Below are 57,671 nucleotides of genomic sequence, written 5' to 3'. Positions count from 1 at the left end.
CGGGCAGATCGGCACCATCGACAGCCGCCAGGCCAAACCGGCCAGCGTCGACATCAAGGGCAAGGTCGACCGTTACGCCCCCGTCACCATCAAAGGCAGCGTGAACCCGTTTGACCCGATGGCGGCGCTGGATATCGCCACCAGCTTCAAACGTGTCGAGCTGACCACCCTGACGCCTTACTCGGGCAAGTTCGCCGGCTTCCGTATCCGCAAGGGCCGTCTCAACCTCGACTTGCACTACGTGATCACCAAAGGCCAACTGAAGGCCGAAAACAAGGTGGTGGTCGAGCAACTGCAGTTGGGTGAGAAAGTCGACAGCGCCGATGCCGTGGACCTGCCGATTCGCCTGGCCATCGCGTTGCTCAAGGACAGCGACGGCAAGATCTCGATCGAACTGCCGGTCACCGGCGATTTGAACAACCCGCAATTCAGCGTGATGCCGATCGTCTGGCAGACCCTGCGAAACCTGGTGGTACGCGCGGCGACGGCGCCGTTCAAATTCATCGGTGGGCTGATCACCGGGGGAGGCTCGGAGGACCTGGGCAATGTGTCCTTCGCCGCCGGCTCCAGCGAATTGAGCAAGGACGCCGAAGGTGCACTGAATATGCTGGCCAAGGCACTCAAGGAACGCCCTACCCTGCGCCTGGAAATCGAAGGTACTGCCGCGGCCAGCAGCGACGGTCCGTTCCTTGCCTCCCAGCGCCTGGAGCGTGAATACCAATATAACTACTACAAGATGCTCCAGCGCCGTGGCGACAAGGTCCCGGCCCAGGCATCGTTGTTGGTGGTTCCGGAAAGCGAGAAGGCCCCGCTGTTGGAAGGCATCTACCGCACGCGCCTGAAGCAGCAGCCGCCCGCCGAGTGGAAAGACCTCAGCCGCGACGACCGCACGGCCAAGTTGAAAGACGGTGTAATCAAGTTCTGGAGCAGCAGTGATGTGCTGCTGCGCCAGCTCGGCCAGGATCGCGCCAGTACCATCAAGGATTACCTGGTGGATAAAGGGCAGTTGGAAGATGACCGGGTGTACTTCATCGATGCCAACCTGGGCCAAGCCGAGAAGGATGGCCGGGTGGTGACGCCAATGCACCTGGATGCCGAGTAGCTGGCGGAGGCGGTGCGTCAGTCACTATGGGCTGACACACCGAATTCGCGGGCAAGCCTGCTGCCACATTTGATCGATGCCGCATTGGGATTTTGTTTCGGCCCAGAATAGAACAGGCCCCGACACGAATGCCGGGGCCTGTAATGACCACATCCTTGTGGCCGGTCGCATGAACTCGTGAGGTGCATTGAGTGGATATCTAGCTCACTCGTTGCCGCCTTCGCCTAGTTCAGACGAATGGGTAAGCGTTACTCTGCTTTCAGGCCATCGGCCGATACAGCTTTAACGCCTTTGATTTTCTTGGTGATGTTCACCGCGGTAGTTTTCTGCGCTTCAGTCACAGCGACCGAAGAGGACAGGGAAACTACGCCCTTATTGGTTTCGACTTTGATGTCGGTACCAGGAATGCCTTTCTCGGTTACCAGGTCAGCTTTCACTTTGGTGGTGATCCAAGTGTCCGAGGTGGACTCTTTGGCACCTGCAGCTGCGCTTTTGGTTTTGTCGACGTTGTCTGCCTTGGTAGCGCCGCCAGCCAGCAGGCCATCAGCAGAAACTGCAGTTACGCCTTTGATTTTCTTGGTGATCGCTACAGCGGTCGCTTTTTGCGAATCCGAAATGGCTACGGTCGACGAGAGGGAAACCACACCTTTGTTGGTTTCAACCTTGATGTCCGAACCAGGAATGCCTTTTTCGGTCAGCAGATCAGACTTAACTTTGGTGGTGATCCAAGTATCCGAAACGCTTTCTTTTGCCTTGGTGGCTTCACCCGCCGCCATGGTCATTGGAGCTTGGGAAGTCTGGGCAAAGGCCACGTTAGCACCCATGGCCAGGGTCAGAGCGGTAGCAGTAGCGAGAGCGAACTTCTTCATACGAGTAACTCCTGTTTTATTAAAAGTCTGCAGTGTGTGAACCTTGATGCTGCAGCGTTAACAGTGATATTGCAGACAGTGTGCCAAGTCTCGATATCAAAATAAATCCTTATAAAACAATACGTTAAGAAAACACGCTATTTTCGGAATCGTGCAACTTGCATGAACCTGACCGATGCTGCATGCAAGTTGCGGTTTTTTCGTTTTACTAAGCGCCTGATTTACCGGCATTTTCTCACGGACATAAAAAAAGGACCCCGAAGGGTCCTTTTTCCAGCTTAAAGCCTGCGGGTATTTAAACGCCCGAAGCCTTGGCTGCTGCTACGTCCTTGATGGACAGCTTGATACGGCCGCGGTTGTCCACGTCCAGTACCAGCACTTCCACTTCCTGGCCTTCTTTCAGGATGTCGGTCACTTTCTCGACGCGAGCATCGCTCAGCATGGAGATGTGAACCAGACCGTCCTTGCCAGGCAGGATGTTGACGAATGCGCCGAAGTCGACGATGCGCTCAACCTTGCCGACGTAGATCTTGCCGATCTCGGCTTCAGCGGTGATGCCCAGAACGCGCTGACGTGCTGCTTCAGCCGCTTCCTTGGTTTCGCCAAAGATCTTGATCGAGCCGTCGTCTTCGATGTCGATCGAAGCCTTGGTCTCTTCGCAGATCGCACGGATGGTCGCGCCGCCTTTACCGATGACATCACGGATTTTGTCAGTGTCGATTTTCATCGCGATCATGGTCGGAGCATTTTCCGACAGCTCGGTACGCGACTGACCAATGATCTGGTTCATCTGGCCGAGGATGTTCAGGCGCGCTTCCAGGGCTTGGCCCAGAGCGATTTCCATGATCTCTTCGGTGATGCCCTTGATCTTGATGTCCATCTGCAGCGCGGTCACACCTTTGGCGGTACCGGCTACTTTGAAGTCCATGTCGCCCAGGTGGTCTTCGTCACCCAGGATGTCGGTCAGGATGGCGAACTTCTCGCCTTCTTTAACCAGGCCCATGGCGATACCGGCAACCGGTGCCTTCATCGGCACACCAGCGTCCATCAGTGCCAGGGAAGCACCGCACACGGAAGCCATCGAGCTGGAACCGTTGGACTCGGTGATTTCCGAGACAACACGGATGGTGTACGGGAACACGTCAGCAGCCGGCAGCATGGCCTGGACCGAACGACGGGCCAGACGGCCGTGACCGATTTCGCGGCGACCAGCGCCACCCATGCGACCACACTCGCCCACCGAGAACGGAGGGAAGTTGTAGTGCAGCATGAACGGGTCTTTTTTCTCGCCTTCCAGGGTGTCCAGCAGCTGTGCGTCACGGGCAGTACCCAGAGTCGCGACTACCAGGGCCTGGGTTTCACCACGGGTGAACAGGGCCGAACCGTGAGTCTTCGGCAGAACGCCGACTTCGATGTTCAGCGGACGCACGGTGCGCGTGTCGCGACCGTCGATACGTGGCTTGCCGTTTACGATGTTTTCGCGAACGGTGCGGTATTCGATTTCACCGAATGCAGCTTTGACGTCGCTGGCGGAAGGCTGGCCTTCTTCACCGGACAGCTTGGCCACAACCTGATCCTTCAGCTCGCCCAGGCGAGCGTAACGGTCGGCCTTGACGGTGATGGTGTAGGCGTCGGAGATAGCAGCGCCGAACTCGGAGCGGATAGCGCCCAGCAGTTCGGTGGCTTCCGGGGCAGCAGCCCAGGTCCAGGTCGGCTTGGCAGCTTCGGCAGCCAGTTCGGTGACAGCCTTGATGACAGCCTGGAATTCGTCGTGGGCGAACAGCACGGCGCCCAGCATCTGGTCTTCGGTCAGCTCTTTGGCTTCCGATTCAACCATCAGAACGGCTTCCGAGGTACCGGCAACGACCATGTCCAGGCTCGATGCTTTCAGTTGCTCGTAAGTCGGGTTCAGCAGGTAACCGGTGCTCTCGTGGAAAGCAACGCGGGCTGCGCCGATCGGACCATCGAAAGGAATACCGGAGATGGCCAGGGCAGCCGAAGTACCGATCATCGCAGCGATGTCCGGATCGGTTTTCTTGCTGGTGGAAACGACGGTGCAGACAACCTGCACTTCGTTCATGAAGCCTTCTGGGAACAGCGGACGGATCGGACGGTCGATCAGTCGGGAAGTCAGGGTTTCTTTCTCGGAAGGACGGCCTTCGCGCTTGAAGAAACCGCCAGGGATCTTACCGGCAGCGTAAGTCTTTTCCTGGTAGTGAACGGACAGAGGGAAGAAGCCCTTGCTCGGGTCAGCGGTCTTCGCGCCGACTACGGTCACCAGTACGGTGACGTCATCGTCAACGGTGACCAGCACTGCGCCGGAGGCTTGACGGGCGATACGGCCTGTCTCGAGGGTAACGGTCGACTGACCGAACTGGAATTTTTTGATAACCGGGTTCACGGTGTCCTACCTTCTTTGTGGCTCTTGGGGAACTTGTCTTCTTGCGAAATTCTTGGGCAATGCCGGGAGTCGGCCCGACCGCTGTCCAGGGTAAAACGTGTGTCCAGATAAAACTTGAGGCTGGGAGCCTGCCATGGGCCAGCGGGAATCCCACTGACACACGGCAGACAACCAACCTCTAGCGCAATCGCTTATTAGCGACGCAGACCCAGGCGACCGATCAGAGCCTGATAACGACCCAGATCCTTGCCTTTCAGGTAGTCCAGCAGCTTACGGCGCTGGTTTACCATGCGGATCAGACCACGACGGGAGTGGTGATCTTTACCGTTGGCCTTGAAGTGACCTTGCAGCTTGTTGATGTTGTGGGTCAGCAGTGCAACTTGCACTTCTGGCGAACCAGTGTCACCAACAGCTTGCTGATAGTCAGCTACGATTTGTGCTTTTTCTTGAACGTCGAGAGCCATGAGGCAATCCTTTTTTCAGGAAACTACCCAAAGGGCAGTCTCAACAGGCCAGGGACAAATCCCTGTATCTAAAAATGAGTAGTGACCGTGCCTGTTAACAGCCACCCTCGTTCCAGTTTGCGTAAAATCTACTGCGCTTTTACCACAAACTGGTTCCGGTCATTCTGACCGAATCAGTCGACGCGGCGCGATGCGCCCGTCTTCGCTCACTTCACCGATACCGATAAAGCGACCGTTATGATCCTGTACTCGCACCATGCCGAACTTCGGGGCATCCGGGGCACGTACCGGCTGGCCGTTGAGCCAGTAGAACGCGCTGTGCTCCGAGAAGTGCAGCAATGGCCAATCCAGCAAACCGCTGTCCGATGGCATCAGGAAGCGATCCACCGCTTCATTGCCGCCTTCGGCGTGAACCGCCTCCAACTCTTCCAGCGTCACCGTCTGGGCCAGGCTGAAAGGTCCGGCCTGGGTACGTCGCAGCTCTGCAACGTACGCGCCGCAACCGAGCTTTTCACCGATATCTTCCACCAGGGTACGGATATAGGTGCCTTTGCTGCAGTCCACGGCCAGGCGCGCAGTGTCACCTTCACAGGCGAGCAATTCCAAGCGCGCAATAGTAACAGAACGCGGTTCGCGCTCCACTACTTCGCCCGCACGTGCCAGCTTGTAAAGAGGCTGCCCATCGCGCTTGAGAGCCGAGTACATCGGCGGTATCTGACTGATTTCTCCACGAAAAGCGGGTAAAGCAGCCTCGATATCAGCACGACCAACGGTCACGTCGCGAACCTGCAGAACATCACCTTCGGCGTCAGCCGTGGTGGTGGTCTTGCCCAGTTGCATCAGGGTTTCATAACCCTTGTCGGAATCGAGCAGGTATTGCGAGAACTTGGTGGCCTCGCCAAAGCACAACGGCAATACACCGGTGGCCAGGGGATCGAGGCTGCCGGTATGCCCGGCCTTCTCGGCATTGAGCAGCCAGCGAACCTTCTGCAACGCAGCATTGGAGGTAAAGCCAATGGGTTTGTCGAGCAGAATGATGCCGCTGACATTGCGACGAATACGTTTGACCTGAGCCACCGCTTACTCCTTGGCGTCTTCAGGTGTGGACGGGTGCTGGCTGTCTTCAGCCACGGCGCGCTCGATGAGTGCCGACAGGTGCGCACCACGCACGACGCTTTCGTCGTAGTGGAAGTGCAACTGGGGCACGCTGCGCAGCTTCATCTCACGGGCCAACTGCATGCGCAGGAAACCTGCAGCCGAGTTGAGCACCTTGATGCTTTGCGCGATTTCTTCGCTGCTGTCCTGGCCCATCACGGTGATGAAAATCTTCGCGTGACCAACGTCACGGCTCACTTCAACAGCGGTGATGGTGACCAGGCCAACGCGCGGATCTTTGACTTCGCGACGGATCAGTTGGGCCAGCTCACGCTGCATCTGATCGCCGATACGCTGGGTACGGCTGTATTCTTTTGCCATGTCTTGTTACCTGTTACTGCCACACGGTGAAACCCGTGGGGTCTGAAAGCGGCAAACGCCCGGCCTGACAAAAGCCAGACCGGGCGTTGCGTTTAGAGTCCGGACACTGCGTGGGGCATCTGCATGCCCACACGCCGTGTGGCTCCTGAAGTGCGCGAGTTAGAGGCTGCGAGCAACCTGAACCTTCTCGAAGACTTCGATCTTGTCGCCAACCTTGACGTCGTTGTAGCTCTTGACGCCGATACCGCATTCCATGCCGGCACGTACTTCCGAAGCGTCATCCTTGAAGCGGCGCAGGGATTCCAGCTCGCCTTCGAAGATAACGATGTCTTCACGCAGTACGCGGATTGGACGGTTACGGTACACGGTGCCTTCGACAACCATGCAGCCGGCGATCGCGCCGAATTTCGGCGAGCGGAACACGTCACGTACTTCGGCGATACCCAGGATGTTCTCCCGGACGTCACTGCCAAGCATGCCGGTAAGGGCCTTCTTGACGTCTTCGATGATGTCGTAGATGACGTTGTAGTAACGCATGTCCAGGCCTTCCTGCTCGACGATCTTGCGAGCGCCAGCATCGGCACGCACGTTGAAGCCGAACAGTACAGCGTTGGAAGCCAGTGCCAGGTTGGCGTCGGATTCGGTGATACCACCGACACCGCCACCGACAACGCGCACTTGCACTTCGTCGTTACCCAGGCCGTTCAAGGCGCCGTTCAACGCTTCGAGGGAACCACGGACGTCAGATTTGAGGACGATGTTAAGCGTCTTCTTCTCTTCCTGGCCCATATTCTCGAAGATGTTTTCCAGCTTGCCAGCGTGAGCACGGGCCAGTTTGACTTCGCGGAACTTGCCTTGACGGAACAGAGCCACTTCACGGGCTTTCTTCTCGTCGGCAACCACGCTCATCTCATCGCCAGCGTCCGGCGTACCGTCCAGGCCGAGGATCTCGACCGGGATAGCTGGACCTGCTTCCTTGATTGGCTTGCCGTTCTCGTCGAGCATGGCACGTACACGGCCGTAGTTCGAACCGACCAGCACCATGTCGCCTTGGCGCAGGGTACCGTCTTGAACCAGGACGGTCGCCACCGGGCCACGGCCCTTGTCGAGGCGGGACTCAACCACGACACCACGGCCAGGAGCCGATGGGGTAGCAGTCAGTTCCAGAACTTCGGCTTGCAGCAGAACGGCTTCGAGCAGTTCGTCAACGCCGGTACCCATCTTCGCAGAGACCGGTACGAATGGAGTGTCGCCACCCCACTCTTCGGAAGTCACGCCGTGAACCGACAGTTCGCTACGGATGCGATCGAGATCAGCGCCCGGCTTGTCGATCTTGTTCACGGCAACCACCAGCGGCACGCCAGCCGCTTTCGCGTGCTGAACAGCTTCGATGGTTTGTGGCATCACGCCGTCGTCCGCTGCAACCACCAGGATCACGATGTCGGTCGCCTTGGCACCACGAGCACGCATTGCGGTAAACGCGGCGTGACCCGGGGTGTCGAGGAACGTCACCATGCCACGGTCGGTTTCAACGTGGTAAGCGCCGATGTGCTGGGTAATGCCGCCGGCTTCGCCTGCAGCTACCTTGGCACGACGGATGTAGTCGAGCAGGGATGTCTTACCGTGGTCAACGTGGCCCATTACGGTCACGACCGGCGCACGGGAAACAGCCTCGCCTTCAAACTTCAGGGACTCGGCCAGGGAATCTTCCAGGGCGGTGTCGCTGACCAGGGTCACTTTGTGGCCCAGCTCTTCAGCAACCAGTTGGGCAGTTTCCTGGTCCAGTACTTGGTTGATGGTGGCCGGAGTACCCAGCTTGAACATGAACTTGATGATTTCAGCAGCCTTGACCGACATCTGCTGGGCCAGATCGCCCACAGTGATGGTCTCGCCGATCTTCACTTCACGCACGACAGGGCCGGTTGGGCTCTGGAAACCGTGGGCGTTGCGTTTTTTCAGCTTGGCCTTGCCGCGACCACCACGACGGAAGCCATCGCTTTCTTCGTCGGTAGTACGTGGGGCAACGCGTGGAGCAGGCGCTTTCTCTTTGACCGACGCACGATGCGGAGCGTTTTTGCGCTCGCCATCACCGCCACCACCACGACGATTGTTATCGTCGGCACGTGGCTTGTCTGGACGACGCGGTTCGTCGCGCTTGCGGGCGTCAGCTGCAGGAGCAGGTGCGGCGGCAACCGGAGCGGCCTCACGCACAGCTTCTACCGGCGCGCTTGGCGCGGCGACTGCTTCAGTGGCAGCAGGTTGCGCAGCAGCAGGCTGGCGACGCGCTTCTTCTTCGGCGCGACGCTTGGCTTCTTCTTCAGCCTTCTGACGAGCAGCATTTTCTACTGCGCGACGTTCTTCCAGTTCGCGTTTGCGCTCGGCTTCGATTTCTTCCGGGCTGCGCTGTACGAAGACTTTCTTCTTGCGTACTTCAACGCTGATGCTCTTGCTACCAGCAACACGCAGTGTGCTGGTGGTTTTGCGCTGCAATGTAATCTTGCGCGGTTCTTCCACTTTCGCCTTGTGGCTGCTCTTCAAGTGAGTCAGCAAAGACTGCTTCTCACTATCGCTCACACCTTCATCGGCGGCGGTGTGCGGCAGACCTGCCTCACGCATCTGCTGCAACAGGCGCTCTACCGGTGTTTTGACCTCATCGGCCAGTTGTTTCACCGTGACTTGCGTCATGCACTTCTCTCCTCAGGCCGCGCCTAATTACTCGAACCAATGGGCTCGGGCGGCCATGATCAACTTGCCGGCACGATCATCGTCAATGCCGTCGATGTCGAGCAGATCGTCAATAGACTGCTCGGCCAGGTCTTCGCGGGTAATTACGCCGCGCACCGCCAGTTCCATCGCCAAATCCTTGTCCATACCCTCAAGCGAGAGCAGGTCTTCGGCCGGATGGGCGTCTGCCAGCTTTTCCTCAGTAGCGATGGCTTTAGTCAACAAACGATCCTTGGCCCGAGCGCGAAGCTCGTTGACGGTGTCTTCGTCAAAGCCGTCGATGTTGAGCATTTCTTCCAACGGTACGTAGGCAATCTCTTCCAGGCTGGTGAAGCCTTCATCTACCAGCACCTGCGCCAGGTCTTCGTCGACTTCCAACTCGTCGATGAAGTTGCGCAGGATGTCACCGGTTTCAGCTTGCTGCTTAGCCTGGATGTCCGATTCGGTCATCACGTTCAGGGTCCAGCCGGTCAGTTGGCTGGCCAGACGCACGTTCTGACCACCACGACCAATGGCCTGAGCCAGATTGTCTGCGCCAACGGCGATGTCCATTGCATGGGCATCTTCGTCAACGATAATTGCCGCCACTTCAGCCGGCGACATGGCGTTGATCACGAACTGCGCCGGGTTATCGTCCCACAGGACGATGTCCACACGCTCACCGCCCAATTCGCCCGACACTGCCTGGACGCGCGAACCGCGCATACCAATGCAAGCGCCTTGCGGGTCGATGCGTTTGTCCTTGGAGCGAACCGCGATCTTGGCGCGCGAACCCGGGTCGCGGGACGCAGCCATGACTTCGATCAGGCCTTCGGCAATTTCCGGCACTTCAATACGGAACAGCTCGATCAGCATTTCCGGCGCGGTACGCGACAGGATCAACTGAGGGCCGCGGTTCTCGGTGCGGATTTCCTTGAGCAGCGCACGCAAACGCACGCCAACACGGAAAGTTTCGCGAGAGATGATGTCTTCGCGGGCTAGCAACGCTTCGGCGTTGTTGCCCAGGTCGACGATCACGTTGTCGCGGGTAACTTTTTTCACGGTGCCGGAGATGATTTCACCCAGGCGCTCGCGATAAGCGTCAACGACTTGAGCGCGCTCGGCTTCGCGAACCTTCTGCACAATGACCTGCTTGGCGGTCTGTGCAGCAATACGGCCGAATTCGATCGATTCGATCTTTTCTTCGACGACATCACCGACCTTGGCGCCAGGGTGCGTTTCAGCAACCTTGCTTGGCCAGGTTTCGATGGCCGGATCATCAAGATCGGCTTCTTCGACGACCGTCCAGCGACGGAAAGTCTCATAGGCACCGGTGTGGCGGTTGATTTCCACACGCAGATCAACTTCGTCTTCAAAACGCTTTTTGGTTGCAGTGGCCAGGGCCAGCTCCAGCGCTTCAAAAATCACGTTTGCCGGTACGCCCTTTTCATTGGATACCGACTCAACAACCAGCAGTACTTCTTTGCTCATCGTACGCCTCGCCTTTCGCAAGCCATTGGATCCGCGGGATCCGCGTCTCAGTCAAAACTGGGAATAATGTTGGCCTTGTCGATCATATCGATCGGCAACAGGAACTCATGGTCTTCTACCTGCACCACGACATCCTGTTCTTCTACACCGCGCAGAAGGCCCTGAAAGTTGCGACGCCCTTCGAACGGGGATCGCAGCTTGATCTTCACTTGTTCACCGGCAAATTTTGCAAACTGATCAATAGTGAACAGTGGGCGTTCCATGCCTGGCGAGGAAACTTCGAGGGTGTATTCAACGGAGATCGGATCTTCAACATCCAGGACACCGCTGATCTGACGGCTGACAATGGCACAATCGTCCACCAGCACGCCGCCCTCTTTATCGATATAAACGCGCAACATTGAGTGGCGACCTTGAGCCGAAAACTCAATACCCCAGCATTCATAGCCTAGGGCCACGACCACCGGGGCCAACAAGGCCTGCAACTCTTCTAGCTTGCTCGACACCTGAACCCCCTCGTGCATGTATGTGCATGCTGTGCAAAATAAAAAAATGGGCGAAACGCCCATCCTTGAAACGCCGTCGAACAGCGGCGTTGAAAGTGTCCAGCTAACAAAAAGCCCCTTAAAAGGGGCTCCGCTAAAACTGGTTGCGGGGGCCGGATTTGAACCGACGACCTTCGGGTTATGAGCCCGACGAGCTACCAGACTGCTCCACCCCGCGACAAAGCTGGGGCGGAAGTATACGACCGATCCCTTACAGGGTCAATGTAACCTTCCACCTACAAGAAAGCCCGCAACAGCGGGCTCTCCTGATAATTGGTACCGAGAAGGGGACTCGAACCCCTACACCCTATGGGCACAACCACCTCAAGGTTGCGTGTCTACCAATTCCACCACCTCGGCAATACAGCGTTTACAACCCTTCTTACTTCTGCTCTTGAGCTGGAGGTACGTCAGTCGCTGGAGTAGCCGACTTTTGCTCTTGAAGCACCGGGACATCATCAGAAGCCGGTTTTGCTTTTGGTACTTCCAACACTGCTGGGTTTGGGAGACCTACTTGAGTCAGCACATGAGCTTTCTCTTTAGCAAAGTAACCTAACCCCAAGCTGGTTATGAAGAAACCGGCGGCAAGTATAGCAGTAAACTTACTAAGAAAGGTAGAGGAACCTTGGCTTCCGAACACAGTATTTGAAGCACCTGCACCGAAAGACGCACCAGCATCCGCACCTTTACCCTGTTGCAACAAAACCAGGGCAACTACGCCCAGGGCAGCCAACAGATGAAAAACGACTACGACTGTTTCCAGCATTTTTTCAGTTTCCCGCGGCGCGACAGATCGCACCGAACTCATCTGCATTCAGGGAAGCTCCACCAATGAGCCCCCCATCGATATCCGGCATGCCGAACAGTTCGACCGCATTGGCCGCCTTCACGCTGCCGCCGTATAGAAGACGCACACCTTGTGCGACTTCAGAATTCTCTGCCGCCAACTGCGCGCGGATGGCTGCGTGCACATCCTGCGCCTGTTGCGGTGTAGCAGTCAGCCCGGTGCCAATGGCCCAGACCGGCTCGTAAGCAATAACTGCCTTTGCAAACGCACCAACACCCAGCTCCTCGATGATGCTGCCCAGCTGACGCGAGACAACTTCAAGAGTCTTGCCCGATTCACGCTGCTCCAGGGTCTCCCCTATGCACAACACTGGAATCAAGCCACGAGCCTGTGCCGCTGCGAACTTGCGATTGAGTGTCCCATCACGCTCGCCCATCATCTGACGGCGCTCGGAGTGCCCGACAAGCACATAGGAACAACCCGCATCGACCAATTGACTCGGTGCAATCTCACCGGTCAACGCACCTTGCATGGCTTCCACCGCAGAATTCTGCGCGCCGACCTGAATCGACTTGCCTTTCAAGCCATCAACTACTTGAGTGATATGCAAGCAAGGCGGGAAAACCGCGACATCAACACCGCTAGGCAAGGCCAAGTGACGAAGGCCATTGATCAGCTCAGCGACACTGGCGCGGGTACCGTGCATCTTCCAGTTACCAGCTACCATAGTGCGACGCATGCTGTACCTCGTCGGTCAAAGTGGGCGCAGATGTTACCCAACCACATCATCACTGGCAAGCCGAATTCAGGCGCAAACTTCAGTTACCAGTTTTGCCAGGTCTTCGGCATGGCCGCGAACCTGAGTTTCGTCGTCACCTTCGACCATGACACGCACCAGAGGCTCTGTGCCGGACTTGCGCAACAACACCCGGCCACGCCCCGCCATTGCCAGGGTCACACGCTCGCACGCCTCTTTGACAGCGGGATGCTCGATCGGGTTTTCGCCACCGGCAAAACGCACGTTGAGCAATACTTGTGGGCACTTGCGCAGGGCCTGGCGCGCCTGGGCCAGGCTCTCTTCACGGCGACGCAGGGCCAATAGCACCTGCAGCGCAGCAATGATCGCGTCACCGGTGGTGGTGTGCTGGAAGCAAACAACATGCCCCGAGTTTTCCCCACCGATCTGCCAGTTGCGCTCAAGCAACTCGGCGATCACATAGCGGTCACCGACATTGGCACGCACGAACGGAATGCCAAGATCTGCCAGGGCCAACTCCAACCCCAGGTTGCTCATCAGCGTACCGACGACACCCCCTTGCAGCTTGTTACGCTCATGCAGGTCGCGAGCAATGATGAACAGCAGGTCATCCCCGTCGACCACGGCGCCGGTGTGATCCACCATGAGCACGCGATCGCCGTCACCGTCGAAGGCAATGCCCAGGTCCGCATGCTCGGCCAGGACCGCCGCCTGCAGCTGACCCATATGCGTCGAGCCACAGTTGTCGTTGATGTTCAACCCGTTAGGCTGGGCCGACAGCACTGTCACATCAGCCCCAAGCTCCTTGAATACGCTCGGGGCCACCTTATAGGTCGCACCATGGGCGCAGTCGACAACAATTTTCAGCCCGGCAAAATTGGTGCTGCTTGGTACGCTGCTCTTGCAGAATTCGATGTAGCGGCCAGAGGCGTCGTTGATACGCGACACCTTGCCCAGCTTGCTGGACTCAACCACCGTCATCGGTGCGTCCAGCAGCTCTTCGATCATCAACTCGATCTCATCCGGCAGCTTGGTGCCCAGACCCGAGAAAAACTTGATGCCGTTGTCATCATGGGGATTGTGAGAAGCACTGATGACAATCCCGGCTTCCGCGTGGAAGGTACGCGTGAGGTAGGCGATAGCCGGCGTCGGCATCGGCCCCAACAGCATCACATCGGCGCCCGCGGCGGACAAACCAGCTTCCAGTGCGGATTCAAACATGTACCCGGAAATTCGAGTGTCCTTACCCACCAGGATGCGGCAGGCGCCCATGCTACGGAACGCCATACCTGCCGCCCACCCCAGCTTGAGCATGAAATCCGGAGTAATCGGAAACTCGCCAACCCGCCCACGGATACCGTCGGTGCCAAAATATTTTTTAGTCATAAGTGCTCCATCATTCTTATTCGGCTGATTCTACCGCGGCAATCATGCGCACCACATCCACCGTCTCGGCGACATCATGCACGCGCAAGATACGCGCACCCTTGGTCATAGCAAGCGCCGCGAGTGCGAGACCGCCGTACAACCGTTCACCTACCGGACGATTCAGTGCCATCCCTATCATGCTCTTGCGCGAAACACCGACCAACAGGGGCCGACCAAGGGCATGCAGGGACTCCACGTGCTTGAACAGGCTTAAGTTGTGCTGCAAGGACTTGGCGAAGCCAAACCCTGGATCCAGGATAATCTTTTCAGGCGCAATCCCGACTGCGGCGCATTGGGCGACCCTTTCAGCCAGGAAGCTGCTCACTTCACCCACCAGGTCATCATAGTGCGGGTTGTCCTGCATAGTGCCGGGCTCACCCAGCATATGCATCAGGCACACCGGCAGACCGGTAGCCGCCGCGGCGTCCAGGGCGCCGTCACGCCGCAGGGAACGCACGTCGTTGATCAACCCCGCCCCCAGGCGCGCCGTCTCACGCATGACTGCCGGGGTGGAAGTATCGACCGAGATAATGACATCCAGCTCGCGAGCAATGCGCTCGACAATCGGCGCCACACGCTCCAGCTCCTCCAACGGAGAAACCACCCGAGCGCCCGGCCGAGTCGACTCACCGCCGACATCAATCAGGGTCGCCCCCGCCGACACCATTGCTTCGGCATGGCGCAACGCAGCATCGAGCTGACTGAAGCGGCCGCCGTCGGAAAAGGAGTCAGGGGTGACATTAAGAATGCCCATCACGTGCGTATGGGCCAAATCAAGAACCCGGTTGCCGCAAGGCAACCGGGTGGAGGACAACACAGAAGTCATTTCAAACCTTAGTGGTCAGCTGCCGGACCACCGATCGGGGTTTCAGGGCGTTCGTTCTGCACGACAGGCGGAGTGCCAGAGGTGCCCGAACCACCTTCCCAATCACGCGGCTCACGCGGCGTACGGCCCGCCATGATGTCGTCGATCTGGTCAGCATCGATAGTCTCGTACTTCATCAACGCGTCAGCCATGGCGTCCAACTTGTCACGGTTGTCGGTCAGGATCTGCTTGGCCGTGCCATAGCACTGGTCAATGATGCTGCGCACTTCGGAGTCGATCAGCTTGGCTGTCTCGCCGGAGAAACTGGCACTCTGACCACCACCGCCACGACCCAGGAATACCTCACCCTCTTCCTCGGCATACATCAACGGACCGAGTTTCTCCGACAAGCCCCACTTGGTCACCATGTTCCGCGCAATCTGACTGGCACGCATGATGTCATTGGAGGCCCCGGTCGTTACGCCATCAAAGCCCAGGGTCATCTCTTCAGCAATTCGACCGCCGTACAGTGAGCAGATCTGGCTGATCAGCGCACGCTTGGAGAGGCTGTAACGATCCTCTTCCGGCAGGAACATGGTGACACCCAGCGCCCGCCCCCGAGGAATGATCGACACCTTGTAGACCGGGTCATGCTCTGGCACAACGCGACCCACAATGGCGTGGCCGGCTTCGTGATAAGCGGTGTTCTGCTTTTCTTTCTCGGACATGACCATGGATTTGCGCTCTGCGCCCATCATGATCTTGTCTTTTGCCAGTTCGAACTCTTTCATCTCGACGATGCGCTTGCCTGTACGAGCCGCGAACAACGAAGCTTCGTTGACCAGGTTGGCCAGGTCGGCACCGGAGAAACCCGGCGTACCACGCGCAATCACTGCCGGAGCGACATCGTCACCCATTGGCACTTTGCGCATGTGGACTTTGAGGATTTGCTCGCGACCACGGATATCCGGCAAGCCTACGACAACCTGACGGTCGAAGCGGCCTGGACGCAGCAGCGCAGGGTCCAGCACGTCAGGACGGTTGGTCGCAGCGATGACGATGATGCCGTCATTCATCTCGAAACCATCCATCTCGACCAGCAACTGGTTGAGGGTCTGCTCACGCTCATCGTGACCACCGCCCATGCCAGCACCACGATGGCGACCAACAGCGTCGATTTCATCGATGAAGATAATGCACGGTGCGTGTTTCTTGGCCTGCTCGAACATATCGCGAACGCGGCTGGCGCCGACACCGACGAACATTTCGACGAAGTCAGAACCGGAAATGGTGAAGAAAGGCACCTTGGCTTCACCGGCAATCGCCTTGGCCAGCAAGGTTTTACCGGTACCCGGAGGACCGACCATCAGCACGCCGCGAGGAATACGGCCGCCCAGGCGCTGGAACTTGCCCGGATCGCGCAGGAATTCAACCAACTCACCGACTTCTTCCTTTGCCTCGTCGCAACCCGCGACGTCAGCCAGGGTGGTCTTCACCTGATCTTCGGAGAGCAGGCGCGCCTTGCTCTTGCCGAAGCTCATCGGCCCGCCCTTGCCTCCCGCACCGCCTTGCATCTGGCGCATGAAGAACATGAACACGGCGATGATCACCAGGATCGGGAAGCTGGCCACCAGGAGTTGAGTCCAGATGCTCTGCTGCTCAGGCTGCTTGCCTTCGACAACCACATGGTTATCCACCAGGTCGCCGATCAGACCGTTGTCCTGAATGGCCGGACGAATGGTCTTGAAGCTGTCGCCATCGTTGCGCTTGCCGGTGATCACGTAGCCATCAACCGCCACGCGCTCGACCTTGCCATCCTTAACTTGCTGGATGAAGTCGGAATAGTTGAGGGTCTGCGGCTCGTTAGGGCTGGAGAAGTTGTTCATCACCGTCACCAGGACAGCCGCGATGATCAACCACAGGATCAGATTCTTTGCCATATCGTTCAATTAACTACCCTCTGAAGCAAGCTCCGCTACTGGCGCGCGCTTCGCATGATATTCACCGGCCTAACTTACTACATTACCTACAACTCTGGCAGGCGCCGTCTGTAACCCTTTGTGAAACTTTGACTACACAATATTCGTAAAGCTTCGTGACGAAAGCGATATAAAAAAACCTATCGACTCCCTTCAAACCTTCAAAGACGCTCATCACTGGCAGCGCCTTCAATGCCGCGGAACCCCCGCGCCAGCAGATATTGCTCGCGAGACCGGTCCCGGGAAGAGTCCGGTTTACGCATCTGTACCTTGTCGAACAGCTTGCGGATGTTCTTGTGGTACTCGTCGAAGCCTTCACCTTGGAAGACCTTGACCAGGAAATCACCACCCGGACGCAATACCCGCCCCGCCAGATCCAGCGCCAACTCGCACAGGAACATGGCTCGCGGCATATCAACAGCCGGTAATCCACTCATATTGGGGGCCATGTCGGAAATCACAAGGTCTACCTGCGAATTTCCGACGGCTTCCAGGATCTCGGCCAGTACGGCGTCCTGGGTGAAATCGCCGTGCACGAAGGTTACATCCGGGATGCTGTCCATCTCGAGGATGTCGGAAGCGATCAATCGGCCTTGCCCGCCAATCAGACGACTGGCCACCTGGGACCAGCCACCGGGTGCTGCACCCAGGTCGATCACGCTCATGCCGGGGCGAAACAATTTGTCCTTGTCCTGGAGCTCCAGCAGCTTGTAGCTGGCCCGGGACCGGTAGCCGTCCTTCTGCGCCTTTTTGACGTAAGGATCGTTGAAATGCTCTTGCAGCCACTTAAGGCTAGTTTTGGAACGGGCCACGGGCCACCTCGAAAAATAAAACGGGTCGTGATTAACTGGGCGGTCCCGGACTCGCTCGGGTAAACTGGCCGCCGCTTTTTACAAGATCAGACGCAGGGGTCAGATTATGCCGCTCACTCAAGAGCAGAAGAAACAGTACAAATCCATTGGCCACCATCTGAAACCAGTTTTGATTGTGGCAGATAACGGTTTGACTGAAGGTGTGTTAGCCGAATTTGAACGCGCACTGAACGATCACGAACTGATCAAGATCAAGGTCAATATCCTTGACCGCGAAGCGCGCCTGGCCGCCATTGCAGAACTGTGCAAGGTTGGCAAAGCGGACCTGGTCCAGGTCATCGGCAAGATGGCGCTGCTGTATCGCAAGAACTTCAGCGTCAACAAGCAACTGTCGAACGTTCATCGCTTCAAATGACAACAAGGGTCACGGGCGTGCTTCGCGCGCCCCGCCACTCCATCCCGGTGCAGGCTGTATAACCAGCACCAGGCCGGAGAACCCTAGCACAAGATAGCTGAATAACTGCCAGCGCAACGCTTCCGGCAGCCACACATGCACGATGCAGTACATCGCACATGCATACAGCGCCATCAACAGCAGTTGGCCGCGAATATCCCGCCACAAACTCCCCAAGCCTTCGGCCTTGACCAGCACCAACGCCTGGAGCGTTACGCACGCCGCCGCAAAACCCACCAGCAGCGCACTCAGTAATCCATCGATCTCATCGATCAGCAACGGTGCCAGGCCAATCAGGCCCAGCGCCGGTAACACGCCAATGTGCAACAACCACAGGCCGCCCACCCAAAGCATCTGGGCAAGCTGCCAAAGCATGGCGCCCGCACGAAGCGGGCGCCGCCGTTCAGACGTGACGGACTTCAACAATCTCGTACTCGATCACGCCACCCGGCGTCTTGACCGCCACCACATCACCCTCTTCCTTGGCAATCAAGGCGCGGGCAAGCGGGGAGCCGACGGAGATCTTGCCGAGTTTGAAGTCAGCTTCGTCTTCCCCGACGATGTGGTAGACCACGCTTTCGTCAGTCTCGACGTTGGCGATTTCCACGGTGGTGCCGAAAATCACCTTGCCGGTCTTCGGAATGGTCGTTACGTCGATGACCACCGAGTTCTGCAGGCGGCCTTCGATGTCACGGATCCGCGCCTCGACCATACCTTGCTGCTCGCGAGCAGCATGGTATTCGGCGTTTTCCTTAAGGTCACCCAGTTCGCGGGCCGTACCAATGTCCTGGCTCAGCTTTGGACGTACGACCTTGGTCAGATGGGCGTGCTCCTCTTCCAGGGCCTTGAAGCCCTGGACGGTCATTGGGTATTTGGTCATGCCTTCAATCCTGCGTGTAGATCCTGCAAGCGACGCACGGTCTTTTCCGGACCGAACTTGAGTGCTTCGCAGATGGCTTCGCCAGCAGCAATGGTGGTGGTGCAGTAGATCTTGTGCTGCAAGGCGTTACGACGAATGGAATAGGAGTCCGCGATCGACTGGCGACCTTCGGTGGTGTTGATGATCAGCGTGACTTCGTCATTCTTGATCATGTCGACCACATGCGGACGGCCTTCCGTCACCTTGTTCACGCGACGCACTTTCAGGCCGGCAGCCTCGATCAGCTTGGCGGTCCCGGCGGTGGCCACGACTTCAAAGCCCAAGTTGATCAGATCACGGGCCACGCCTGCAACCAGTGGCTTGTCATCATCACGCACGCTGATAAACGCAGTACCGCCGGTCGGCAGCACTTCGCTGGCACCCATCTGGGCCTTGGCGAACGCTTCACCGAAGGTATCGCCCACGCCCATCACTTCACCGGTGGACTTCATCTCTGGCCCCAGGATCGGGTCCACACCAGGGAATTTGGCGAATGGGAACACCGCCTCTTTCACACTGTAGAAGTTCGGAATGATTTCCTTGGTGAAGCCGATTTCCTTCAGGGTCTTACCGGCCATCACGCGGGCAGCGATCATGGCCAGGGACACACCGATGCACTTGGAAACAAATGGCACGGTACGCGAAGCGCGCGGGTTGACTTCGATGACGTAGATGTCTTCGCCTTGCAGCGCCAACTGTACGTTCATCAAGCCGACCACGCCCAGTTCCAGGGCCATTTTCTTGACCTGTTCGCGCATCTCGTCCTGGATGTGCGCCGGCAGCGAGTACGGTGGCAGCGAGCACGCCGAGTCACCGGAGTGAACACCCGCCTGCTCGATGTGCTGCATGATCGCGCCGATCACGACGTCAGTGCCGTCGCAGACCGCATCCACATCCATTTCGATGGCGCAGTTGAGGAAGTGGTCCAGCAGCACCGGGCTGTCGTTGGACACTTTCACCGCATCGCGCAGGTAACGCTTGAGTTCTTCTTCTTCGTAGACAATTTCCATCGCCCGACCGCCCAGCACGTAGGACGGACGCACCACCAGCGGGTAGCCGATCTTGCTGGCGGCGCGGATAGCCTCATCTTCGCTGCGCACGGTGGCGTTCGGCGGCTGACGCAGGTTCAGGCGTTCAACCATCTGCTGGAAGCGCTCACGGTCTTCCGCACGGTCGATGGCATCTGGGCTGGTGCCAATGATCGGCACGCCGGCCGCTTCAAGGGCACGCGCCAGTTTCAGCGGGGTTTGGCCGCCGTACTGGACGATCACGCCTTTTGGCTTCTCGACGCGCACGATTTCCAGCACGTCTTCCAGGGTCACTGGCTCGAAGTACAGGCGATCAGAGGTGTCGTAGTCGGTGGAAACAGTTTCCGGGTTGCAGTTAACCATGATGGTCTCGTACCCGTCTTCGCGCAGGGCGAGAGCGGCGTGTACGCAGCAGTAGTCAAACTCGATACCCTGGCCGATACGGTTCGGACCGCCGCCCAGGATCATGATCTTGTCGCGACCCGACGGGGCGGCTTCGCACTCCTCCTCATAGGTGGAGTACAGGTAGGCGGTGTCGGTGGAGAACTCGGCGGCGCAGGTATCAACGCGCTTGTAGACCGGGAAGATCTCCAGCTTGTGGCGATGCGTACGCAGGTTCTTCTCAGTCACACCCAGCAGCTTGGCCAGGCGCTGGTCGGAGAAGCCTTTGCGCTTCAGGCGGAACATCATGTCGCGGTCGATGCTGGCCAGACCCAGGGTCTTGACCTTCTCTTCTTCCTTGATCAGATCTTCGATCTGCACCAGGAACCACGGGTCGATCATGTTCATGCCGAAGATGTCTTCGACAGTCATGCCGGCGCGGAAGGCGTCAGCCACGTACCAGATACGCTCGGCGCCCGGCACGGTCAGCTCGCGCTTGAGCACGCTCATGCTTTCCGGGTTGCTCAGGTCGAGCTTCTCGTCCAGGCCGCAAACGCCCACTTCCAGGCCGCGCAGGGCTTTCTGCAGGGATTCTTGGAAAGTACGGCCGATGGCCATGACTTCACCAACCGACTTCATCTGAGTAGTCAGGCGCGCGTCAGCCTTGGCGAATTTCTCGAAGGCGAAACGTGGCAGCTTGGTGACGACGTAGTCGATGGACGGCTCGAAGGAAGCCGGGGTCTTGCCGCCGGTGATGTCGTTCGACAGCTCATCGAGGGTGTAACCCACAGCCAGCTTGGCCGCGACCTTGGCGATCGGGAAGCCGGTCGCTTTCGACGCCAGGGCCGACGAGCGCGATACACGCGGGTTCATCTCGATCACGACCATGCGGCCAGTGTTCGGGCAGATACCGAACTGAACGTTGGAACCGCCGGTTTCAACGCCAATCTCGCGCAATACCGCCAGGGAGGCGTTACGCAGGATCTGGTATTCCTTGTCGGTCAGGGTCTGTGCCGGAGCGACGGTGATCGAGTCACCGGTGTGCACGCCCATCGGGTCAAAGTTTTCGATGGAGCAGACGATGATGCAGTTGTCCTTTTTGTCGCGGACAACTTCCATTTCATATTCTTTCCAGCCGATCAGCGATTCGTCGATCAGCAGTTCCTTGGTCGGCGACAGGTCCAGACCACGGGCGCAGATTTCTTCGAACTCTTCACGGTTGTAGGCGATACCGCCACCGGTGCCGCCCATGGTGAAGGACGGACGGATGATGCACGGGAAGCCGAGAGTCTCGAGGACTGCGTTGGCTTCTTCCATGGTGTGCGCGATACCGGAGCGCGGGCACGCCAGGCCGATGGACTTCATCGCCTTGTCGAAACGCGAACGGTCTTCAGCCTTGTCGATGGTGTCGGCATTCGCACCGATCATCTCTACGCCGAACTTCTCCAGCACGCCTTCGCGCTCCAGGTCCAGGGCGCAGTTCAGTGCAGTCTGGCCGCCCATGGTGGGCAGCAGCGCGTCCGGACGCTCTTTCTCGATGATCTTGGCAACGGTCTGCCACTTGATCGGCTCGATATAGGTGGCGTCGGCCATGGCCGGGTCGGTCATGATGGTCGCCGGGTTGGAGTTCACCAGGATGACGCGGTAGCCCTCCTCGCGCAGGGCTTTACAGGCCTGGGCGCCGGAGTAGTCGAATTCGCAGGCCTGGCCGATAACGATCGGGCCAGCGCCGAGAATCAGGATGCTTTTTATGTCTGTACGTTTTGGCATGGGTTTGTCACTCAAATCCGCAGGTCAGTCGGCAAGCCGTCTTGAACATTCTTTGAAGAGCCTGCGGGGGCCACCGACAGTCGGGGCCGCGCGCAGGCCACTCAGTCAGCGTCGCTTGGCCATCTCATTGATGAAACGGTCGAACAGCGGCGCTACGTCGTTCGGGCCCGGGCTTGCTTCAGGGTGGCCCTGGAAGCTGAAGGCGCTCTTGTCAGTGCGCTCGATGCCTTGCAGGGAACCGTCGAACAGCGACTTGTGAATTGCGCGGACGTTGCCCGGCAGGGTCGCTTCATCCACCGCAAAGCCATGGTTCTGGCTGGTGATCATCACAACGCCAGTGTCCAGGTCTTGCACAGGGTGGTTGGCACCGTGGTGGCCGTGCCCCATTTTCAGGGTCTTGGCGCCGGAGGCCAGGGCCAGCAACTGGTGACCCAGGCAGATACCGAAGACCGGAATTTCGGTTTCCAGCACATCCTTGATCGCCTGGATGGCGTAGTCGCAAGGCTCGGGGTCACCGGGGCCGTTGGACAGGAACACGCCGTCCGGTTGCAGGGCGAGCACATCGCTGGCCGGGGTTTGCGCAGGCACCACGGTCACGCGGCAACCGCGCTCGACCAGCATGCGCAGGATGTTGTACTTGATGCCATAGTCGTAGGCGACGACGTGGTAAGGCAGCTCAGCAGCCTCGATGGTCGCGTGACTGTCAGTCTTCAAGTCCCAGACGGTGGAGCGCCACTCGTACTTTTCCTTGGTGCTGACGACTTTCGCCAGGTCCATGCCTTTCAGGCCAGGGAAGCCTTGCGCAGCAGCGATCGCTGCCTCTTCGGAAATATTCTCACCGGCCATGATGCAGCCGTTCTGCGAGCCTTTTTCACGCAGGATGCGTGTCAGGCGACGCGTATCGATACCGGCGATTGCCACAACATTGTTGGCTTTCAGGTAATCGGACAGCGACATCGTGTTACGCCAGTTGCTCGCGACCAGTGGCAGGTCACGAATTACCAGACCCGCCGACCAGACACGATCAGACTCGACGTCTTCCGGTGTAGTACCGGTGTTGCCGATGTGCGGATAGGTCAGGGTAACGATCTGTTGGGCGTAGGAAGGATCGGTAAGGATTTCCTGATAGCCGGTCATGGCGGTGTTGAACACCACCTCTCCAACGGTTTGACCGTCGGCTCCAATGGCTTCGCCGCGAAAAATGCTGCCATCAGCAAGGGCGAGTATGGCTGGCTTAGTCAAGAAGACCTCCCGTAAATAAAGCCTGAAAGGGCGATCGCAGGTTGTAAAAAAGCGGAGTGACGTATGGACACGTCACCCCGCTTCTTCACCGAATTATTCTGCGCGCTTTTAGTGGACACACTAAAGCTGTAGCTTACAGAAAAAGGCTTTTTTGGTCCACCGCTAATGAGCCTTAAAGGCAGGGGAATGCGACAGGACGTCGCTTAGCGGGTAAAAACGGGGCCTCAGGATAATCCTGAGGCCCGATTTTAGCTACTGATTAGTGCAGATCCAGCACGTCACGCATGTCATACAGACCCGGCTCACGACCTTCCAGCCAGAGCGCAGCACGGACGGCGCCCTTGGCAAACGTCATGCGACTGGAGGCCTTGTGCGTGATCTCCAGGCGCTCACCTTCAGTGGCAAACAGCACGGTGTGATCACCCACAACATCACCACCGCGCACGGTCGCAAAGCCGATGGTGTCACGCGCACGCGCACCGGTATGACCTTCACGGCCATATACGGCCACCTTGGACAAGTCCCGGCCCAACGCATCAGCGATGGCTTCACCCATGCGCAGCGCGGTGCCCGACGGCGCATCGATCTTGTGACGATGATGGGTCTCGATGATTTCGATATCCGCCTCATCCCCCAGCACGCGCGCCGCCAGATCCAGCAACTTGAGCGACAGGTTCACGCCCACGCTGAAGTTGGCCGCGAAGACGATCGGGATATCTTTACCCGCCTCCACCAGCAACTGCTTCTGCTCGGCACTCAAACCCGTCGTACCGATCACCATGGCCTTGCCCGCCTTGCGGCAGAACGCCAGGTTTTTCAGCATCACATCAGGCAGAGTGAAGTCGATCAACACGTCGAACTCTTCAGCCACCTGCTCCAGGCTGCTCGACAACGACACACCGATACGGCCCAGCGAAGCCAACTCGCCCGCATCTGCACCAATCAACGTGCTGCCCGGGCGAACGATGGCTGCGGTCAGCCCGGAGGCCGGCGAGCGCTGCTGCACCGCCTCGACCAGCGTCTTCCCCATGCGCCCGGCAGCGCCCATAACGGCTATACGTCGCATATCCACTCCTTACAGGTCGCCGAAGAAGCGCTTCACGCCATCGAAAAACCCAGTGGTTTTCGGTGAATGGGAGTCGTCACCTTCCAACGAACTGCGGAACTCTTCGAGCAGTTCACGCTGACGACGCCCCAGGTTGACCGGGGTCTCGACCGCTACGCGGCACATCAGATCGCCTGCACCACCGCCGCGCACCGGCGCAACGCCCTTGCCACGAATACGGAACTGCTTGCCGGTCTGGGTACCCTCGGGGATCTTCAGCTTGACCCGACCATCCAGGGTCGGAATCTCCAACTCGCCGCCCAAGGCTGCATCGACAAAGCTGATCGGCACTTCGCAGAACAGGTGCTTGCCGTCGCGCTGGAAGATCGAGTGCTCACGCACATTGATCACCACGTACAGGTCACCGGTAGGGCCACCCTGGGTGCCCGCCTCGCCCTCACCCGACAAACGGATGCGGTCTCCGGTATCCACACCCGCCGGCACTTTGACCGACAGGGTCTTGTACTCTTCGACGCGACCTTCGCCGTGGCACGAGTCGCACGGATCGGAAATGATCTTGCCCTGGCCATGGCAACGCGGGCAGGTTTGCTGCACCGAGAAGAAGCCCTGCTGCATACGGACCTGGCCGATACCGCCACAGGTAGGGCAGGTGATCGGCGAGGAGCCTTTCTTGGCGCCCGAGCCGTCGCACGGCTTGCAATTAACCAGCGTCGGCACGCGGATGTTGACGCTGGTACCGCGCACGGCCTCTTCCAGGTTCAACTCGAGGGTGTAGCGCAAGTCGCTGCCACGCTGGGCGCCACCACGCTGGCCACCCCGGCCACCGCCAAAGAAGTCGCTGAAAACGTCGCCGAAGATATCGGAGAAGTTCTGGCCGCCGAAACCTGCACCGCCGCCGCCCATGCTCGGGTCGACACCGGCATGACCATACTGGTCGTAAGCCGCACGCTTGTTCGGATCAGAAAGGCATTCGTAGGCCTCGTTGGCCTCCTTGAACATTTCTTCGGATTCTTTGCTATCCGGATTACGGTCCGGGTGGTGCTTCATCGCCAGGCGACGGTAAGCCTTTTTCAGGTCCGCATCGCTGGAGCCGCGCTCCACACCCAATACTTCGTAATAGTCACGCTTTGCCATAAGTCTTTGCACTCTTAAGGACGTTTGGCCAGACCCTCCTGAGCCTTGCCAAACTCGTTGAGCCCCAATACAGGCCCGGACCCAACTCACGTCAATTCAACGATCCTGGTCATTACTGCTTTCAGCCAGGGACCCGGCCAAAAACACGGTGACTGTCGCCCGGGAAGCAGGAGCATTCCCGATCACACCGCCAACATCCGAGCGTTGTCGCATGTTGTAAAAATTCGCATACCCCAGACACGCCAACGCGGGAGCAAGCTCCCGCGCGGCGACATCCTACCAGTCACCGCTTGATAGCGGTCAACCGGGCGACCAACTTACTTCTGGTCTTTGACTTCTTCGAACTCGGCATCGACAACGTCGTCGTGCTTGGCTTCAGGCTCTGCGTGCTGTGCAGCACCATCAGCCGGCTGGCCTTGCTCGGCGTACATTTTCTGGGCAACCGGTGCGGAGACTTTCGACAGCTCCTCAACCTTGGCTTCGATGGCAGCCTTGTCGTCGCCTTTGATGGCGGCTTCCAGGGCAACCACGGCAGCTTCGATTGCGGTCTTCTCCTCAGCAGTCACTTTATCGCCAGCATCCGCGACCATTTTGCGGGTCGAGTGAACCAGTGCATCACCCTGGTTACGGGCGCCAGCCAGCTCGGCAAACTTGGCATCTGCGTCGGCGTTGGCTTCAGCATCACGGATCATCTGTTGAATTTCTTCATCAGACAGACCGGAGTTGGCCTTGATAGTGATCTTCTGCTCTTTGCCAGTGGCCTTGTCCTTGGCACCTACGTGCAAGATGCCGTTGGCGTCGATGTCGAAGGTCACTTCGATTTGTGGCACGCCACGTGGTGCTGGTGGAATCTCGGCCAGGTCGAACTTGCCCAGGGACTTGTTCTGAGCCGCTTGCTTACGCTCACCTTGCAGCACGTGGATGGTCACAGCGCCTTGGTTGTCGTCGGCAGTCGAGAACACCTGGGATTTCTTGGTAGGAATCGTGGTGTTTTTCTCGATCAGCGCAGTCATCACGCCACCCATGGTTTCGATACCCAGGGTCAGCGGGCTGACGTCCAGCAGCAGCACGTCTTTCACGTCGCCGGCCAATACCGCGCCCTGGATGGCAGCACCCATGGCAACCGCTTCGTCCGGGTTCACGTCTTTACGTGCTTCCTTGCCGAAGAACTCGGTTACTTTCTGCTGTACCAGTGGCATACGGGTCTGACCGCCCACCAGGATCACGTCGTTGATGGAACCAACGTCGATACCTGCGTCTTTCAAGGCAATGCGGCAAGGTTCGATGGTGCGCTGAACCAGGTCTTCAACCAGTGCTTCCAACTTGGCGCGAGAAATCTTCACGTTCAAGTGCTTAGGACCGGTGGCGTCTGCAGTGATGTACGGCAGGTTGACGTCGGTCGACATGCTCGAGGACAGCTCGATCTTGGCTTTTTCAGCAGCTTCCTTGAGGCGCTGCATAGCCAGCGGGTCACCCTTGAGGTTCATGCCGCTTTCTTTCTTGAATTCGTCAACGAGGTAGTCGATCAGACGAATGTCAAAGTCTTCACCACCCAGGAAGGTGTCGCCGTTGGTGGCCAACACTTCGAACTGGTGCTCGCCGTCAACTTCAGCGATCTCGATGACCGAGACGTCGAACGTACCGCCACCCAGGTCATAAACGATCACAGTGTGGTCGCCCTTGGCCTTATCCATACCGTAGGCCAGAGCAGCTGCGGTAGGTTCGTTGATGATACGTTTTACGTCCAGGCCCGCGATGCGGCCGGCGTCTTTGGTCGCCTGGCGCTGGCTGTCGTTGAAGTAGGCCGGAACGGTGATGACCGCTTCAGTCACTGCTTCACCGAGGTAGTCTTCGGCAGTCTTCTTCATCTTTTTCAAGACTTCAGCCGAGATCTGCGGTGCAGACATCTTGTTGCCATTGACTTCAACCCAGGCGTCCCCGTTGTCAGCCTTGGCGATTTTGTAAGGCACCATCTTGATGTCTTTCTGTACGACTTCTTCGTCGAACTTACGACCGATCAGACGCTTCACCGCGTACAGGGTGTTGTGCGGGTTGGTGACAGCCTGACGCTTGGCCGACTGACCAACGAGGATCTCGCCATCATTTGCGTAAGCAATGATCGACGGCGTGGTACGCGCGCCTTCGGCGTTTTCGATAACTTTGGCTTTGCCGTTTTCCATGACGGAGACGCAGGAGTTGGTGGTCCCCAGGTCGATACCGATAATTTTGCCCATGATTTACTCTCCCGAAACTTGAATTTGGATGCCGCAGCAGTGGTGGCTAACTGCGGTAGCACTTAAACGCTTGACTTATAGATGGGGGCCTTACGGCGTATTTCAAGCCTGCTCATCAATAGAAGGCGAAACCGGTGCAGGAGCCTTGCTCACTACAACCATCGCCGGGCGCAGCAAGCGACCATTGAGCTGATACCCCTTCTGGAACACTTTCAACACGCTGTTAGGCTCCAGGTCATGGCTTTCCTGCATGGCCATGGCTTGGTGATGCTCAGCGTTGAACGGTTCGCCGCCGGTTGGATCGATGGCTTCCAACTGATAACGCTTCAGGGTGTCCTGGAACATTTTCAGGGTCAGTTCGATCCCTTCGCGCATTGGGCGGATGTTTTCGTCGTCCGGGTTGGACAACTCAAGGCCACGTTCCAGGCTGTCGATGATCGGCAGCAAGTCACCGGCGAATTTTTCCAGCGCGAATTTGTGAGCCTTCTCTACATCCTGCTCGGCACGGCGGCGGACGTTCTGCAGATCGGCGGCAACACGCAAAGACTGGTCCTGCGCAGCGGCCAATTGCTCTTCGAGCGCTTGCACACGCACGGCCAGGTCTTCCGAGCCAGCCTGGGTAGCGTCTGGAGTTTGCGTATCCTGCGTCTGTTCGTCAGCCATAGATTTCTCCTTTCAAAATCATGCGCGAACTCAACTCGCGCTTCTGTTCCGGTATATGGGGCCACAATTTCAGGGTTCAAGGGCGCAGGCGTTACCAAAAGTCTTTCCCATGACCGGGATCAATTCCTGCCGCATCATTCCTCATTGCGCTAAAAAAAGTGGCGACTCAAGCAAATCGAGCTAAGCGCCAGGATTGTCAGCCCTGAACAAAACACTGTATAAATAACCAGACCTAAAGCCTGGGAGCGACGTTCATGCTCGTGCACCTGTCCGTACATAACTACGCCATCGTTGAACACCTGGATCTCGAACTGGATCGCGGGATGAGCGTAATCACAGGCGAAACCGGCGCCGGCAAATCGATCATGCTCGACGCGCTCGGCCTGACCCTGGGCGATCGCGCCGACAGCGGCGTGGTGCGTCCGGGTGCGGACAAGGCCGACATCCTGGCTACCTTCGACCTGGCAGACATTCCCGAAGCCGAGGCCTGGCTCGCCGAGCGCGACCTGAATAATGAGGGGCCGTGCATCCTGCGCCGGGTGATCACCGCCGAAGGGCGCTCGCGCGGCTACATCAACGGCACGCCCTGCCCGCTTGGCGACCTGAAAGCCCTGGGCGAATTGCTCATCGATATCCACAGCCAACATGAACACCAGTCCCTGCTGAAAACCGACACCCACCGCCGCCTGCTCGACGAATATGCCGGCGCCACCGACCTGGCCCGCCAGGTGCAGCTTGCCGCTCAACGCTGGCGCCAGACCCGCCAGGAATTGGAGCGACTCTCCAACTCCGGCGACGAGCAGCGCGCTCGCCATCAACTGCTCAGCTACCAGCTTGAAGAGCTCGAGAGCCTGGCACTCGGCGAGACCGAGCTGGAACAACTCGAACAGGAACACAAGAACCTCACCAATGCCGAAACCCTGTTGGGCATCTGCCGCCAAGTCGTGGAGCAATGCAGCGAAAGCGATTCCGGCAATGTGCTCAACGCACTGACGGCCAGCCTCAACCGACTGTCCAGCGTCAACAATGCTTCGGGCTCGCTCAGCGAAGCCACCACCCTGCTGACCAGTGCGCAGATCCAGGTAGAAGAAGCCGTGGGCGAGTTGAATCGCTTCCTCGACCACTTTGATGCCGACCCCTCCCGCCTGCAGGAAATAGAGGAGCGCCTGGACACTATCTATACCCTGGCGCGCAAACATCGAATCCAGCCCACCGAAGTGGCCACGATGCAGCAAAAGCTGCTGGATGAAATCGAAACACTGAATGCCAACGACGAATCCATCGAACGATTAGGCGATGAACTCGCATCCTTTGCCCGTCATTATCAAGAGAAGGCCCGCGAGCTGAGCGACCTGCGCCAGCAAGCAGCCGCCAGCCTGGCCAGTGCCGTAGAGCAGGAGATCCAGCGCCTGGGCATGCCGGGTGGGCGCTTCACGATTGAATTGCGCGCCAATGCCAGCAATGAGCTGCAGCCCCACGGCCTGGAGCAGGTAGAACTGCTGGTCAGCGCCAACCCTGGCCAGCCGCTCAAGGCGCTGGCAAAAGTGGCATCCGGCGGCGAGTTATCGCGCATCAGCCTGGCGATTCAGGTGATTACAGCCCAAACGTCACGGGTGCCTACGCTGGTATTCGACGAAGTGGACGTCGGTATCGGCGGGCCGACCGCAGAAATTGTTGGCCAGTTGTTGCGACGCCTGGGGGATAGAGGCCAGGTGCTGACGGTGACTCACTTGCCACAGGTAGCGGCACAGGGGCATCAACATCTGTTTGTGCACAAGGTGCGCGGCGATGAAGCGACACACACAGCCGTGTCCAAGCTGAACAAATCGGAACGTGTGGAAGAAGTGGCTCGGATGCTCGGCGGTATCGACCTGACCAAAGAGTCCCTGGCCCACGCGAAGAAAATGGTGGTCGCCGCAAAAGCCTGAAGCCAGCATTTTCGCTCTTATAGAAAGCACGAAGGCGACCCTAGGGTCGCCTTCGATCGTTTCGCAGAGAGAATCTGCGTCGATTTTTACTTTTTCTTACGGATGTACAGGACCAGATTATGGTCAACCAGATCGTAGCCATGCTCCTCAGCAATCTTATGCTGCAGCGCTTCGATCTCAGGGCTGGTGAACTCGATAACCTCATTGGTATCCAGGTCAACCATGTGGTCGTGATGACCACCGTCAGCCAATTCGAACACTGCATGACCGCCGTCGAAATTATGACGAACCACCAGCCCTGCGGCTTCAAACTGGGTCAGCACACGGTAAACCGTGGCCAGGCCAACGTCCTCGTTAGACTCCATCAGCGCCTTGTAAACATCCTCGGCACTCATGTGGCGCTGCTCAGCAGAATCGAGCATTTGTAGAATCTTGACTCGTGGCAGAGTCACTTTAAGACCGGCTTTGCGTAGTTCGCTATTTTCAACCATGGTTAGCTTTCTCGCGGATGCTGCTTCGCAGCTTCTCTTAATACGGGTATGATCGGCGTTTACGTTGTCCCAGCCAAGATAGTGGAAGTCGCCCACCGATGCAAAACACCAAGCTCTTGCTAACCAGTTTCACCTTTGTGGGACTGCTCGCACTCGCCGGTTGTTCATTCCCCGGGGTTTACAAAATCGACATCCAGCAGGGCAATGTCGTCACGCAGGACATGATAGACCAGTTACGCCCGGGAATGACCCGACGGCAAGTAAGGTTTATCATGGGCAACCCCCTGCTGACCGACACTTTCCATGCTGATCGCTGGGATTATCTCTACAGCATCCAGCCAGGTGGCGGTGAACGCCAGCAGGAGCGCGTCAGCGTCATTTTCAATGGCAATGACCAACTCGTCAGCCTGTCTGGTGACTTCATGCCCGGCGTGAGCCGAGATGAAGCCTTGCTCGGCAAGGACAACGGCGCCAACGTGACTGCCCCTGCGCAGGAAAACGAGAAGCCGAAGTCTGAAGTGCCAGCCAAACCAGGCTCATTGCTCGACAAGATCCAGAAAGACGTCGACGGCGTGGAAACTGTGCCGGTCCCGACGCCACAGCCTCTGGACACCAGCCCGCAGTAATTGAGCGGCGCCCAATAAAAAACCCGGCATGCCGGGTTTTTTATTGCCTGCTGCTTGGCAAGCCTATGGGTTTTGCTGCTTGGCCAGCGCCGCCTTGGCTGCTCGCAAGCGGCGCACTTCTTTAGGATCGGCCAGCAAAGGCCGGTAAATCTCAATACGATCGCCCGCCTGCACGACTCGCACGTCGGGGTCCGCAATCACCTTGCCAAATATCCCCAAAGGGCAATCAGCCAGATCCAGCGCCGGAAACTGCGCCTCGATCCCGCAAGCCTGCACCGCCGCTCGCAAGCTGGTGCCTTCGGGCACCGCCGCCGCCAGCAACACCTGCCGATCTTCTGCGGCGTATACCACCTCAATTTCAACCATGCAGTTGCTTGGCTCGCTGGCAAAACGCATCCACCAGGGTATTGGCCGCCTGATTGAACAGTGGCCCCAGTGTTGCTCGCACGATAGGCCCTGCGTAATCAAACGACAGGTCCAGGCTGATCTTGCACGCCTTGTCCGTCAGCGCCTTGAACACCCACACACCATGCAATTGGGTGAACGGCCCCTCCTGCAGATTCATTTCAATGGATTTCCCGGGCACCAGCACATTGCGCGTAACAAAATGCTGGCTAAGACCGCCCTTCGCCACGCCAACGCTGGCGACCATGTGCTCATCACTGCTTTCCAGCACCTCGGCAGTCGAGCACCAAGGCAGGAATTCCGGGTAACGCGCAACGTCGTTGACCAGGTCATAGAGCGCCTGTGCCGGATAGGGCAGCAACGCCGAACGTTGAATATGCGTCGTCATGTGTGCGTCATTTCCACTGCTGAGGCAAAACATCGCGAAAGAACAGCCCGATCCGCGAGAGAAAAAAACCAAAGAACTGCCTGCATTGTCCGGGATTCCTCCAACACGCTCAAGCACGCAGGTTGACCGTAGCCGACACGCTCGCAACTCCCTATAATGCCGCCCCTATGGCTAAACAAAAGAAACACCCCACAGGGACCATCGCGCAAAATAAAAAGGCGCGACACGATTACTTCATCGAACATCGTTTCGAGGCTGGTCTGGTCCTGGCCGGCTGGGAAGTAAAAAGTCTGCGCGCCAGCAAGCTGCAACTGGTCGACAGCTATGTGCTGCTCAAGGATGGCGAGGCGTGGCTGCTCGGCAGTCATATCACTCCGCTGACCACCGCGAGCACCCACGTGATTGCCGACCCGGTGCGCACGCGCAAGCTGCTGCTCAACGCCCGCGAGATCGACAAGCTCGCCGCCGCCGTGCAGCAGAAGGGCTATGCCTGCGTCTGCCTGTCCTGGTATTGGAGCAAGCACCTGGTCAAGTGTGAGATCGCGCTGGGCAAGGGCAAGAAGGAATACGACAAGCGTGATACCGAGCGCGAGCGCGATTCCAACCGGGAACTGCACCGCGCCGTACGCAACAAGGGCAAGGAAGAATAATCCTTGTCGCGGTGTAGCTTCGGGAACGCCCGCGGCTACATCCCCTTGCGCCGCTCGGCACGCGCCACGCGCTGAACCTCCTGACGCACCTCTTCCAACACTTCCTGCACATACAGCAGGTGACGTGTTGAAACCTCTCGCGCCTGCTCCGCCCGCCCCTCGATAATCGCCAGGTACAAATCCCGGTGCTGACTGATCAGCATGTCACGGGTTTCCGTGCGCTGCTGATACATGCCGCCGATGTTGGTGACCACGTTACGCTTGAGCAGATCGAACAAGCCGCGAATCGTGTGCAGCAGCACCGCATTGTGGCTGGCCTCGGCAATCGCCAAGTGGAACCTTGCATCCGCCGCCCCCTCCTCCGCCCGGCTCACGTCATCGGCGCGGGTGTAGCAATCCTGCAGTGCTTCGAACGCCGCCGTCAGCCGCTCGCGATCCACCTCGGTGGCGCGCAATGCGGCGTAATAAGCACAAGAAGCTTCCAGGGTCTGGCGAAACTCCAGCAAGTCACGCTGCGCTTCGGGATTGTTCTCCAACAGGTGCAACAGTGGATCACTGAACGTAGACCCCAGCGACTCCGCGACATAGTTGCCACCGCCCTGACGACTCACGAGCAAGCCCTTGGCCGCCAGCTTCTGGATTGCTTCGCGCAATGACGGGCGCGACACGCCAAATTGCTCAGCCAAGGCCCGTTCGGCCGGCAAGCGCTCACCCGACTTCAGCGTGCCCTCAAGGATCATGCCCTCAAGCTGCTCGACAATATCGTCAGACAAACGGCGCTGACGCACCTGATCAAACCCCATAACTCACTCTCCACCATCCCGACCACTCGCCGGGCCCTCTATTCTGGCCTATCGCCGCGCTCGCAGCACCTATCAGAACGCCTTGGATTTATCCGCTCAGCTCCCCGTCCTCGCAGACCTGAGACCAAAGTTTCGCAAGCGGCAAATTGACACACCGGCCCGAAGCCTTTTAACCTAGCCCACAGCGATTGTAAATTGGTATTACCAATTATCCAAGCTGACTAAACAACAACAATCAGGGGCCACCCCATATGCAAACCTGGCAACAGCTCTACAGCCCGCTCGGCAGCCTCGGCCTGTCCGCACTGGCCGCCGTTATCCCGATCGTATTCTTCTTCCTGGCCCTGGCGGTGTTTCGCCTCAAAGGCCACGTTGCCGGGAGCATCACCCTGGCGCTCTCGATCCTGGTCGCGATCTTCGCCTTCCAGATGCCGGTAGACATGGCGCTGGCCGCCGCCGGCTATGGCTTCGCCTACGGCCTGTGGCCTATCGCCTGGATCATCGTGGCAGCCGTGTTCCTGTACAAACTGACGGTCAAGAGCGGCCAATTCGAAATCATCCGCAGCTCGGTGCTGTCGATCACTGACGATCAACGCCTGCAAGTGCTGTTGATTGGCTTCTGCTTCGGCGCATTCCTGGAAGGTGCCGCCGGTTTCGGCGCCCCCGTGGCGATCACTGCCGCGCTGCTGGTAGGCCTGGGCTTCAACCCGCTGTATGCCGCCGGCTTGTGCTTGATCGCCAACACCGCGCCGGTCGCCTTCGGCGCACTCGGGATCCCGATCATCGTGGCCGGCCAGGTGACCGGCATCGACGCGTTCAAGATCGGCGCCATGACCGGTCGCCAACTGCCCCTGCTGTCGCTGTTCGTGCCGTTCTGGCTGGTGTTCATGATGGATGGCCTGCGCGGCGTGCGCGAAACCTGGCCGGCGGCGCTGGTGGCCGGCTTGAGCTTCGCCGTCACCCAATACTTCACCTCCAACTTCATTGGCCCGGAACTACCAGACATCACCTCGGCCCTGGCCAGCCTGATTGCCCTGACCTTGTTCCTCAAAGTCTGGCAACCCAAGCGCACCGCGGGCGCGCAGATTGCCGGCGCCACGTCGAGCGCAGCAGTCACCGCCAGCGCTGGCGGCTTCGGCCTGCCGCGCAACACCGTTGCTTCGCCCTACAGCCTGGTGCAGATCTTCAAGGCCTGGTCGCCGTTCCTGATCCTGACCGTGCTGGTCACCATCTGGACGCTCAAACCGTTCAAGGCAATGTTTGCCGCCGGCGGCTCGATGTACAGCTGGGTGTTCAACTTCGCGATCCCGCACCTGGACCAACTGGTGATCAAGGTGGCGCCCATCGTCACCAATCCCACCGCGATCCCGGCCGTGTTCAAGCTGGACCCGATCTCGGCCACCGGCACTGCGATTTTCTTCTCGGCACTGGTGTCGATGCTGGTGCTGAAGATCGATATCAAAACTGGTCTTACCACTTTAAAAGAGACCTTCTACGAGCTGCGCTGGCCCATCCTGTCGATCGGCATGGTGCTGGCGTTCGCCTTCGTCACCAATTATTCCGGCATGTCGTCGACCATGGCACTGGTGCTGGCCGGCACCGGGGCGGCCTTCCCGTTCTTCTCGCCTTTCCTCGGCTGGCTGGGGGTTTTCCTGACAGGCTCCGATACCTCATCCAATGCACTGTTCAGCTCGCTGCAAGCCACCACCGCGCACCAGATCGGCGTCAACGACACCCTGCTGGTCGCGGCAAACACCAGCGGCGGCGTGACCGGCAAGATGATCTCGCCACAATCAATCGCGGTCGCCTGCGCAGCCACTGGCCTGGTGGGCAAGGAGTCCGACCTGTTCCGCTTCACCCTCAAGCACAGCCTGTTCTTTGCCACGATCGTCGGGCTGATCACCTTGGCGCAGGCCTACTGGTTCACCGGTATGCTGGTTCACTGAGACCTGCACGCAATAGGGTAAGAATCGACGCCGGACAACGGTTCCGGCGTCAGCTATTTCTGGAGGACCAATGAGTCTGCCTGCCGCTTTCCTTGCCGACGTCATACAGCTGATCCCGAACGATCGGCGTTTCGACGACCCACTTTCCACCCTCGCATTCGGTACCGACGCCAGCTTTTATCGACTGATCCCACAGCTAGTGATCCGCGTGGAGTCGGAAGACGAAGTCGTCGCGCTGCTGCAACTGGCCCAACGCGACCGCGTGCCGGTGACCTTCCGCGCGGCGGGCACCAGCCTGTCCGGGCAAGCCATCAGCGATTCAGTACTGATCGTGCTGGGTGACAACTGGAACGGCCGCGAGATTCGCGGGCAAGGCACGCAGATCCGCCTGCAGCCCGGCGTCATCGGCGCCCAGGCCAATGCGTGGCTGGCGCCGTTCGGGCGCAAGATCGGGCCGGATCCGGCGTCAATCAATGCCTGCAAGATCGGCGGCATCGTTGCCAATAATGCCAGCGGCATGTGCTGCGGCACCGCGCAGAACACCTATCACACCCTGGCCGGGATTCGTCTGGTACTGGCTGATGGCAGCCGACTGGACACCGAGGATGCAGCCAGCGTTGCAGCGTTTCGAAAACACCATGCAGCCCTGCTTGAGCGACTGGCGACACTCGGCCGCGAGACGCGGGCAAATGCCGAACTGGCGGCAAAAATCCGCCACAAGTATCGTCTGAAAAATACCACCGGGCTGTCGCTCAATGCCCTGGTGGATTTCGATGAACCTCTGGATATCCTCAGCCATCTGCTGGTCGGCTCCGAAGGCACCCTGGGCTTTATCAGCGCGGTGACCTACGACACAGTGATCGACCACCCCAACAAAGCGTCGGCGCTGATTGTGTTCCCGGATGTCGAGACCTGCTGCAACGCGGTGACCGTGCTGAAAACTCAGCCAGTCTCGGCGGTGGAGCTGCTGGACCGGCGCAGCATGCGCTCGGTGCAGGACAAACCCGGCATGCCGGCTTTCGTACAGCACTTATCGGAAAATGCCTGCGCGCTACTGATCGAATCCCGCGCCGCCTCCCCATCACTGCTCCACGAACAATTGGCGCTGATCATGGCGTCCCTGGCGCCGTTCCCCGTAGAGAAGCAAGTCGACTTCACTGAAGACCCGGTGGAAAACGCCCGCCTGTGGGCGATCCGCAAAGACACCTTCCCCGCCGTCGGTGCCGTCCGCAAAACCGGCACCACGGTGATCATCGAAGACGTCACTTTCCCGGTCGAGCAACTGGCGATCGGCGTGAACCGCTTGATCGAACTGTTCGACAAACATCACTACGACGAAGCCATCCTTTTCGGACACGCCCTGGAAGGCAATCTGCACTTCGTGTTCACCCAAGGCTTCAACAGCGCGGAAGAAGTCACGCGCTACCAGGCGTTCATGGACGACGTCGCGCAATTGGTGGCCGTGGAGTTTGGCGGTTCGCTGAAGGCCGAACACGGCACAGGCCGCAATATGGCACCTTTCGTCGAGCTGGAATGGGGCAGCGATGCCTATCAGCTGATGTGGCAGCTCAAGCGCCTGCTGGACCCCAACGGCATTCTCAACCCGGATGTAGTACTCAGCGAAGACCCGCAAATCCACCTCAAGCACCTCAAGCCCCTGCCGGCCGCCGACGAGATTGTGGATAAGTGCATCGAGTGCGGGTTCTGCGAGCCGGTGTGTCCCTCCAAAGGCCTGACGTTGAGCCCGCGCCAGCGCATCGTGATCTGGCGCGATATCCAGGCGAAAAAACGCGCAGGCGTCGACACCACTGAACTCGAAGCCGCCTATCACTACCAGGGTATCGACACCTGCGCCGCCACCGGCCTGTGTGCGCAACGTTGCCCTGTAGGAATCAATACCGGCGACCTGGTGAAGAAGCTGCGCAGCCGCGATGCCGACCGTACGAAAACCGCCGAATGGCTCGCCACCCATTTCGCCACGGCATTGCAAGGCGCGCGCTTTACCCTGCATGTCGCCAACGGTGCGCGCATGCTGTTGGGCGCCCCTCGCCTGGCAAAACTGTCTGCCACGGTGACCCGGTTGTCCAAGGGGCAAATCCCGCAGTGGACCAGCGCCATGCCACAGCCGGAGAAAGCCATCCGCTTCAGCCCGACCGTGACCGATGAGCGGCCCCGCGTGGTCTACCTGGCGGCTTGCGTCTCACGCGCCATGGGGCCGTCCGCCCGTGATAAAGAACAGATGTCGCTGTACGACAAGACCCGTGGCCTGCTGGAAAAAGCCGGTTACCAAGTGGTGTTCCCCGACAATCAAGACAGCCTGTGCTGCGGCCAGCCGTTTGCTTCCAAGGGCTATGCCGAACAGGCGGAGCACAAACGCCAGGAACTGATCGGCGCGCTGCTGCATGCCAGCCGTGGTGGACTCGATCCGATCTACTGCGACACCAGCCCCTGCACCCTGCGCTTGGTGCAAGACCTCGGCGAAACGCGCCTGGACCTTTACGACCCGGTACGTTTTATCCGCACACACCTGATGGACCGACTCGACTTCACCCCCCAGGAAGCGCCGATTGCGGTACACGTTACCTGCAGCACCCAGCATTTGGGCGAAAGCCAGGCGTTGATCGACCTGGCCCGACGCTGCTCAAAAACCGTGGTGATCCCGGAAGGCATCCACTGCTGTGGTTTTGCCGGCGACAAGGGTTTCACCACGCCGGAACTCAACGCCCACGCGCTGCGCTCGCTCAAAGACGCCGTGCAACATTGCAGTGAAGGCCTCTCCACCAGCCGCACCTGCGAGATCGGCCTGAGCCAGCACGGAGGCATTGATTATCACGGCTTGGTGTATCTCGTGGACCGGGTCACCCAGGCCCGCGTGCATTAATCCTGCAAAAAAACGAACCCCTGCGCGCCGGCGTAGTCATCTGCATAGGCCTCGACGAACGAGGCTCAACAGTGATGTCGCTGGCAGCCGTTGAACGCCAGCAGCGTCGAGCCCTTTTGCGCAAGGAGATACCCTATGAAGCGTTCCGCTCTTGCTGGCTTGTTCATTACCGCTGCGATGCTGGCCTCCCCTGTTTTCGCTGCGGGCGAGCCCGATCTGTGCAAGATCAATCTGGACAAAATCAACAACGGCCAAGCCCTGCTTGCCACTGACACCAGCGGCAAGAAGGGAGAAATCGACACTGCCGTCTCCCAGGCGAAAGCAGCCCATGCTGCAGGTGATGACAAGAAGTGCATCGAGATCACCTCCAAAGCCCTGCAAGACCTGCAGAACACTGAAAAAGGCGGCAACCAGTAACACGCCGTCGTTGATGGCCAACCTTCGGGTTGGCCTTCCGTGAGCGTTTGGCGTACACTGCACAGGCTTGTCACTCACTAAGAAACAACGAGTTACAAGCACGGGGCCGTTTAGGATTCGACGCCGGTCGCGAAACTTTAGGTGCATGCCGAGTTGGTAACAGAACTCGTAAATCCACTGTTGCAACTTCTTATAGTTGCCAATGACGAAAACTACGGCCAGGAATTCGCTCTCGCTGCGTAAGCAGCCTTAGCCCTGAGCTTCTGGTACCTTCGGGTCCAGCAATCACCAGGGGATGTCTGTAAACCCAAAGTGATTGTCATATAGAACAGAATCGCCGTGCAGTACGTTGTGGACGAAGCGGCTAAAACTTACACAACTCGCCCAAAGCACCCTGCCCTTCGGGTCGCTGAGGGTTAACTTAATAGAAACGGCTACGCATGTAGTACCGACAGCGGAGTACTGGCGGACGGGGGTTCAAATCCCCCCGGCTCCACCAAATGATCAAACAAAGACGTCCACGGACGTCTTTTTTTGTGCCTGAAATCCAGTGAATACGGGGCTTTAGCGGCTATTGAGGTTTCCGTAGCTTTTTGGAGTTCCAGAAGTTCTGGTATTCCAAACAGTATTCCAGCCCATCCGATGCTAATTTTTGGACTACTAAATCAGTGTCTGAGGGAAATCTCATGACTGCTCCCCCCCCACCTTGAGTCTCCCCTAGTTTCATAGACGCCTTTGAGCTTCAAGGAAGGGCTGCTAACCCTGCGTAACTGTCCGCTTTTGGCCGATTTCTGCCATTCACCACCTTCAGCCTCCTATCAATCGTAACCTGTGTCCCGAGAGCGGCAGGAAGTTCTAATCAAAGATTAGAAGCAAGGGCGTAAAATCGATTACAAACTACGGACCAGAGCGTGGATATCTGGTGGGGGCGTTCCAACGAGTATTCCAATTAAAATAAAAATAAATTTAACGTAAACAATCAATGACATAGGACGTCAATTCAGATTAACCCGGTGGTCGGTCGGCGGACGGTCCCGGTTGATAGATCGCAGTGCCTTGCTCGGCTACGCCGCGCACCTGCGCAAGCAGATCCAACAAGGTGAAATCTGCATCGCAACCGCGCAGAACCACCTGAATAGCCTCAACCGCACACTCGCGGCGCTACGCGGTGATCAGTGTGTGAAAATCGCCAGCCCGAGCAAGCTGCTTGGCTTGCAGCGATCAAGCATCCGTACACGCTCACCAGACGGCCAAGATCTTCAACAGGTAAAGCGAGTCATTGCAGCGCCTCTAGAACAGCAGCACCATCGCGTCGCTGCGATTGTCTATCTGGCCCGCGTAACCGGTATGCGCCTACGGGAGGCGATTCTGGCTGATCTGCCACGCCTACAACGCGAAGCGAAGCGATTCGGTCGCATCAATATTCAGGACGGCGCTAAAGGAGACCGATCCGGGGCTTCGGCGCCGCGATGGATCGCTGCCAACGAAGAGGTGAAGGAGGCATTGCAAATGGCTTGTCACGCCTCACCGGCCAGCAGCCGCAACTTGCTGGCCCAAGGCGAAAGCTATGCGACTTTCCTGCAACAGACGGTGCGGCCCGCTCGCGAATTACTACAGAGGCAGGGGGTGAAGGGGTTTCATGAGTTGCGAGCTGCCTATGCCTGTAAACGTTACGAGCAACTCACCGGCCACGACGCCCCGGTCAATGGTGGTCACTGTTATCGTATGGATCACGACCTTGATCGATGGGCACGACAACGGATCAGTGCTGAGCTCGGGCATAACCGGGTCGATGTGGTTTCGACCTATATAGGAGGTCGGACATGACCAAGCCCTTCGATATGGCGCTGTTCCTGAGCGGCGCATTGACCGGCTCGACAGCCACGCAACAACGACATCTACGGCAAGCCCGAATCATGCAAGCCGCCATTCAACAACGATGGCAGCGAGACAATCCTTGGCGCTGGCAACTCAAGCACATGCGATGGTTTTTCACTCAGCATCTGAAGAACCGCTCGGACGCCACTCGATATCACTATCGACTCACCGCTCTGTTAATCGAGAAACGATTAGGTGCTGAGCGGGATGTTATTAACGCGCAACACGGTTAGGAAGCGATCGTTTGCACGATGTGATGCTAGGATGATGTCACCTATCGTTATTGGAGATGCTTTAAAATGGATACCCCTGAGTTGAAGGCCTCCGAGGAGCGAGGAAAGGTCAGCGATGAGCAAAAGCTTCGGATGTCTAGCCTTTGGGACAGCCTAAAAAGATTTGACGCATACATTGGGACAGTGAATTTCAAAAGTGGGTTATTAACGACTCTAAACGCAGCAATATTCGGCGGCGTTGTTCTCAAGGCAGACAGCTTCATTCAAAAGGAAAGCCATTATCTATACTTATTAATTTCCATCCTAACAATAATAACGCTTCTTTCGCTATTAAGTATCTACTACGTAATCAAAAGCATCTGGCCCAATTTAACAAGTGCCAGCACTGGCCCCAGGGGGACTGAACCTCATTCAATATTTTTCTTTGGCTCTATTGCCAAAAACTTCACCGCTTCTGAATTTGCGAACTCCGTCAAGGTAAAAAGCGCCGACGAGCTTGAGCGTGACTTGTCAATTCGGGTCCATGAAGTTGCCGTTATAACTAATTTAAAATTCAAAATAATTTCCAAGGCAGCAAACCTAACCAAATGGAACCTTGTAGCTCTGCTTGCCTTTGGTTTAATTCAAACACTTGAAGTCGCAGGATATTATATATGTCACGGATGAATAAAATATTTGGCTCCTTTGAAATGGATCCCACACTCACAAAATCAGCTCGCACTTTCGACTCTACACAATCACCGAAAATGGTGACAGAATCAGTATCACTTGAGTCAGTAGAGCAAATACATGATTACGGCATTCAAAACAATATACGCAAACTTTATGGAAAACCTGGTATAAAAAACGCTGTAATTGGCGGACATCCAGACTTCGACCATTTAGTCGAATCAGGCGAATGGCAGAAGGGCTTTGTAACATCACTATTCGTTGACATACAAGGTTCAACCCGACTAGGGGTATACTATTCACCTGAAATGGTTTTTTACTTTAAAAATCAAATTATAAAATGTGCTATTGAATGCGTACTTGCATTCGACGGCCACGTCCATCGCATAATGGGAGATGCCGTCCTCGCATTTTTTAGAGGCGAAGGGAATACGAATAACAGCGCAATTGATGCTATCAACTGTGGCGCCGTCCTTGTTCAATATATCCGCGAGGAAGTGGTTCCAAAGCTACGCGAACGCGGCTTAGCTGAGGATGTCGGGATTCGAGTCGGCATAGACTACGGAACTCACGAACAAGTTCTATGGGGAATGTATGGTTACGCTGGTGTATCGGAGGTAACAGCAACCTCTTTCCATGTCGACGTTGCAGCAAAACTGCAGCAGAGTGCTCCTCGAAATCGAGTCATGCTTGGACAATCAGTTGTTGATCTTCTAGACCTACACGATGAAGTCGTGGAAGTGAGGCGCGCCATAAGTGCAGGTGAGAAAATAACATTACCTTATGTCTCCCCGAATTACAGAGACGCTGACGGTCGGCCGATGAACTACCGCCAGTATGTTCTCTCTCAGGATAAATACAGCGCATTACTTCCGTATCCCGAGGACGATAATTACCCGATAAAAATATCCAGTACAATAAAGCGAGAGAAAGGCATACAATCAGATGAACACTACCACAAATGCTCGCGGTCTGTGCCATTGCATCAAGGCATAGAATTCAAAGCGCTCTTCAGGCCAATTACTTCATCTAACAATATAGAAGTAAATTTTCGTGTAGAGAACAATGGAAAACAGGCCGGGATTGCTAACGACAAAGGGAATCATGAAACGCTCGTCAAAGCAATACAGCGCGATAACGGCCTATATTTTGCTAAACGCTGGGAAGGAGCCTCCTATCTAGGGCTACATCATATGTTTGTATCCGTGCTTGAGGACGGGGTCTTAACGTATCCTGAGCAAAAATACAGCGTATTCATTGGATAGATTGACAATCTGCGGCCCTTTCCTTATCACCCTTTGATCTGTGATAAGGAAAGGACTGTTTCTACAACCAACCTTCACATAGCATTGCTGCCTGGTCGAGAATCATCTGCGCCGCATCCTCAGCCTTATCCGGTGGATACTTGTATTTACGCAAAATCCGCCGCACCAAGATCCGCAGCTTAGCCCTAACGCTTTCACGACTACTCCAGTCGACACTGACATTGGCCCGCAGACTAGCAGTGAGCTCATGGGCAATTTTCGCCAGGATTTCATCGCCCAACTCCCGCACAGAAGCTTCGTTAGTCGCCAAAGCATCGTAAAACGCCAACTCATCATCGTTCAGCCCAAGCACGTCACCGCGCTTGCTGGCCTGGGCGAACTTTTTGGCCATTTCAATCAGTTCTTCAATGACCTGCGCCGTTTCAATGGAACGGTTCTGGTAGCGCTTGATGACGCTGCCCAACAACTCAGAGAATTTCTTCTCTTGAGTCAGGTTAGAGCTGTAACGGCTTTTTATTTCGCCTTCGAGCAATCGCTCCAGCAGCTCCACTGCCAGGTTTCTCTCTGGAAGGTTGCGCACCTCCGCGAGAAACGCATCATCAAGCAAGCCGATGTTAGGTTTTTCCAGACCCACCGCCTCGAAAATATCCACTACATCACCTGAAACCACTGCGTTACCGATGATCTGTCGAATAGCCAATTCACGTTCTTCGTCAGTTTTTTTCTGCTGACTGACTTCACGCTTGATCAGAATGACCTTGATAGCCTGAAAGAACGCCACTTCCTCGCGAACGGCCTTGGCCTCATCCAGCGTACAGCACAAGGTAAATGCCTTACCCATAGCCAATGCGTTATCAGCAAACCGCTTTTTACCATCTTCCATTCCCAGGATATGGTTCGCTGCCCCGGCCAATAGTTTGTGTCCACCGGTGAGAAAATCTCCATAATCGAAGCCATGTAGCAGGCTGCGCAGAACGTCGAGCTTCTCCTCTAATACCGAATAGGCTTCATAGGCATCCACCGTCGGCCGGCCTTTGCCTTTGCTGCCGGTGTACTCCTTGAGCGCAGCCTTCAACTCGTTGGCAATGCCGATGTAGTCCACCACAAGGCCACCTTGCTTGTCCTTGAAGACACGGTTAACCCGGGCAATGGCCTGCATCAGGTTGTGGCCCTTCATGGGTTTGTCCACGTACAAGGTATGAACGCAAGGTGCATCAAACCCGGTCAGCCACATGTCGCGGACAATCACAAGCTTGAGGGGATCCAGTGGATCTTTGAAACGCTTCTCCAAGCGCTTTTTGACCTGCCCAGAATAGATATGCGGTCGCAGCAAAGCCTTATCCGACGAGCTGCCAGTCATCACGATCTTGATCGCACCTTTCTCCGGATCCTCGTCGTGCCACTCAGGACGCCGAGCGACGATCTCGTTGTATAGGTGCACGCAAATCTCGCGACTCATGGCTACCACCATGGCTTTGCCGGGCATCTGTTCCATACTGACCAAACCCAGATTACGCGCCTCAAAGTGCGTGATCAGATCCGACGCAATGCTCTGAATCCGTGGTTCTGCCCCTACGACCTTTTCCAACGCGGCCCAACGGCTTTTCAGTCGCGACTGCTGGTCGTCTTCTTCATCTTCTGCCAGCTCATCGACCTGATCGTCGATCGTAGGTAGCTCACTCTCTTTCAGCGAAAGTTTGGCCAAGCGCGATTCATAGTAGATGGCGACGGTCGCCCCATCTTCAGTCGCCTGCTGCATGTCATAGACGTGAATGTACTCACCAAAAACCGAGCGGGTGTCTCGATCCTCACCGGATACGGGGGTGCCAGTAAATGCTACGAATGTCGCGTTCGGCAGTGCATTGCGCAGGTGATGAGCAAAACCAACCTGATAACGCGCTTTGCTCTCAGCAACCTGAAGCCCCGTGGGTATTTTCAGCTCAGCGTTAAAACCATATTGAGTGCGATGAGCCTCATCGGCGATAACAACAATGTTTGGCCGCAAGGACAGTACCGGGAAGCTGTCTTCATCGACTCCAGGCATAAACTTCTGGATGGTCGCGAACACGATACCGCCACTAGGACGGTTGGCCAGTTTGGCACGCAAGTCCCCACGCGATTCCACCTGGACGGGTTGCTCACGCAGCAAATCCTGGGACAGCGAGAACACCCCGAATAACTGACCATCCAGATCGTTACGGTCAGTGATCACAACAATGGTCGGGTTTTCCATCGCCGTTTCCTGCATCACCCGAGCAGCAAAACACGTCATGGTGATGCTCTTACCCGAACCTTGCGTATGCCAGACCACCCCGCCCTTATGACTGCCGCCGGGACGCGAGGCTGTCACTACCTGCTGAATGGCTGCGCGAACTGCATGGAATTGGTGATAGCCAGCAATCTTCTTTACCAACCGGCCGTCGTCCTCGAACAACACGAAGTAACGCAAGTAGTCGAGCAACATCTCTGGTACCAGAGCACCGCGTACCAATGTCTCCAGCTCGTTGAATTGCCCCAATGGGTCGAGATCCTGGCCGTCGATGGTCCTCCAGTTCATGAAGCGCTCAAGATCAGCCGACAACGACCCCATACGGGCCTCACTACCGTCGGAAATCACCAGGACTTCGTTGTATTGGAACAGGTCCGGAATCTGCTCTTTATAGGTTTGGATTTGATCAAAGGCTTTACCCAGATCAGCCTTCACATCTGCAGGATTTTTCAGTTCGAGCAATACCAACGGTAGCCCGTTAACAAACAAGATGATGTCCGGGCGCCGAGTGTGTTTCGGCCCCTGGATACTGAACTGATTGACCGCCACCCAGTCATTGGCTTTCACATCAGCCCAATCGATCAGGCGAACGAAGTCTCCTCGGGTTTCACCGTCTTTTTGATACTGCACGGGTACACCGCCGACCAGCAGGCGATGGAACAAGCGGTTAGCCGACAACTGCACCGGCAGTCCCAATTCTAGTACCTGCTTCAACGCATCTTCACGCGCAGCTACTGGGACCTTTGGGTTGAGCCTCAACATGGCGCTGCGCAGGCGCTCAGCCAACACCACTTGGCGATAGTTTTCACGCTCGGGTTGCTCGCCATCATGAGCGATATTCGGCCCATACAAATGGGTATAACCCACCTCTGCCAGCCAGCCGAGGGTTTCTTGCTCCAACTGGTCTTCGGTCATTCCAACTCACTTCCTGTGTTCAGATCACCGGCCAATTCGGCCTCAATCTCGGCAATGCTCGGCAGATTTCGGCCCAGGGTCTCGGGCAAGTCGCGCAGCAATTGGTATTCGGCAACGCCGATGGGTTTTTCGATGCCCGACAAAGCGTACTCGGCCACCAAGCGGTTTTGCTGTTTGCACAGCAGCAGGCCGATGGTGGGTTTGTCATCCTCGGCTTTAATCTGAGCATCCACGGCCGCCAGATAGAAATTCAACTGGCCAGCGTGCTCGGGTTTGAAAGCCGTTGCTTTGAGCTCTACCACTACATAACACTTGAGGCGGGTGTGATAGAACAGCAAATCAATGAAGAACTCATCACCGCCCACATCCAGGCGAAACTGGCGGCCGACGAAAGCAAAGCCTGCGCCTAGCTCCAGCAAGAAACGAGTGATATGACGGATCAGTCCATCTTCAATATCACGCTCGTGAGCATCGTCCCCCAAGCCAAGAAAGTCGAACAGGTAGGGATCTTTCAGGGTTTCGTGAGCCAACGCCGACTCAGCAGCCGGTAAACGTGCAACAAAGTTAGTGACTGCCGCACCTTGGCGTTGCTGCAAGCGGTTCTTGATATTCTGCTCCAGCGTGCTGCGTGACCAGCCGAGCAAGACAGTTTGCTGCGCGTACCACTCACGCTCGACAGGGCTGGCCAGCTTGGTCAGCAGGGTCACCACATGGAACCAGGGCAATTGGGCAGCAGGCTGCTGCCCAAATAGACCATTGGGACAATGCTGAGCAAAAAACGCCATGTACTTGAGGTTACGGCTGGAAAAACCACGGATATCGGGAAAGGCATCGGAAAGATCGCGCGCCAGTCTCTCAATGACTTTCGCGCCCCAAGCGTTAACCTGCTGGCGCTGCCTGATTTCCGCTCCGATCCGGTGATACAACTGCACCAACTCTGCGTTGACAGCCAGTGCAGCACGTTGCCGGGATTGAGCAATATCGACTTTAAGCTGAGTCAGCCAGTCGGTGTAGCCCTCCGGCGATGCGGAAATCGTTTCTTTCGTCACTCACCAGCTCCCCACTTTTTGACGGGACAACTCACCTTTTCTGGGGGCAGCGCTCGTTTCTTGAAGACGCATTTGGCCGGAGACCAGAGGCGGTAGTAAAGTATCGCGAAGCTGGATGAGTGTATTGAGTTGCGCTTGGTTATTATGGATAGTTCCCCACAGCGGCTCTACCAAGTCATGGAAAGCCATTTTTAACGCCTCGGGCGGGTTAAGCACCAAATAACGGGGAAATGCCTTTAACGCTATGCGATTGACTGTTGCACCATGGATCGTGTGCTTATCGAGCATCTGTTGAAATGGTAAAGAAATAAATTGGTGAAACCAGAACAATCCTGCACCTTTAACAGTATGCGGGCGGATCAGAGCTAACCTGCGGCCCAGGCAACAACGTATGTTCGGCGGAATCAAAGCAAAAAAACCAAGCGTCGCTTCGTAGCTGAAAACTATATCGCCATGAGTTGGCTCAACACGCCGAGTCCACTTACTCCAGTCTTCCTCACTGATATATCGAGTATTAATAAGCTCGAGACGTGTTCCAGTTAGGTTTTTAATACCAAGGAAGACTGGGCCACTTTTCGACTTCGCCGGCGTGGCATGAGGGCCATCATAAATCCCTTCAACAAGCTCACCAATCGGTCTGAAGTTCCATCCTCTTGGTATTAGCCCAAAATCGGATTGTTCAAGGCCATCTGGAAAAAATGCCGCGATGGACGCATCTATACCGCCCAAATCTGGCCTTGCCTCCTTAGTACACACTGGGTCGAAATCCACAAACCACGACTTGTAAATTGCCTGGGCTATAGCCTCCAAAGAAATATTAGTTTCGCGGAGCAAAGTGATACGCTGATCGATCGGTTTCAGGCAATCTACTACATAGCGCTGCTGCTGTATTGATGGAATAGTCACGGCCATCTGCCGCTGATCTCTTAGGCTAACGTAGTCGGCCATATCTGTTTGGCCTTTGAGATAACCAATCTGAAGCAGGAACTCTTGGCTGTTCATCCAATAATATAGATATTCGGGGAGAATCCTATCTGGATTCAAGGATCGCCAGAAACATAACTGCGGCGAGTAGACAAACCGCTGGCTATGTTTCTCAACAAAGGCAAAGCGACCAACCGTACCCTTTGATGTAAAGACAACATCCCCAGGGCGACTGACTTTTGACCCGACACGTGACAGCTCCGACTCCGGAAAAAAATCAGCATCATCAAACTTAAAACCATCGTTAATGTTTCCCGCCCGCGCAAACGGAATACCGGCGTCTGTTAGTTCTGAGTTTTTCGCTCGATAACCATCACCAATTTCAAGCACCCCCTCACAGATCAACTCTTCAACGCGATATTTTCTAGACTCAGAACTCATAGCCCAAGCCTCCTAGCTTCCGACGGATTAACAGGTCAAGTTCAACACCTTTAGTCATTTGCTCACCTAATAGAGTAGTGAGGGTTTGCATCTTATTAATAAAGGCCTCACCGTCGTCTTCAATCGTCTCTGCTCCGACATAGCGACCTGGATTTAGTACATACCCATGCTCAGCGATTTCGGTAAGGCTCACACTTCGGCAGAATCCCGCCACATCAGCATATTCAGCGACTTCTCCACCAACATCTAATGGCTCACCGCGCCAATTGGCTACCGCCTGGGCAATGAGTTCGATGTCGCTGTCCAGTAGCTCAATTTGCACCCTACTAATACTAGTCCCCAGCTTCCGCGCATCAATGAACAGCACTTCGCCAGGACGCTTGACCTTTTGCTTAGCCAGGAACCACAAGCACGCTGGAATCTGCGTGTTTAGAAATAACTGCCCCGGCAACGCAACCATCACCTCCACAACATCCGCCTCAACCATCGCACGACGAATATCGCCTTCGGTGTTCTGGCTGGAACTCATCGACCCATTAGCCAGCACAATGCCTGCCCGACCGCTCAACTTAAGGTGATAGAGCATGTGCTGCAGCCACGCATAATTGGCGTTGCCTTGGGGCGGGGTGCCATACACCCAGCGGGGATCCCCTTCCAGGCTGCCGTGCCACCAATCGCTGATATTGAAAGGAGGATTGGCTAGTACAAAATCAGCGCGCAATTCTGGATGTTGGTCACGCACGAAGCTGTCTGCTGGCTCCTTACCGAGATTACCCTCGAAGCCGTGGATCGCAATATTCATCGCAGCCAAACGCCAAGTCGTGGGGTTTGACTCTTGACCGTATATAGAAACGTCGCCGAGTTTACCGCCATGGGCTTCGATGAATTTCTCCGACTGCACGAACATTCCACCAGACCCACAGCAGGGATCGTAAACTTTGCCATGATGAGGGTTGAGTACTGCTACCAAGGTCTTAACGATACTGGCCGGGGTATAGAACTGCCCAGCATTCTTGCCCTCGGCGCGGGCAAACTGGCCGAGAAAATATTCGTATACCTGCCCAAGTAAATCACGAGCTTTGCCGACATCCGAACCGAAACCAATAGACGAGATTAAGTCGACCAGCTCACCCAGTTTTCCGTCCGGCAATTCAATGCGGGCAAAGCGCTTGTCGAGCATGTTTTTGAGTTTGGGGTTTTCCGCCTCAATGGCACTCAGGGCCTCGTCAATGCGCTTGCCGATATCTACCTGCTTGGCGGACGCGCGCAACGACTCCCAGCGCGCCACTTCCGGCACCCAAAACACATTCACTTCTTTGTAGTAGTCACGCTCTTCTAGCTCTTGAGCCAGTACCTCAGCATGATCACTGTCCAGGTAGTATTCGTCGTTAGCATCGGCAAAACGGCGCTCCAGCTCTACGCGGCGGCCAGAAAAACTATCAGAGATGTACTTCAGGAAGATTAGGCCGAGGACTATGTGCTTGTACTCAGCAGCGTCCATGTTGGCGCGCATCTTGTCCGCAGTAGCCCAAAGCGTTTTTTGCAAGTCCTGCTGGGTATTACTGTTTTTAGGGGCGACCGCCTTGCGCCCAGGCTTCTTTTTTACCAACTCAGGTTCTGGGCTGACAGGACTTTCGCTCGACGAAAAACGAGCACGCGCCTGGTTCAGCGCTTTTTCAGCAACACTGCTGGCGTTCTGTTCGGCACCCTTTTGAACCGTCATGGACTACTTCCTACATTCGACGCAGATGAATTGCGTGGTAAAAACTGAAAACCCAACCACAGAGGCTCGGGCGAAGATTGCCCACATGATAACGGGTCACCACCTGTTTCGTCTGAGTTGCAACGACCAGTAGAACGCTCAATCCCTCGAAATGGGGCTCATGATCAGTGTTCAGGCTTCACATAAAAAATCTGTCGGGCGCCCACTAAAAACGCAGGTCAATGCAGTGCAAAACCGCAAGCATGCGAGCGATCAGTGATTTTGGGCCAAACGTGGGCGCTGAAGATGGGCCTAAATGCATAATCAGAAGCACCGCCGCCCCGGAAAAAAATGTTGAGGTTCCGTGGCCTATGCTGTCGCGTCTCGAGTAGCTTGATGCAAATTCCACTTGCGACGCGTGCATATGAACTCCAATACGATCGGTTATTAGATCGTGTACGTACGGAATGAGCACGGTATTCCAAATGGTATTCCAAGCAAGAACGACAACTTAACATTTACTCAAAAAATCAATATCCTACAGAGCAAATTCAAATCCCCCCGGCCCACCAACTCGAAGCATCGACAGAACCCGACCAGTGCGGGTTTTGTCGTTTCTAGGGTTTCGAAAGCCCGATAGGACGGACCTTCGGAATTTTCCTTCAAGCTATCGCGCCATTGATGAACTGGCGCAACCCGCGCCACAACGTTAATTTCCTCGAGTCGCTGCTCATCAGCGACCGGCTTTGACAGGCCGAAAAGTGTAACCTTTCACCCCCCTTGATAAGACGGCATGCTTGACGCATTCCGCCTAGTTCATGGCGGCTGTGCGTGGGGCATCTTCGGGTGCGCCGGGTTCCTACACTTCCGGTCTGTCAACCCGCGTACAGCTGCCTCCCATTCCTGTTTGACAGCAGAGGGCGGTAGCTCCTTAAACAGTGTGGGAGCTTCATCATGAAAAAGATCACCCCCAATCCCCCCTCCGCAACCCTCTTCACAATCGCTCCGGATATCACCTCCGAAACCCTGCTGATCCAAGCCAGCGAAACCCTCGCGTCACTCAACGCCATGACCACCGATCTGGCCTTCGAACTCGACGGCGCCCACCGTCACAAGCTGCTGGCCACCCAGCAACTGATCGTGCTGGGCGAGTTGTTGGTCGAGCGCGTGCTGGTCCTCACCCAAGACACACAAACATTCCAGTAATAAAAAGGCCGAGACGCGTTCAGCGACTCGGCCTATTGCTGTCCGTCTGGAATCCGCCCGCACTTCCCATTACCCTGACCGCCTCTATCAGACAACCGGAAGTCCGATACCCGTGCTGAAGCCCCTCGCTGTTCTCACCCTCGCCTGCGCCCCAGTGCTCGCAACCGCCGCCGACCTCGCCGGCGTCTGGACGGGCACTTTGGGCAAGTCCGCGATCACTGTCTGTTTCAACGGCGCCCACGGCGCCAATGGCAGTTATTACTACCAACGTATTCTCACGCCCATTCAGCTGACTCAGGCCAATGCCAGTGAGCCGTGGGTGGAAGAAGGGCAAACCGGCTTCTGGCAGTTGGACGACCCGCAAGACGACTCGCTGACCGGCACCTGGAGCAAAGCCCTGGGTGGTAAAAGCCTGGCGTTGGTGTTGAAACGCGCGGACGCCGACGGGTGCGCGAGCGACACCTACAACCTTCCTCTTGAAGCCGCGCCGCCTGCGGTAAAGGTCGAGAAGAAGACCTTCGCCGAGCATGCCTATCAAGTGAAGACCCAAGGTGGGCAGGTCATCCTGAAACTTGAAGGCGACGGGGAAGCGATCGATAAGATCAACCGCGACCTCGCGCGCATGGCCATCAATCCAGAGGGCCAGACGGAGTTCTACCGGGAGCGGCGCAACTCACTGGACCAGAGTGGCGGCACCACGACCAGCGAGATCACGGTGGAGCCGTCGTACTGGTCAACCCACTGGATCACCGTGCGTTTCTATCGCTGGTCGGCGGGCTACGGGCGCGGTGGAATCAGTTGGGGGCTGCACAGCTGGAACCTGCAAACCGGCGAAAAGGTCGACCCGTGGACGTGGCTGGGAGGCCGCGAGCAATGGGACACCCCCTACTCGGGCCAAGTCAAACTGCCCGCCCACTTCAGCGCGTGGCTGGCCAAACAGACCACCACCGACGAAGGGTGCCCGGCGGTGACCAGCTATTCCACGTTCGATTTGAGCTTCAACACCCAGGGCCTGCAACTCTCGACACCCGCCCAAGGCGACGGCTGTGACAACGAGCTGAGCTTTACCTGGGAGCAACTGGAGCCGGTGCTGTCGGCGCAAGGCAAGTCCGCAGTCGCGAGTTTGAAGGCCCCGTGAGGGTCTGGGTGCACTTTAAAAAAATCCGACACTCGTTCACGAAATATTCAGAAACGCCGACGGATACTAGCCAATTGCAATGACCGTTCCCCCGGACGGTCCTCCTGCCTTGGTAGCCACATTCATGACGCGTCCCGCTCCCCTGCTGCTCCTGCTTGCCGGTCTGTTGTTCTTCTTTGCCTTAGGCAACCATGAGTTGCAAGGGTCCACCGAAGCCCGTGTCGCCGGGATCGCCATGGCCATGCACCTGGACAACAACTGGGTGGTGCCGCAGTTGTTTCGCGAGCCCTTCCTGGAAAAACCGCCGCTGAGCCTGTGGATCGACGCCGGGGCGATTCGCCTGTTTGGCGGGACCACCTGGGCGGTGCGCCTGGCCTCGGCCTTTGCCGGGTTGTTCAGCGTGATGCTGCTCTACGGCATGCTGCGCACGTTCGGGCGGCCGAAGACGCTGGCGTTCAGTGCCGCCTTGATCCTCGCGACCATGGCCAGTTACTGGGGCAATGTGCGCGGCGTGGGTGAGGACTCGTTACTGACCCTGGGCGTCACCACCGCGCTGCTGGCGTTCTATCAGGCGATGCGGCCCGAATCCGAGCGTCAAGGCGGCAACGCCTGGCCCTGGGCCCTGTTTACCGTGGGGATGGTCATCGCCACCTTGAGCAAGGGCGTGCTGGGCCTGGCGATGCCGGGTATCGTGATCTTCGTGTACCTGGCCAGCACCAGCCTGATGGACAAACGCCTGCGCATAGGCGACTGGCTCAAGCCGGCCTTCTTCACTTTGCTGGCGCTGATACCGCTGATGATCTGGCTGGGCTTCCTGTTCCAGCACGGTGGCATGCAGGCGGTGGGAGAAGTGTTGTGGACCAACAGCGTCGGGCGCTTCAGCGGCTCGTTTGTCGAGGCGGGGCACTACGAGCCGATCTACTACTACATCGCGAAGCTGCCCGAGGCGTTCCTGCCCTGGAACATCCTGGTGTACCTGGGCCTGTGGCATTTCCGTAAAAGCCTGGTGCGCAACCGTTACCACCTGTTTTTCAGCGTGTGGCTGGTGGCGCAGTTCACCCTGCTGACCTTCGCGTCGAGCAAACGCACGGTGTACCTGATGGCGCTCACGCCAGCCGCCGCCGTATTGGCGGCAGAATATGCACGGGTGCTGCTGGAATGGCTCAAGACCCACAAACCGGGGTTGTATAAACACCACACCAGGCTGGTGGGCGGCGTGTTCACCCTGGCGGTCGCCTGCTACCTGATAGCCGCCTTCTGGTTCGCGCCCAAAGCCGACGTGCGCCAGTCGTTCGTGCCGTTGATCAGTCAGATCCAGGCACTGCAAGCCGAAGGCAAGGAGGTGGTGTTGTTTCAGCCCAATGAGCGGATTGCCGGCGCCAGCGTGTTCTACACCCAGGCCTACCTGCCGATCCTGCAGACCGAAGCCGAGCTTCAGCGCTTTTTGACCGCCAGGCCCGGCAACGTTGCGCTGCTGGACCACACCAACGATTTAACCACCAAGGTCACGATCATCAAGGAGATGGCGATCAACCGCCAGCCTTACTACTTCATCGAGCAGTAAGGCCGGCGCGGGGCATCAGTGCTTGGTGACCTTGTCCAGGTAACCCATGGCAAACGCCGAGACCACGAAGGTCATGTGGATGATCACGTACCACATCAGGTGTTGCGGATCGACGTTCTTGGCGTCCATGAAGATGCGCAGCAGGTGGATGGAGGAAATCGCCACGATGGACGCCGCGACTTTCATCTTCAGCGACGAAGAGTCCATGGTGCCCAGCCAGTTGAGCTTTTCCTTGTTGTCATCGATGTCCAGCTGCGAGACGAAGTTCTCGTAGCCGGAAATCATCACCATCACCAGCAAGCCACCGACCAGGGCCATGTCGATCAACGACAGCAGCACCAGGATCAGCTCGGACTCGGCCATCGAGAACACGCTCGGCAGCAAGTGAATCACTTCCTGGAAAAATTTCAGCGCCAGCGCCAGCAACCCGAGGGACAAGCCGAAATAGATCGGCGCCAGCAGCCAGCGCGAGGCGTACATAGCATTTTCGATAAAGCGTTCCATTGGATCTCACACAGCTTGGCTAAAAATGGCGGCGAGTATACCAGCCGCTACCAAACACCTGTAACCGCGAGAAAACTGACCTGTGCGGCATCTGTAAGAGAATTTTTCTGCTAGTGTCGAGCCCATCAACTCGGCTCCATGACGTCGGACAGGAAGAATTCAGATGATGGATGTGCGATCCCCTTTGGCCAGTCTCGGCCTGTGCGCGGCATTGCTGCTGGCCAGCGGCTGCTCCCCCAGCGATGAGCAGAAGCAGACCACCCTCGAAGAGAAAACCGCAAAATTCGAACACTCCCTCGACAGCATCCAGGACCCCAAACTGCGCGACGCCATCGCCGACCTCGGCGGCTCGCTGCTGTTGCTGGAACGGGCGCGGGTCAAACTCGCGACCAAGCCCATCGAAGCCGAATACGGCGAAGACAGCCTGGCCCTGCTCAAGCATTACCCCACGCCCCAGGCGCTGGTGGACACCTACATCAATGGCCTGTTCGTGCTGCGCAAGGCCTCGCACTCCGACTACCTGACGGATCTGCAGCCGGTCTTCCCGTTCAACTTCAACACCCCCGAGCAATTCCCCTTTCCCCATGGCCTGGAGTGGCAGTCGGTCACCTTGAGCAACAACAAGGTCGTGCCGTTTCAGCCCGAATGGTCGGAAACCGATCCAGGCATCCAGCTGAGCCCCAGCAGCTCCAACCTGACCAACCCGGATGACCTGACGGTGACCTACCCGTTCATCGATGGCATCGAGACAGAAAACAAAAGTCAGCCGCAGCCGGTCCGCCTCAAAGGTACGGTGGAAGTGGTCGCGCCGGGCAAAGTGCTGACGTTCGACCTGTCGAAAAAGGACGTGGGCCACAAGCGCACCGAAGGCAATATCACGGTCAACCTGGTGCTTCTGGAAAAAAACTACGCCGAGATCGAGCTGACCAACAGCCAACCGCTGGCGCCGGAAGTCGGCGACGAGTCGCCCAACCCCCTGCTGGTGCAGGCACGCGACAGCACCGGGCAATTCCTCACACGCTCCGGTTCAATCAACGAAAGCGCCGCGCAAGTCGAGTTCTATGAGAAGCAACTGGCCGAGATGCAAAAGCAGAAGGCCTGGTCGGATGCGTTTGAAAAACAGCTGACCGACGAGCAGAAAGCCTTCGAACACAAGCAGACCAGCCATTACGCCAAGGTGTATTTCAACGGCCTGATCGACGACCTGCAGATCAACGTGCTGGATTTCTCCACGGCCACGCTCACTCGCAAGGACCTCGACCTGCCGGTTCAGCGCTTCGACAAGAACAGCCTGGAAAAGACCGTCCAAGCCTTGCCCATGCCGGTCACCGTGTATGACGACGGTGCCGCCAGCTGGCTCAAGGACGCGACCATGACTGAGGATCAGCTGAAAAACAGCGTCACCATCAGCCAGTCCGTCGAAGACGCCAGCGCCGCACATATCGTGTTCGACCATCCGTTCACGTTCAATGACGACCTGGTCGGCAGCGAGCGCAACAGCAGCGAATCACCGGTCACCTTCTTCACCGCTGACGACAAAGGTGAACGCGGCGAGCCGATCGAGTTGCCCACCGAGGCGTTTGAACTGAACCCGGCGCGCGGCACCCTCACCTACGACCTCAACCTGTTCCCGGAAAACCCGGCGTACGTGGTGGGCTCGATTCCGCTGTTTTTGGCCACCATCCAAAAGGCTGAGATTGACGTCGCCAAGCTGCCCAAGGGGCTGTCGCTCAAGGACAACGCGCTGATTGTCGACCAGAAGGAATTCCCCGCCGACAGCTGGCGCTTCTACGCCAAGGACGCGAGCGGCAACTACCTCAAGGAAATTCTCGGCGTGAGCCACCGCGCCGAGGAATACGGCACGGCGATGTTTGATGTGCATTACTTTTACGGCCAGCCCACTGCGCTGGAAAGCTACCAGCGCACCGACCTGAGCACCGTGCAGTACGGCTTTGAGGTCAAGTTGGACAAGCCCGAAAGCAAGTAACCCGGCTAGAGCGCCAGGCGCTCGTGCCCACCGTTGAGTTGCCGCAGATGGGCCTGCAGGTGCAGGCACCAGATCTGCGGGTCATCCGCCAGTTCATAGCCGTGCAGGGTCAGGCTTTCGACGATCGATTGCAGAATGGTTTCGGCGACGAAGGGCCCATGAAACGGGCCCTGGGACTTGATGGTGGAAGGCTGCTCGCCAGTCATTCCGGCAGCAAACAGCAGGGTCCACATCCCGTTATCCCCCGCGAGAGGGCGAATGGAGCATTCGATACGGGTGACCAGGCCCAGGCATTGGCGGGTAAGGCAAAGGTTGCGCGGCATGGCGGCGACCCTCGGTAGATCGGTGTTCAACCTCAGCCGATGGCGAGGCTGTTTCTATCCAGCGACTCCTGTGGATATCCCTTGATCAGAGAATAGAATAAAACCAGTGCAAACCAAGGTTGTAGGGACCAACGGGCGTCGGGCCTCTATAGACGAGTCAAAAATGTGGCGTTTTTATCGGTTCCCAAAGGCACCGTTGTTCCAATGCGGAAGCAAGTATCGAGTTCAGCGAGGCTGCGAAGGCGGCGGTATTGCTGGTATTTTCTGCGCCTGGGACACCGCTTTCGCAGCCTCGCTAAAGCTCGACAGCTCCTACAGGGGGTTGGCGGTGTCGGCCTTATTTCAATCCCCTGGGTGATCGCAATATCCGACGCGACGCAGCCCAAGTGTAGGAGCTGTCGAGCCCCAGCGAGGCTGCGAAGGCGACGGCATTGCTGGCATTTTCTTCGCCTGAGACACCGCTTTCGCAGCCTCGCTAAAGATCGACAGCTCCTACAGGGGGTTGGCGGTGTCGGCCTTATTTCAATCCCCTGGGTGATCGCAATATCCGACGCGACGC

Annotated in this window: 47 protein-coding genes, 2 tRNA genes, 1 other RNA gene and 1 pseudogene (1 of these 51 running past the window's edge); 17 read left to right on the top strand and 34 right to left on the bottom strand. The window is 57.2% G+C overall.

Going from position 1 to position 57,671, the window contains the following annotated elements; genetic code table 11:
- A protein-coding gene (locus AC07SI_RS27745; protein WP_495006924.1) for a DUF748 domain-containing protein crosses the window boundary here: on the top strand, positions 1 to 1,102 show its 3' portion. Its footprint begins 1,829 nt before the window's first position; the window shows 1,102 of its 2,931 coding nt (coding positions 1,830-2,931); the start codon falls outside the window, past its left edge; the stop codon is at positions 1,100 to 1,102.
- A gap of 248 nt (positions 1,103 to 1,350) precedes the next feature.
- On the opposite strand, the gene AC07SI_RS27740 is transcribed toward AC07SI_RS27745, so the two are convergent.
- The 16 genes from AC07SI_RS27740 to rlmE all read right to left on the bottom strand — a co-directional run bounded on the left by AC07SI_RS27740 (position 1,351) and on the right by rlmE (position 17,619).
- Positions 1,351 to 1,971 carry a BON domain-containing protein gene (locus tag AC07SI_RS27740; RefSeq protein ID WP_065910272.1) on the bottom strand — a complete coding sequence of 207 codons (621 nt, stop codon included), beginning with the start codon at positions 1,969 to 1,971 and terminating at the stop codon, positions 1,351 to 1,353.
- A gap of 295 nt (positions 1,972 to 2,266) precedes the next feature.
- Positions 2,267 to 4,372 carry a polyribonucleotide nucleotidyltransferase gene (gene pnp / locus AC07SI_RS27735; protein ID WP_017528788.1) on the bottom strand — a complete coding sequence of 702 codons (2,106 nt, stop codon included), beginning with the start codon at positions 4,370 to 4,372 and terminating at the stop codon, positions 2,267 to 2,269.
- Positions 4,373 to 4,566: 194 nt separating this feature from the next.
- Entirely contained in the window at positions 4,567 to 4,836 is a 270-nt protein-coding gene (rpsO, locus tag AC07SI_RS27730; protein WP_003176135.1) for a 30S ribosomal protein S15, read from the bottom strand.
- 159 nt (positions 4,837 to 4,995) lie between these two features.
- Positions 4,996 to 5,913 (bottom strand): tRNA pseudouridine(55) synthase TruB, encoded by a 918-nt coding sequence (truB, locus tag AC07SI_RS27725; RefSeq protein WP_034117853.1) that lies wholly within the window; start codon positions 5,911 to 5,913, stop codon positions 4,996 to 4,998.
- 3 nt (positions 5,914 to 5,916) lie between these two features.
- Positions 5,917 to 6,312 carry a 30S ribosome-binding factor RbfA gene (gene rbfA, locus AC07SI_RS27720; RefSeq protein ID WP_016973761.1) on the bottom strand — a complete coding sequence of 132 codons (396 nt, stop codon included), beginning with the start codon at positions 6,310 to 6,312 and terminating at the stop codon, positions 5,917 to 5,919.
- Positions 6,313 to 6,471: 159 nt separating this feature from the next.
- Positions 6,472 to 8,997 carry a translation initiation factor IF-2 gene (gene infB, locus AC07SI_RS27715; RefSeq protein WP_025857113.1) on the bottom strand — a complete coding sequence of 842 codons (2,526 nt, stop codon included), beginning with the start codon at positions 8,995 to 8,997 and terminating at the stop codon, positions 6,472 to 6,474.
- Positions 8,998 to 9,024: 27 nt separating this feature from the next.
- Entirely contained in the window at positions 9,025 to 10,506 is a 1,482-nt protein-coding gene (gene nusA / locus AC07SI_RS27710) for a transcription termination factor NusA (protein ID WP_008057419.1), read from the bottom strand.
- Positions 10,507 to 10,553: 47 nt separating this feature from the next.
- Complete coding sequence (gene rimP / locus AC07SI_RS27705; protein WP_003235029.1) at positions 10,554 to 11,012, bottom strand: ribosome maturation factor RimP; 459 nt, start codon at positions 11,010 to 11,012, stop codon at positions 10,554 to 10,556.
- Between the two features lie 140 nt (positions 11,013 to 11,152).
- Positions 11,153 to 11,229: transfer RNA gene (locus AC07SI_RS27700), tRNA-Met, on the bottom strand.
- A gap of 96 nt (positions 11,230 to 11,325) precedes the next feature.
- Positions 11,326 to 11,411, bottom strand: a tRNA-Leu gene (locus AC07SI_RS27695).
- A 22-nt stretch (positions 11,412 to 11,433) separates the two neighbouring features.
- Positions 11,434 to 11,817: a preprotein translocase subunit SecG gene (gene secG / locus AC07SI_RS27690; RefSeq protein ID WP_010206600.1), complete on the bottom strand. Its 384-nt coding sequence runs from the start codon at positions 11,815 to 11,817 to the stop codon at positions 11,434 to 11,436.
- Between the two features lie 4 nt (positions 11,818 to 11,821).
- Positions 11,822 to 12,577: a triose-phosphate isomerase gene (gene tpiA / locus AC07SI_RS27685; RefSeq protein WP_495006923.1), complete on the bottom strand. Its 756-nt coding sequence runs from the start codon at positions 12,575 to 12,577 to the stop codon at positions 11,822 to 11,824.
- 66 nt (positions 12,578 to 12,643) lie between these two features.
- Positions 12,644 to 13,981, bottom strand: a complete 1,338-nt coding sequence (gene glmM / locus AC07SI_RS27680) for a phosphoglucosamine mutase (RefSeq protein WP_065910270.1) — start codon at positions 13,979 to 13,981, stop codon at positions 12,644 to 12,646.
- 16 nt (positions 13,982 to 13,997) lie between these two features.
- Positions 13,998 to 14,849, bottom strand: coding sequence for a dihydropteroate synthase (folP, locus tag AC07SI_RS27675; protein ID WP_495006922.1), 852 nt, complete (start codon positions 14,847 to 14,849; stop codon positions 13,998 to 14,000).
- Between the two features lie 8 nt (positions 14,850 to 14,857).
- Positions 14,858 to 16,768: an ATP-dependent zinc metalloprotease FtsH gene (gene ftsH, locus AC07SI_RS27670; protein ID WP_032803717.1), complete on the bottom strand. Its 1,911-nt coding sequence runs from the start codon at positions 16,766 to 16,768 to the stop codon at positions 14,858 to 14,860.
- A gap of 200 nt (positions 16,769 to 16,968) precedes the next feature.
- Complete coding sequence (gene rlmE, locus AC07SI_RS27665) at positions 16,969 to 17,619, bottom strand: 23S rRNA (uridine(2552)-2'-O)-methyltransferase RlmE (RefSeq protein ID WP_010206606.1); 651 nt, start codon at positions 17,617 to 17,619, stop codon at positions 16,969 to 16,971.
- Positions 17,620 to 17,725: 106 nt separating this feature from the next.
- Here rlmE and AC07SI_RS27660 point away from each other — a divergent pair, with 106 nt between their 5' ends.
- Complete coding sequence (locus tag AC07SI_RS27660) at positions 17,726 to 18,034, top strand: YhbY family RNA-binding protein (protein WP_010206607.1); 309 nt, start codon at positions 17,726 to 17,728, stop codon at positions 18,032 to 18,034.
- Between the two features lie 9 nt (positions 18,035 to 18,043).
- Here AC07SI_RS27660 and AC07SI_RS27655 read toward each other — a convergent pair whose 3' ends face one another.
- The 8 genes from AC07SI_RS27655 to grpE form a co-directional block, all read right to left on the bottom strand.
- Positions 18,044 to 18,448, bottom strand: a complete 405-nt coding sequence (locus tag AC07SI_RS27655) for an MFS transporter (RefSeq protein ID WP_120449941.1) — start codon at positions 18,446 to 18,448, stop codon at positions 18,044 to 18,046.
- A gap of 28 nt (positions 18,449 to 18,476) precedes the next feature.
- Positions 18,477 to 18,953: a transcription elongation factor GreA gene (gene greA, locus AC07SI_RS27650; RefSeq protein WP_003235048.1), complete on the bottom strand. Its 477-nt coding sequence runs from the start codon at positions 18,951 to 18,953 to the stop codon at positions 18,477 to 18,479.
- The gene (carB, locus tag AC07SI_RS27645; protein ID WP_065910267.1) at positions 18,950 to 22,171 is read right to left on the bottom strand and encodes a carbamoyl-phosphate synthase large subunit; all 3,222 of its coding nucleotides are present in this window, start codon (positions 22,169 to 22,171) and stop codon (positions 18,950 to 18,952) included. The genes greA and carB overlap by 4 nt, the downstream gene beginning before the upstream one ends.
- Before the next feature lie 105 nt (positions 22,172 to 22,276).
- A complete protein-coding gene (gene carA / locus AC07SI_RS27640) occupies positions 22,277 to 23,413 on the bottom strand; it encodes a glutamine-hydrolyzing carbamoyl-phosphate synthase small subunit (protein ID WP_065910266.1) in 1,137 nt (378 codons plus the stop codon).
- A 259-nt stretch (positions 23,414 to 23,672) separates the two neighbouring features.
- On the bottom strand, positions 23,673 to 24,479 hold the full coding sequence (gene dapB / locus AC07SI_RS27635; protein ID WP_065910264.1) for a 4-hydroxy-tetrahydrodipicolinate reductase: 807 nt from the start codon (positions 24,477 to 24,479) through the stop codon (positions 23,673 to 23,675).
- A 9-nt stretch (positions 24,480 to 24,488) separates the two neighbouring features.
- Positions 24,489 to 25,613: a molecular chaperone DnaJ gene (gene dnaJ / locus AC07SI_RS27630; RefSeq protein ID WP_065910262.1), complete on the bottom strand. Its 1,125-nt coding sequence runs from the start codon at positions 25,611 to 25,613 to the stop codon at positions 24,489 to 24,491.
- 317 nt (positions 25,614 to 25,930) lie between these two features.
- The gene (dnaK, locus tag AC07SI_RS27625; protein WP_065910260.1) at positions 25,931 to 27,847 is read right to left on the bottom strand and encodes a molecular chaperone DnaK; all 1,917 of its coding nucleotides are present in this window, start codon (positions 27,845 to 27,847) and stop codon (positions 25,931 to 25,933) included.
- Between the two features lie 102 nt (positions 27,848 to 27,949).
- Positions 27,950 to 28,510 (bottom strand): nucleotide exchange factor GrpE, encoded by a 561-nt coding sequence (gene grpE, locus AC07SI_RS27620; protein WP_495006921.1) that lies wholly within the window; start codon positions 28,508 to 28,510, stop codon positions 27,950 to 27,952.
- Positions 28,511 to 28,764: 254 nt separating this feature from the next.
- Between grpE and recN the strand changes: the two genes are divergently transcribed.
- Positions 28,765 to 30,438, top strand: coding sequence for a DNA repair protein RecN (gene recN / locus AC07SI_RS27615; protein WP_106802600.1), 1,674 nt, complete (start codon positions 28,765 to 28,767; stop codon positions 30,436 to 30,438).
- Between the two features lie 86 nt (positions 30,439 to 30,524).
- On the opposite strand, the gene fur is transcribed toward recN, so the two are convergent.
- The gene (gene fur, locus AC07SI_RS27610) at positions 30,525 to 30,929 is read right to left on the bottom strand and encodes a ferric iron uptake transcriptional regulator (RefSeq protein ID WP_495006934.1); all 405 of its coding nucleotides are present in this window, start codon (positions 30,927 to 30,929) and stop codon (positions 30,525 to 30,527) included.
- 98 nt (positions 30,930 to 31,027) lie between these two features.
- Between fur and AC07SI_RS27605 the strand changes: the two genes are divergently transcribed.
- On the top strand, positions 31,028 to 31,555 hold the full coding sequence (locus AC07SI_RS27605; RefSeq protein WP_065910254.1) for an outer membrane protein assembly factor BamE: 528 nt from the start codon (positions 31,028 to 31,030) through the stop codon (positions 31,553 to 31,555).
- 63 nt (positions 31,556 to 31,618) lie between these two features.
- Here AC07SI_RS27605 and AC07SI_RS27600 read toward each other — a convergent pair whose 3' ends face one another.
- Both AC07SI_RS27600 and AC07SI_RS27595 read right to left on the bottom strand, forming a co-directional pair.
- Entirely contained in the window at positions 31,619 to 31,921 is a 303-nt protein-coding gene (locus AC07SI_RS27600; RefSeq protein WP_120449947.1) for an RnfH family protein, read from the bottom strand.
- The gene (locus tag AC07SI_RS27595; protein WP_005791512.1) at positions 31,914 to 32,348 is read right to left on the bottom strand and encodes a type II toxin-antitoxin system RatA family toxin; all 435 of its coding nucleotides are present in this window, start codon (positions 32,346 to 32,348) and stop codon (positions 31,914 to 31,916) included. The genes AC07SI_RS27600 and AC07SI_RS27595 overlap by 8 nt, the downstream gene beginning before the upstream one ends.
- Positions 32,349 to 32,515: 167 nt before the next feature.
- On the opposite strand from AC07SI_RS27595, the gene smpB reads away from it, so the two are divergent.
- Entirely contained in the window at positions 32,516 to 32,998 is a 483-nt protein-coding gene (smpB, locus tag AC07SI_RS27590; protein ID WP_060752280.1) for an SsrA-binding protein SmpB, read from the top strand.
- A 35-nt stretch (positions 32,999 to 33,033) separates the two neighbouring features.
- Here smpB and AC07SI_RS27585 read toward each other — a convergent pair whose 3' ends face one another.
- The gene (locus AC07SI_RS27585) at positions 33,034 to 33,801 is read right to left on the bottom strand and encodes a GntR family transcriptional regulator (protein WP_065910250.1); all 768 of its coding nucleotides are present in this window, start codon (positions 33,799 to 33,801) and stop codon (positions 33,034 to 33,036) included.
- 251 nt (positions 33,802 to 34,052) lie between these two features.
- Between AC07SI_RS27585 and AC07SI_RS27580 the strand changes: the two genes are divergently transcribed.
- The 8 genes and pseudogenes from AC07SI_RS27580 to AC07SI_RS27545 all read left to right on the top strand — a co-directional run bounded on the left by AC07SI_RS27580 (position 34,053) and on the right by AC07SI_RS27545 (position 43,090).
- A complete protein-coding gene (locus AC07SI_RS27580) occupies positions 34,053 to 35,747 on the top strand; it encodes a lactate permease LctP family transporter (RefSeq protein WP_065910248.1) in 1,695 nt (564 codons plus the stop codon).
- A 70-nt stretch (positions 35,748 to 35,817) separates the two neighbouring features.
- Positions 35,818 to 38,628 (top strand): FAD-binding and (Fe-S)-binding domain-containing protein, encoded by a 2,811-nt coding sequence (locus AC07SI_RS27575; protein WP_495006920.1) that lies wholly within the window; start codon positions 35,818 to 35,820, stop codon positions 38,626 to 38,628.
- A gap of 135 nt (positions 38,629 to 38,763) precedes the next feature.
- Complete coding sequence (locus AC07SI_RS27570) at positions 38,764 to 39,045, top strand: PA2433 domain-containing protein (protein ID WP_065910245.1); 282 nt, start codon at positions 38,764 to 38,766, stop codon at positions 39,043 to 39,045.
- 102 nt (positions 39,046 to 39,147) lie between these two features.
- Positions 39,148 to 39,544, top strand: a transfer-messenger RNA (tmRNA) gene (gene ssrA / locus AC07SI_RS27565).
- A 533-nt stretch (positions 39,545 to 40,077) separates the two neighbouring features.
- Positions 40,078 to 40,872 (top strand): annotated as a pseudogene (locus AC07SI_RS27560) (integrase domain-containing protein); the annotation flags it as partial.
- Positions 40,869 to 41,156 (top strand): hypothetical protein, encoded by a 288-nt coding sequence (locus AC07SI_RS27555; RefSeq protein ID WP_116657723.1) that lies wholly within the window; start codon positions 40,869 to 40,871, stop codon positions 41,154 to 41,156. The pseudogene AC07SI_RS27560 and the gene AC07SI_RS27555, both read left to right, overlap by 4 nt.
- A gap of 66 nt (positions 41,157 to 41,222) precedes the next feature.
- Positions 41,223 to 41,822, top strand: coding sequence for a Pycsar system effector family protein (locus AC07SI_RS27550; protein ID WP_495006919.1), 600 nt, complete (start codon positions 41,223 to 41,225; stop codon positions 41,820 to 41,822).
- Entirely contained in the window at positions 41,810 to 43,090 is a 1,281-nt protein-coding gene (locus tag AC07SI_RS27545; protein ID WP_495006918.1) for a nucleotide-binding domain-containing protein, read from the top strand. Before AC07SI_RS27550 ends, AC07SI_RS27545 begins: the two co-directional genes overlap by 13 nt.
- Before the next feature lie 61 nt (positions 43,091 to 43,151).
- Here the strand turns inward: AC07SI_RS27545 and AC07SI_RS27540 are convergent, their stop codons facing one another.
- From AC07SI_RS27540 to AC07SI_RS27525, 4 genes are read right to left on the bottom strand one after another with little or no spacing between them, the layout of a single operon-like run.
- Positions 43,152 to 46,274: a type I restriction endonuclease subunit R gene (locus AC07SI_RS27540; RefSeq protein WP_495006917.1), complete on the bottom strand. Its 3,123-nt coding sequence runs from the start codon at positions 46,272 to 46,274 to the stop codon at positions 43,152 to 43,154.
- Complete coding sequence (locus AC07SI_RS27535) at positions 46,271 to 47,323, bottom strand: PDDEXK nuclease domain-containing protein (RefSeq protein ID WP_495006916.1); 1,053 nt, start codon at positions 47,321 to 47,323, stop codon at positions 46,271 to 46,273. Before AC07SI_RS27535 ends, AC07SI_RS27540 begins: the two co-directional genes overlap by 4 nt.
- Positions 47,324 to 48,688: a restriction endonuclease subunit S gene (locus AC07SI_RS27530; RefSeq protein ID WP_495006915.1), complete on the bottom strand. Its 1,365-nt coding sequence runs from the start codon at positions 48,686 to 48,688 to the stop codon at positions 47,324 to 47,326.
- Positions 48,678 to 50,411, bottom strand: coding sequence for a class I SAM-dependent DNA methyltransferase (locus tag AC07SI_RS27525; RefSeq protein ID WP_495006914.1), 1,734 nt, complete (start codon positions 50,409 to 50,411; stop codon positions 48,678 to 48,680). The genes AC07SI_RS27530 and AC07SI_RS27525 overlap by 11 nt, the downstream gene beginning before the upstream one ends.
- A 933-nt stretch (positions 50,412 to 51,344) precedes the next feature.
- On the opposite strand from AC07SI_RS27525, the gene AC07SI_RS27520 reads away from it, so the two are divergent.
- The 3 genes from AC07SI_RS27520 to AC07SI_RS27510 all read left to right on the top strand — a co-directional run bounded on the left by AC07SI_RS27520 (position 51,345) and on the right by AC07SI_RS27510 (position 54,298).
- Positions 51,345 to 51,596 carry a DUF6124 family protein gene (locus AC07SI_RS27520; protein WP_262135328.1) on the top strand — a complete coding sequence of 84 codons (252 nt, stop codon included), beginning with the start codon at positions 51,345 to 51,347 and terminating at the stop codon, positions 51,594 to 51,596.
- A gap of 112 nt (positions 51,597 to 51,708) precedes the next feature.
- A complete protein-coding gene (locus AC07SI_RS27515) occupies positions 51,709 to 52,734 on the top strand; it encodes a hypothetical protein (protein WP_495006913.1) in 1,026 nt (341 codons plus the stop codon).
- A 124-nt stretch (positions 52,735 to 52,858) separates the two neighbouring features.
- Complete coding sequence (locus AC07SI_RS27510) at positions 52,859 to 54,298, top strand: ArnT family glycosyltransferase (RefSeq protein ID WP_495006912.1); 1,440 nt, start codon at positions 52,859 to 52,861, stop codon at positions 54,296 to 54,298.
- 15 nt (positions 54,299 to 54,313) lie between these two features.
- Here the strand turns inward: AC07SI_RS27510 and AC07SI_RS27505 are convergent, their stop codons facing one another.
- Positions 54,314 to 54,802, bottom strand: coding sequence for a TIGR00645 family protein (locus AC07SI_RS27505; protein ID WP_010206662.1), 489 nt, complete (start codon positions 54,800 to 54,802; stop codon positions 54,314 to 54,316).
- A gap of 163 nt (positions 54,803 to 54,965) precedes the next feature.
- On the opposite strand from AC07SI_RS27505, the gene AC07SI_RS27500 reads away from it, so the two are divergent.
- Positions 54,966 to 56,789 carry a hypothetical protein gene (locus AC07SI_RS27500; protein WP_495006911.1) on the top strand — a complete coding sequence of 608 codons (1,824 nt, stop codon included), beginning with the start codon at positions 54,966 to 54,968 and terminating at the stop codon, positions 56,787 to 56,789.
- Between the two features lie 5 nt (positions 56,790 to 56,794).
- Here AC07SI_RS27500 and AC07SI_RS27495 read toward each other — a convergent pair whose 3' ends face one another.
- Complete coding sequence (locus AC07SI_RS27495) at positions 56,795 to 57,112, bottom strand: PA4575 family protein (RefSeq protein WP_262135332.1); 318 nt, start codon at positions 57,110 to 57,112, stop codon at positions 56,795 to 56,797.
- Positions 57,113 to 57,671 lie beyond the last annotated feature (559 nt).

This window comes from Pseudomonas sp. GW821-FHT05D12 (assembly GCF_059419825.1).
The sequence above is the reverse complement of the archived record's forward strand: the minus strand, read 5'-3'. Positions and strand labels throughout refer to the sequence as shown.

Coding starts and splice junctions, on each gene's coding strand:
- AC07SI_RS27510 (WP_495006912.1), top strand. CDS start 52,859: ATGACGCGTCCCGCTCCCCTGCTGCTCCTGCTTGCCGGTCTGTTGTTC.
- tpiA (WP_495006923.1), bottom strand. CDS start 12,577: ATGCGTCGCACTATGGTAGCTGGTAACTGGAAGATGCACGGTACCCGC.
- rpsO (WP_003176135.1), bottom strand. CDS start 4,836: ATGGCTCTCGACGTTCAAGAAAAAGCACAAATCGTAGCTGACTATCAG.
- AC07SI_RS27595 (WP_005791512.1), bottom strand. CDS start 32,348: ATGACGACGCATATTCAACGTTCGGCGTTGCTGCCCTATCCGGCACAG.
- AC07SI_RS27600 (WP_120449947.1), bottom strand. CDS start 31,921: ATGGTTGAAATTGAGGTGGTATACGCCGCAGAAGATCGGCAGGTGTTG.
- dapB (WP_065910264.1), bottom strand. CDS start 24,479: ATGCGACGTATAGCCGTTATGGGCGCTGCCGGGCGCATGGGGAAGACG.
- AC07SI_RS27655 (WP_120449941.1), bottom strand. CDS start 18,448: ATGCTTTGGCAGCTTGCCCAGATGCTTTGGGTGGGCGGCCTGTGGTTG.
- dnaK (WP_065910260.1), bottom strand. CDS start 27,847: ATGGGCAAAATTATCGGTATCGACCTGGGGACCACCAACTCCTGCGTC.
- fur (WP_495006934.1), bottom strand. CDS start 30,929: ATGGTTGAAAATAGCGAACTACGCAAAGCCGGTCTTAAAGTGACTCTG.
- AC07SI_RS27500 (WP_495006911.1), top strand. CDS start 54,966: ATGATGGATGTGCGATCCCCTTTGGCCAGTCTCGGCCTGTGCGCGGCA.
- AC07SI_RS27605 (WP_065910254.1), top strand. CDS start 31,028: ATGCAAAACACCAAGCTCTTGCTAACCAGTTTCACCTTTGTGGGACTG.
- ftsH (WP_032803717.1), bottom strand. CDS start 16,768: ATGGCAAAGAATCTGATCCTGTGGTTGATCATCGCGGCTGTCCTGGTG.
- nusA (WP_008057419.1), bottom strand. CDS start 10,506: ATGAGCAAAGAAGTACTGCTGGTTGTTGAGTCGGTATCCAATGAAAAG.
- carB (WP_065910267.1), bottom strand. CDS start 22,171: ATGCCAAAACGTACAGACATAAAAAGCATCCTGATTCTCGGCGCTGGC.
- AC07SI_RS27505 (WP_010206662.1), bottom strand. CDS start 54,802: ATGGAACGCTTTATCGAAAATGCTATGTACGCCTCGCGCTGGCTGCTG.
- AC07SI_RS27660 (WP_010206607.1), top strand. CDS start 17,726: ATGCCGCTCACTCAAGAGCAGAAGAAACAGTACAAATCCATTGGCCAC.
- rbfA (WP_016973761.1), bottom strand. CDS start 6,312: ATGGCAAAAGAATACAGCCGTACCCAGCGTATCGGCGATCAGATGCAG.
- secG (WP_010206600.1), bottom strand. CDS start 11,817: ATGCTGGAAACAGTCGTAGTCGTTTTTCATCTGTTGGCTGCCCTGGGC.
- AC07SI_RS27575 (WP_495006920.1), top strand. CDS start 35,818: ATGAGTCTGCCTGCCGCTTTCCTTGCCGACGTCATACAGCTGATCCCG.
- AC07SI_RS27540 (WP_495006917.1), bottom strand. CDS start 46,274: ATGACCGAAGACCAGTTGGAGCAAGAAACCCTCGGCTGGCTGGCAGAG.
- AC07SI_RS27585 (WP_065910250.1), bottom strand. CDS start 33,801: ATGGGGTTTGATCAGGTGCGTCAGCGCCGTTTGTCTGACGATATTGTC.
- AC07SI_RS27740 (WP_065910272.1), bottom strand. CDS start 1,971: ATGAAGAAGTTCGCTCTCGCTACTGCTACCGCTCTGACCCTGGCCATG.
- infB (WP_025857113.1), bottom strand. CDS start 8,997: ATGACGCAAGTCACGGTGAAACAACTGGCCGATGAGGTCAAAACACCG.
- AC07SI_RS27545 (WP_495006918.1), top strand. CDS start 41,810: ATGTCACGGATGAATAAAATATTTGGCTCCTTTGAAATGGATCCCACA.
- greA (WP_003235048.1), bottom strand. CDS start 18,953: ATGACCAAATACCCAATGACCGTCCAGGGCTTCAAGGCCCTGGAAGAG.
- smpB (WP_060752280.1), top strand. CDS start 32,516: ATGGCTAAACAAAAGAAACACCCCACAGGGACCATCGCGCAAAATAAA.
- AC07SI_RS27525 (WP_495006914.1), bottom strand. CDS start 50,411: ATGACGGTTCAAAAGGGTGCCGAACAGAACGCCAGCAGTGTTGCTGAA.
- AC07SI_RS27530 (WP_495006915.1), bottom strand. CDS start 48,688: ATGAGTTCTGAGTCTAGAAAATATCGCGTTGAAGAGTTGATCTGTGAG.
- glmM (WP_065910270.1), bottom strand. CDS start 13,981: ATGACTAAAAAATATTTTGGCACCGACGGTATCCGTGGGCGGGTTGGC.
- AC07SI_RS27550 (WP_495006919.1), top strand. CDS start 41,223: ATGGATACCCCTGAGTTGAAGGCCTCCGAGGAGCGAGGAAAGGTCAGC.
- AC07SI_RS27520 (WP_262135328.1), top strand. CDS start 51,345: ATGAAAAAGATCACCCCCAATCCCCCCTCCGCAACCCTCTTCACAATC.
- grpE (WP_495006921.1), bottom strand. CDS start 28,510: ATGGCTGACGAACAGACGCAGGATACGCAAACTCCAGACGCTACCCAG.
- AC07SI_RS27580 (WP_065910248.1), top strand. CDS start 34,053: ATGCAAACCTGGCAACAGCTCTACAGCCCGCTCGGCAGCCTCGGCCTG.
- AC07SI_RS27495 (WP_262135332.1), bottom strand. CDS start 57,112: ATGCCGCGCAACCTTTGCCTTACCCGCCAATGCCTGGGCCTGGTCACC.
- AC07SI_RS27570 (WP_065910245.1), top strand. CDS start 38,764: ATGAAGCGTTCCGCTCTTGCTGGCTTGTTCATTACCGCTGCGATGCTG.
- AC07SI_RS27555 (WP_116657723.1), top strand. CDS start 40,869: ATGACCAAGCCCTTCGATATGGCGCTGTTCCTGAGCGGCGCATTGACC.
- dnaJ (WP_065910262.1), bottom strand. CDS start 25,613: ATGGCAAAGCGTGACTATTACGAAGTATTGGGTGTGGAGCGCGGCTCC.
- folP (WP_495006922.1), bottom strand. CDS start 14,849: ATGACTTCTGTGTTGTCCTCCACCCGGTTGCCTTGCGGCAACCGGGTT.
- recN (WP_106802600.1), top strand. CDS start 28,765: ATGCTCGTGCACCTGTCCGTACATAACTACGCCATCGTTGAACACCTG.